This is a genomic window from Pseudomonas sp. LBUM1679 (genome assembly GCF_059695565.1).
Map to the genome: position 1 here is coordinate 4192669 of NZ_CP166774.1, position 57671 is coordinate 4250339.

Annotated in this window: 51 protein-coding genes and 7 pseudogenes (2 of these 58 only partly in view); 15 read left to right on the forward strand and 43 right to left on the reverse strand. The window is 53.9% G+C overall.

The features are described from left to right. A protein-coding gene (locus ACA062_RS18990) for a (2Fe-2S)-binding protein (protein WP_497452481.1) crosses the window boundary here: on the reverse strand, positions 1–144 show its 5' end (the start). The gene continues 195 nt to the left of window position 1, outside the view; only the first 144 of its 339 coding nucleotides appear in the window; the start codon lies at positions 142–144; its stop codon lies beyond the left edge, outside the window. Then, a complete protein-coding gene (locus ACA062_RS18995; protein ID WP_497452482.1) occupies positions 134–1258 on the reverse strand; it encodes an NAD(P)/FAD-dependent oxidoreductase in 1125 nt (374 codons plus the stop codon). Before ACA062_RS18995 ends, ACA062_RS18990 begins: the two co-directional genes overlap by 11 nt. A 168-nt stretch (positions 1259–1426) precedes the next feature. On the opposite strand from ACA062_RS18995, the gene ACA062_RS19000 reads away from it, so the two are divergent. The 3 genes from ACA062_RS19000 to ACA062_RS19010 all read left to right on the forward strand — a co-directional run bounded on the left by ACA062_RS19000 (position 1427) and on the right by ACA062_RS19010 (position 3849). Next, on the forward strand, positions 1427–2332 hold the full coding sequence (locus ACA062_RS19000; RefSeq protein ID WP_497452483.1) for a LysR substrate-binding domain-containing protein: 906 nt from the start codon (positions 1427–1429) through the stop codon (positions 2330–2332). Between the two features lie 431 nt (positions 2333–2763). Then, positions 2764–2964, forward strand: a complete 201-nt coding sequence (locus ACA062_RS19005; RefSeq protein WP_497452484.1) for a hypothetical protein — start codon at positions 2764–2766, stop codon at positions 2962–2964. Between the two features lie 144 nt (positions 2965–3108). Further along, on the forward strand, positions 3109–3849 hold the full coding sequence (locus ACA062_RS19010) for a metallophosphoesterase (protein WP_497452485.1): 741 nt from the start codon (positions 3109–3111) through the stop codon (positions 3847–3849). Positions 3850–3937: 88 nt separating this feature from the next. Here the strand turns inward: ACA062_RS19010 and ACA062_RS19015 are convergent, their stop codons facing one another. The 3 genes from ACA062_RS19015 to ACA062_RS19025 form a co-directional block, all read right to left on the reverse strand. Beyond that, positions 3938–4594 carry a S1 family serine peptidase gene (locus ACA062_RS19015; RefSeq protein ID WP_497452486.1) on the reverse strand — a complete coding sequence of 219 codons (657 nt, stop codon included), beginning with the start codon at positions 4592–4594 and terminating at the stop codon, positions 3938–3940. 368 nt (positions 4595–4962) lie between these two features. Beyond that, positions 4963–5160 carry a YbdD/YjiX family protein gene (locus tag ACA062_RS19020; protein WP_497452487.1) on the reverse strand — a complete coding sequence of 66 codons (198 nt, stop codon included), beginning with the start codon at positions 5158–5160 and terminating at the stop codon, positions 4963–4965. A gap of 14 nt (positions 5161–5174) precedes the next feature. Next, positions 5175–7232, reverse strand: a complete 2058-nt coding sequence (locus ACA062_RS19025; protein WP_497452488.1) for a carbon starvation CstA family protein — start codon at positions 7230–7232, stop codon at positions 5175–5177. A gap of 490 nt (positions 7233–7722) precedes the next feature. On the opposite strand from ACA062_RS19025, the gene ACA062_RS19030 reads away from it, so the two are divergent. Both ACA062_RS19030 and ACA062_RS19035 read left to right on the forward strand, forming a co-directional pair. Beyond that, the gene (locus tag ACA062_RS19030; RefSeq protein ID WP_497452489.1) at positions 7723–9090 is read left to right on the forward strand and encodes a cache domain-containing protein; all 1368 of its coding nucleotides are present in this window, start codon (positions 7723–7725) and stop codon (positions 9088–9090) included. Positions 9091–9121: 31 nt separating this feature from the next. Further along, positions 9122–9754, forward strand: a complete 633-nt coding sequence (locus ACA062_RS19035) for a response regulator (protein ID WP_497452490.1) — start codon at positions 9122–9124, stop codon at positions 9752–9754. 106 nt (positions 9755–9860) lie between these two features. Here the strand turns inward: ACA062_RS19035 and ACA062_RS19040 are convergent, their stop codons facing one another. From ACA062_RS19040 to ACA062_RS19120, 17 genes and pseudogenes are all read right to left on the reverse strand, one after another. Beyond that, positions 9861–10280 (reverse strand): hypothetical protein, encoded by a 420-nt coding sequence (locus ACA062_RS19040; protein WP_497452491.1) that lies wholly within the window; start codon positions 10278–10280, stop codon positions 9861–9863. Positions 10281–10363: 83 nt separating this feature from the next. Then, positions 10364–10828, reverse strand: a complete 465-nt coding sequence (locus tag ACA062_RS19045) for an SMI1/KNR4 family protein (protein WP_497452492.1) — start codon at positions 10826–10828, stop codon at positions 10364–10366. A 108-nt stretch (positions 10829–10936) separates the two neighbouring features. After that, entirely contained in the window at positions 10937–11404 is a 468-nt protein-coding gene (locus tag ACA062_RS19050; RefSeq protein ID WP_497452493.1) for a YrhA family protein, read from the reverse strand. An 87-nt stretch (positions 11405–11491) separates the two neighbouring features. Next, on the reverse strand, positions 11492–11971 hold the full coding sequence (locus ACA062_RS19055; RefSeq protein ID WP_497452494.1) for a hypothetical protein: 480 nt from the start codon (positions 11969–11971) through the stop codon (positions 11492–11494). A gap of 116 nt (positions 11972–12087) precedes the next feature. Then, a complete protein-coding gene (locus ACA062_RS19060; protein ID WP_497452495.1) occupies positions 12088–12603 on the reverse strand; it encodes an SMI1/KNR4 family protein in 516 nt (171 codons plus the stop codon). Positions 12604–12806: 203 nt separating this feature from the next. Next, positions 12807–13370 carry a hypothetical protein gene (locus ACA062_RS19065; protein WP_497452496.1) on the reverse strand — a complete coding sequence of 188 codons (564 nt, stop codon included), beginning with the start codon at positions 13368–13370 and terminating at the stop codon, positions 12807–12809. A 116-nt stretch (positions 13371–13486) separates the two neighbouring features. After that, complete coding sequence (locus ACA062_RS19070) at positions 13487–13837, reverse strand: hypothetical protein (protein ID WP_497452497.1); 351 nt, start codon at positions 13835–13837, stop codon at positions 13487–13489. A 307-nt stretch (positions 13838–14144) separates the two neighbouring features. Continuing rightward, positions 14145–14447: a hypothetical protein gene (locus ACA062_RS19075; RefSeq protein WP_497452498.1), complete on the reverse strand. Its 303-nt coding sequence runs from the start codon at positions 14445–14447 to the stop codon at positions 14145–14147. An 81-nt stretch (positions 14448–14528) separates the two neighbouring features. Continuing rightward, a complete protein-coding gene (locus ACA062_RS19080) occupies positions 14529–15068 on the reverse strand; it encodes an imm11 family protein (RefSeq protein ID WP_497452499.1) in 540 nt (179 codons plus the stop codon). Positions 15069–15153: 85 nt separating this feature from the next. Next, positions 15154–15594, reverse strand: coding sequence for a DUF6386 family protein (locus ACA062_RS19085; protein ID WP_497452500.1), 441 nt, complete (start codon positions 15592–15594; stop codon positions 15154–15156). 107 nt (positions 15595–15701) lie between these two features. Then, positions 15702–16329, reverse strand: a pseudogene (locus tag ACA062_RS19090) (RHS repeat-associated core domain-containing protein); the annotation flags it as partial. A 75-nt stretch (positions 16330–16404) separates the two neighbouring features. Further along, complete coding sequence (locus ACA062_RS19095) at positions 16405–16824, reverse strand: NTF2 fold immunity protein (RefSeq protein WP_497452501.1); 420 nt, start codon at positions 16822–16824, stop codon at positions 16405–16407. An 85-nt stretch (positions 16825–16909) separates the two neighbouring features. Beyond that, the gene (locus tag ACA062_RS19100) at positions 16910–17338 is read right to left on the reverse strand and encodes a hypothetical protein (protein ID WP_497452502.1); all 429 of its coding nucleotides are present in this window, start codon (positions 17336–17338) and stop codon (positions 16910–16912) included. Between the two features lie 111 nt (positions 17339–17449). Continuing rightward, positions 17450–17737: a hypothetical protein gene (locus tag ACA062_RS19105; protein ID WP_497452503.1), complete on the reverse strand. Its 288-nt coding sequence runs from the start codon at positions 17735–17737 to the stop codon at positions 17450–17452. A gap of 184 nt (positions 17738–17921) precedes the next feature. Beyond that, the gene (locus ACA062_RS19110; protein WP_497452504.1) at positions 17922–18269 is read right to left on the reverse strand and encodes a hypothetical protein; all 348 of its coding nucleotides are present in this window, start codon (positions 18267–18269) and stop codon (positions 17922–17924) included. A 73-nt stretch (positions 18270–18342) separates the two neighbouring features. Beyond that, entirely contained in the window at positions 18343–18519 is a 177-nt protein-coding gene (locus tag ACA062_RS19115) for a hypothetical protein (protein WP_497452505.1), read from the reverse strand. Between the two features lie 106 nt (positions 18520–18625). Further along, positions 18626–19667, reverse strand: a pseudogene (locus tag ACA062_RS19120) (RHS repeat-associated core domain-containing protein); the annotation flags it as partial. On the opposite strand from ACA062_RS19120, the gene ACA062_RS19125 reads away from it, so the two are divergent. Next, on the forward strand, positions 19608–19745 hold the full coding sequence (locus ACA062_RS19125) for a hypothetical protein (RefSeq protein ID WP_497457531.1): 138 nt from the start codon (positions 19608–19610) through the stop codon (positions 19743–19745). The pseudogene ACA062_RS19120 and the gene ACA062_RS19125 sit on opposite strands and share 60 nt — an antisense overlap. A 202-nt stretch (positions 19746–19947) precedes the next feature. Here the strand turns inward: ACA062_RS19125 and ACA062_RS19130 are convergent, their stop codons facing one another. The 19 genes and pseudogenes from ACA062_RS19130 to ACA062_RS19220 all read right to left on the reverse strand — a co-directional run bounded on the left by ACA062_RS19130 (position 19948) and on the right by ACA062_RS19220 (position 48460). Then, the gene (locus ACA062_RS19130; protein WP_497452506.1) at positions 19948–20967 is read right to left on the reverse strand and encodes a hypothetical protein; all 1020 of its coding nucleotides are present in this window, start codon (positions 20965–20967) and stop codon (positions 19948–19950) included. Next, positions 20967–24082, reverse strand: a pseudogene (locus tag ACA062_RS19135) (RHS repeat-associated core domain-containing protein); the annotation flags it as partial. The pseudogene ACA062_RS19135 and the gene ACA062_RS19130, both read right to left, overlap by 1 nt. 166 nt (positions 24083–24248) lie before the next feature. Then, positions 24249–24767 (reverse strand): SMI1/KNR4 family protein, encoded by a 519-nt coding sequence (locus tag ACA062_RS19140; RefSeq protein ID WP_497452507.1) that lies wholly within the window; start codon positions 24765–24767, stop codon positions 24249–24251. 187 nt (positions 24768–24954) lie between these two features. After that, the gene (locus tag ACA062_RS19145) at positions 24955–25389 is read right to left on the reverse strand and encodes an SMI1/KNR4 family protein (RefSeq protein WP_497457455.1); all 435 of its coding nucleotides are present in this window, start codon (positions 25387–25389) and stop codon (positions 24955–24957) included. Positions 25390–25394: 5 nt separating this feature from the next. Further along, positions 25395–28937: pseudogene (locus ACA062_RS19150) on the reverse strand (RHS repeat-associated core domain-containing protein); the annotation flags it as partial. Positions 28938–29201: 264 nt separating this feature from the next. Next, the gene (locus ACA062_RS19155) at positions 29202–29813 is read right to left on the reverse strand and encodes a DUF1963 domain-containing protein (RefSeq protein WP_497452508.1); all 612 of its coding nucleotides are present in this window, start codon (positions 29811–29813) and stop codon (positions 29202–29204) included. Between the two features lie 7 nt (positions 29814–29820). After that, the gene (locus ACA062_RS19160) at positions 29821–30501 is read right to left on the reverse strand and encodes a hypothetical protein (RefSeq protein WP_497452509.1); all 681 of its coding nucleotides are present in this window, start codon (positions 30499–30501) and stop codon (positions 29821–29823) included. A gap of 237 nt (positions 30502–30738) precedes the next feature. Beyond that, a complete protein-coding gene (locus ACA062_RS19165; RefSeq protein ID WP_247296515.1) occupies positions 30739–31053 on the reverse strand; it encodes a DUF7716 domain-containing protein in 315 nt (104 codons plus the stop codon). Between the two features lie 394 nt (positions 31054–31447). Beyond that, positions 31448–34921, reverse strand: a pseudogene (locus ACA062_RS19170) (RHS repeat-associated core domain-containing protein); the annotation flags it as partial. 61 nt (positions 34922–34982) lie between these two features. Then, positions 34983–35393, reverse strand: coding sequence for an immunity 22 family protein (locus ACA062_RS19175; RefSeq protein ID WP_497452510.1), 411 nt, complete (start codon positions 35391–35393; stop codon positions 34983–34985). A gap of 392 nt (positions 35394–35785) precedes the next feature. Beyond that, positions 35786–37816, reverse strand: a pseudogene (locus ACA062_RS19180) (RHS repeat-associated core domain-containing protein); the annotation flags it as partial. 231 nt (positions 37817–38047) lie between these two features. Next, complete coding sequence (locus ACA062_RS19185; protein ID WP_497452511.1) at positions 38048–38659, reverse strand: hypothetical protein; 612 nt, start codon at positions 38657–38659, stop codon at positions 38048–38050. 7 nt (positions 38660–38666) lie between these two features. Further along, positions 38667–42878, reverse strand: a complete 4212-nt coding sequence (locus ACA062_RS19190; RefSeq protein WP_497452512.1) for an RHS repeat-associated core domain-containing protein — start codon at positions 42876–42878, stop codon at positions 38667–38669. A gap of 3 nt (positions 42879–42881) precedes the next feature. Then, positions 42882–43343 carry a DcrB-related protein gene (locus tag ACA062_RS19195; RefSeq protein WP_150796313.1) on the reverse strand — a complete coding sequence of 154 codons (462 nt, stop codon included), beginning with the start codon at positions 43341–43343 and terminating at the stop codon, positions 42882–42884. A gap of 37 nt (positions 43344–43380) precedes the next feature. After that, positions 43381–43965 carry a hypothetical protein gene (locus tag ACA062_RS19200; RefSeq protein WP_497452513.1) on the reverse strand — a complete coding sequence of 195 codons (585 nt, stop codon included), beginning with the start codon at positions 43963–43965 and terminating at the stop codon, positions 43381–43383. Between the two features lie 11 nt (positions 43966–43976). Next, positions 43977–45821, reverse strand: a complete 1845-nt coding sequence (gene tssI, locus ACA062_RS19205; protein ID WP_497452514.1) for a type VI secretion system tip protein TssI/VgrG — start codon at positions 45819–45821, stop codon at positions 43977–43979. Positions 45822–45893: 72 nt separating this feature from the next. Then, a complete protein-coding gene (locus tag ACA062_RS19210; RefSeq protein WP_497452515.1) occupies positions 45894–46622 on the reverse strand; it encodes a hypothetical protein in 729 nt (242 codons plus the stop codon). Between the two features lie 69 nt (positions 46623–46691). Further along, complete coding sequence (locus ACA062_RS19215; protein ID WP_497452516.1) at positions 46692–47420, reverse strand: hypothetical protein; 729 nt, start codon at positions 47418–47420, stop codon at positions 46692–46694. Further along, positions 47420–48460, reverse strand: a complete 1041-nt coding sequence (locus ACA062_RS19220; RefSeq protein ID WP_497452517.1) for a hypothetical protein — start codon at positions 48458–48460, stop codon at positions 47420–47422. The genes ACA062_RS19215 and ACA062_RS19220 overlap by 1 nt, the downstream gene beginning before the upstream one ends. A gap of 582 nt (positions 48461–49042) precedes the next feature. Between ACA062_RS19220 and ACA062_RS19225 the strand changes: the two genes are divergently transcribed. Further along, entirely contained in the window at positions 49043–49372 is a 330-nt protein-coding gene (locus ACA062_RS19225) for a hypothetical protein (RefSeq protein ID WP_497452518.1), read from the forward strand. After that, entirely contained in the window at positions 49369–49911 is a 543-nt protein-coding gene (locus ACA062_RS19230) for an immunity protein Tsi6 family protein (RefSeq protein ID WP_497452519.1), read from the forward strand. Before ACA062_RS19225 ends, ACA062_RS19230 begins: the two co-directional genes overlap by 4 nt. 112 nt (positions 49912–50023) lie before the next feature. On the opposite strand, the pseudogene ACA062_RS19235 reads toward ACA062_RS19230, so the two are convergent. Beyond that, positions 50024–50248: pseudogene (locus ACA062_RS19235) on the reverse strand (M48 family metallopeptidase); the annotation flags it as partial. Next, a complete protein-coding gene (locus ACA062_RS19240) occupies positions 50217–50366 on the reverse strand; it encodes a hypothetical protein (protein ID WP_497452520.1) in 150 nt (49 codons plus the stop codon). The gene ACA062_RS19240 and the pseudogene ACA062_RS19235, both read right to left, overlap by 32 nt. Positions 50367–51067: 701 nt before the next feature. Here ACA062_RS19240 and ACA062_RS19245 point away from each other — a divergent pair. The 7 genes from ACA062_RS19245 to tssH form a co-directional block, all read left to right on the forward strand. After that, the gene (locus ACA062_RS19245; RefSeq protein WP_497452521.1) at positions 51068–51817 is read left to right on the forward strand and encodes a hypothetical protein; all 750 of its coding nucleotides are present in this window, start codon (positions 51068–51070) and stop codon (positions 51815–51817) included. 70 nt (positions 51818–51887) lie between these two features. Next, positions 51888–52421: a type VI secretion system contractile sheath small subunit gene (gene tssB, locus ACA062_RS19250; protein WP_497452522.1), complete on the forward strand. Its 534-nt coding sequence runs from the start codon at positions 51888–51890 to the stop codon at positions 52419–52421. Between the two features lie 10 nt (positions 52422–52431). Next, positions 52432–53934, forward strand: a complete 1503-nt coding sequence (gene tssC / locus ACA062_RS19255; protein WP_497452523.1) for a type VI secretion system contractile sheath large subunit — start codon at positions 52432–52434, stop codon at positions 53932–53934. Between the two features lie 25 nt (positions 53935–53959). Further along, the gene (tssE, locus tag ACA062_RS19260; RefSeq protein ID WP_497452524.1) at positions 53960–54442 is read left to right on the forward strand and encodes a type VI secretion system baseplate subunit TssE; all 483 of its coding nucleotides are present in this window, start codon (positions 53960–53962) and stop codon (positions 54440–54442) included. Continuing rightward, positions 54442–56274, forward strand: a complete 1833-nt coding sequence (gene tssF / locus ACA062_RS19265) for a type VI secretion system baseplate subunit TssF (protein WP_497452525.1) — start codon at positions 54442–54444, stop codon at positions 56272–56274. The genes tssE and tssF overlap by 1 nt, the downstream gene beginning before the upstream one ends. Further along, complete coding sequence (gene tssG, locus ACA062_RS19270) at positions 56238–57308, forward strand: type VI secretion system baseplate subunit TssG (RefSeq protein WP_497452526.1); 1071 nt, start codon at positions 56238–56240, stop codon at positions 57306–57308. Before tssF ends, tssG begins: the two co-directional genes overlap by 37 nt. Continuing rightward, a protein-coding gene (gene tssH / locus ACA062_RS19275) for a type VI secretion system ATPase TssH (protein ID WP_497452527.1) crosses the window boundary here: on the forward strand, positions 57305–57671 show its 5' portion. The gene runs 2237 nt beyond the window's last position; only the first 367 of its 2604 coding nucleotides appear in the window; its start codon is at positions 57305–57307; the stop codon falls past the right edge of the window. The genes tssG and tssH overlap by 4 nt, the downstream gene beginning before the upstream one ends.

The following is a 57671-nucleotide window of genomic DNA, read 5'->3' on the forward strand; positions in this document are numbered from 1 at the left end:
GTCGCGGGTGTGAGTGACTCCGCTGAGCAGCAAGGCCGCGGCCAGGGAAATTCCTGCGGGCACCGATAACAACGCGCCTTCGAATTCGATCTGCACGGTTTTTTCCGCAGGATCCAACGCCCGAAACAAGCTGTCAGCCGGCATGGCGCACCTCGGGTTTGCGACTGAAGCGTTGCAGACTGAAAGGCGCCACGGCCGGCTCGTCATAGTCACCGGCAATCCACGGCGCCAGGCGCAAGGCATGGATCGCCGCCAGGGTCACGCCGCTGTGGCAACTGACTACCACTGCCCCCGGGCAGACCTGCGAAGCTTCGTAGATGGGAAAGCCGTCGGCGCTCAGCACCCGCAGCGCACCCCAAGCCCGAACCAGGCGGACCTGCCCCAACCGGGGAAAGCACTGCACGGCGCGCCGGGCGATGCTGGCCATCACTTCGCTGCTGGTACTGTCGTCGAAACCCGCCGACTCATGGGAATCGCCCAGCTGCACCGTGCCTTCGTCGGTCTGGCGCACGTAGGTGGTGGGGTAATGCAAAAAGGGTTTGAGACGCTCGGTCACCAGAATCTGCCCACGATTGGGGCTCACGGGCACGTCCATGCCCAACTGCGCGCCCAGTTCGCGATTGCCGAGCCCGGCGGCCAGCACCAGCTGCCCGGCGTACCAGCGCTGTTCACCGGTATCCAGTTCGAAGCCCGGGCCGTGCTGGCCAATGGCGCGGACCCGCTGGCCATTGAGGATCCTGACCCCGCGCGACTGGCAGGCGGCGTACAGCGAACGCAACAATTTCAACGGATTGACCTGACCGTCCATGGGCGAGTAACAGCCGCCCACTACCGACGGCCCCACCCCCGGCAAACGGGCACGCAGTTGCGCCGAATCCAGCAGTTCGAACGGATAATCACCGTGCATGGCCTCGCGCAACCAGTGCAATCGACGGCTTTCCTCGGCCATCTCTTGCTCACTCAAACACAGCTGGAATCCGCCGGGCTGACGCAGATGGAGGTCGATGCCGCTGTCGGCCTGCAACGCGGCGGCGAACCGTGGCCACAGCGCCACCGAATCCCGAGTCCATTGCGCATAGGGACTCATCTTGTAGCCCTTGCCCTGGACCCACAGCAGGCCGAAGTTGCCACGCGCCGCCCGATAGGCGTCATCGCCCTCGTCCAGGACGCTGACCTGGCGACCGAGCAGGGCCAGGCCATAGGCAATGGACAGCCCGACCAAACCACCCCCTACGATCATCACATCAGTTTTTTGCATGAGTTGCACTGCCGCTCTTTCAACGCCGCGCAATCACCTGCGGCGCAGGCATTACGCCTGAATGATCTTGATGCAGAGGATCCTAGAGCGCTGTCAGTGAGTTGAAAAATGCTTTATTTTGCCAAGGTCATGTCTTTTTGTTATGGATATTAGCCAAGGATACCCGCCATGAATCTTCGTCAGCTGGAGGCCTTTCGCGCGGTCATCCTGGGCCAGACCGTCACCCGTGCCGCCGAGATGCTGCACATCTCGCAACCGGCAGCGACGCGACTGATTGCCAGCCTTGAGGAGGACATCGGTTTCAGTTTGTTCGACCGGATCAAGGGCCGGCTGCAACCGACCGCCGAAGCCATGACGCTGTATCAGGAAGTGCAACGCTCGTTGCTCGGGGTCGAACGCATTGCCCGGACGGCACAGGACATCCGCAGCCTCAAACGCGGTTCACTGCACATTGCCAGCGCCCCGGCCATGGGGCTTTCATTCCTGCCGCGAGCCATCGCCGCGTTCATGGCCGAGCATGAGCACGTGCAGATTTCGCTGGTGGTGCATTCCTCACGCGAGGTCGTGGACCTGGTGGTCGGCCAGCGCTGCGACCTGGGCATCATCGTCCTGCCCAATACCTACCCCAGCCCGCGCGCCGAAAAACTCCTGGCCACCCGCATGCTCTGCGCACTGCCGGCGAACCATCGCTTGCAGGACAAGGCCACGATCCATCCCGAGGACCTGCAAGGCGAGGCGTTCATTTCCTACCCGCAATCCATCGGCTCGCGCCAACACATTGACTCGATATTTGCCGCGTATGGGGTCGAGCGCGAACTGCGCCTGGAAACCCAACTGTCGCTGCCCATGTGCACCTTTGTCGAACAAGGGCTGGGGGTGGCGCTGGTCGACGCCATCAGCGCGGTCGAATACCGCGGCAATGGCGTGGTGTTCAGGGCGTTCGAGCCGGCGATTGAAATGGATTTCAGCCTGCTGTTGCCGGTGCAGGGGCCGACGTCGAAACTGCAGACCCGCTTTTTCGAACACATGCAGCACTTCATCGCCCATCAGGTTCCGGCCGAGTATCGGTTCTGAAAAGCACCGGCTAAACACAAAATCCGCGTACGCCAATGACCCTGTAGAAGCTGGCTTGCCAGCGAAGGCGCCCTCAAGCCATGCAGCGCTCATGCAGACGCCTTCGCCAGCAAGCCGGCTCCTACAGGGGATTGGCGTTGACCACAATCCATCTGTACGCAGGTGATCCCTGTAGGAGCTGGCTTGTCGGATCGCCGCACTGAAGCGAAGGCGCCCTGACAGTCACCGCCAAAACCACCCGCTTTGTAACGCAAAACCACCATTCGTCGCCTATGCTAAGGGTAGCGTCAATTACCCAACCCTCTCTGGCTCAAGGATTGCAAAGGCCGGTCGTAGCAGCTCCAGATCGACGTAATTCTGACGCGGCAGCACTCAAATCAATGTTCAAGGACGCCAGCGATACGCTTGGTCAGTCACCCGGGGGATGTAACATGTCAACTCTCAATGAAATCGCCGCGAATCACGCAAGAATGGCTAAAATACTGGCTGGAGAGTCGACCGAAGTGTGCGAGCGACAGCCCCAGGTGGTGGGCGGTTTTGAAGTCTCATCCATCGATGAACAGCAACACATCCCCCTGCACCTCATCGCTGGCAAGCAGGACAATAATCTCGGACAAGTTACCGGCTTCTGACTTCGCTCGATCGGTGTCGGTTAATGTGATGGCTTGATGTTCGCCAGCCAGACCGGCACCGACATCCTGCCTGTCACCCACCACTTCCTGGCCTAAACTCAACGGACTACCAGCCCGCCAATGTGTGGTGGGCAAGGCATTCCCATGTTCGAAACCCGAGAAGTGCAGCGCTTCGCCGCCAATCCTGTCGGTCGCGACCTGGCCGTGGGTGACATTCACGGCCACTTCGCCCGGCTGCAGGTTGCACTGGAGGCTGCCGGATTCAATCCCTCCATCGACCGCCTGTTCAGCGTGGGCGATCTGGTCGACCGCGGGCCGCAAACACTGGACGTCGATCAATGGCTGCTGCGCAAGCCCTGGTTTCATGCAGTGCGGGGCAACCACGAGCAGATGACCATCGATTCCCACGCCGCCGGCCGCACCAGCGCTGAACGCGGCCTGCACTTTGCCAATGGCGGCGCCTGGTTCTACGGCCTGTCGGGCGGCGAGCAGGCCTATTACGCGGGCATCCTCGCTGATTTGCCGTTGGTGATGGAGGTCGAGACGGCGCAAGGCCTGATCGGCATCGTGCACGCGGATGTGCCACGGGGCAGCTGGCAAGCCATGACTGACGCGCTGTCCGCCTCAGCGATCGAGGCCGAACAGATCGCCACGACCCTGCAGTGGTCACGCCGGCGCATCACCGACAGCGACCCCGGCGGCGTGTCGGGGGTGCTCGCTGTGGTGGTAGGTCATACACCCCTGCCCCAGCCGGTCATCCTGGGCAATGTCTACCACATCGACACTGGCGGCTGGCTGCCGGAACGCGGCCACTTCACCCTGCTGAACCTGCAAACGCTCGAATTCATCCCCGCGACACGGCCAGGCCTCAGCCGGCACTGGTAACAGCCCCGACGGGCAAGTAGCGGCAAATGCCTGCGGCACCCCTCCGTTGGGCACCGCCATGCACCCTTCCAACCCCGCAAAAAAGCCCCTACTTCGTGACATATTTCGTGCCGTTCGGATCCTCGAGCTTCGCCTGCAACAACCCCCACTCGCGCAGAACGATCGAGTAAGGCACAAAGATACTCATCCTCTCGGCGGTATTGACCCCGGGGTGGGCGCTAACATCGTTCAATGTAGTGGAATAGAAACCGATATTGATGCCGACCACACTGCCGTCGCTGGCGACGACCGGCCCACCCGACATGCCCTTGATCAACGGGGCATCATGGATACCGTACAGATCGCCACTGTGTTCATCGGTATTGATGAAAGGCGTTGGATACACCTTGCCCTTGCCGGTGGTGGTGATCAGATAAGGGCTGCCCCCCACGGCCGTGATGCGCTCGCCCACACGCGGCGCGCGCCAGGACGGGAAGCGGCCATTAGCCTTGTGCTGGAAGAACACCAGGTCGCAACCTGTGCTGCAGCTGTACTTCACGTTTGGGATCAACGGCGTATGGCGGGCGGTGACGGCGTAGTCCTCGTTCCATTGCACCGCCGAAGCCATATACACATACGCCAAAGGAAAACCGGAGAAGACTAGAAAATATGAATCGTTAACAGCGCCCGAAAAATCGGGTTTAACGATGCCGTTGCATCCTGCAGTAAGAGCTCCCATTAGCAAGCACGCCATGATCTTGATCATGATGTATCACCGACTTTTAGGGGGAGGATATGACTGTCTTTTTTTGTTTGTCAGTTTTCTGCCGCTTTCTTGCTCACTGGCCCACAGCGCCGCTTAGCGATTGATTTGCCTGATCTAGTTGTTATTTATGGCTGACGCTTGGATGACACGCTCAACTGTTTTGCACTAAGGCCAATCGCTTTTAGATGCAACCGGACAGCACAAATCCCTGGCGTCAACAAGCTGTCGATAATGAGGAGGGAAATAGAGCGGCTATATGTTTGGTTCCGAACTTGCTTTATCGCGCGCAAACGACAAACGCCGCTCGAATGAGCGGCGTTTTCGTTTTTGCTAGTTGAAACAAGTTCAATAAAGAACGCTGGCAACCATCAACAACACTTCGGACCGCTCTTGCTGCCGTAACGGGCTTCCTGACGTTCACGGAAGAACATCTCGTAGCTCATCACCGGTTTGTCCGGGTGTTTGTTCTGCATATGCTCCACGTAGTTGTCATAGTCGGGCATGCCGACCATCAGACGCGCGGCCTGACCGAGGTATTTACCCAGGCGACTCAGGTCATTGAACATGCTGCACTCCTCGATCAAGCATCCGGCAGGGCCTGGAACGGTGCTTCTTTATCCGTACGTTCCTTGGTGCCCCAGGCGGCAATGCCGACCTTGAGTGCAAAGAACAGGATGCTGAACACCACCAACAGGAACAGCGCCGTCAGCGTGGCGTTGGTGTAGGCGTTGTAGATCACGTGCTGCATCTGGTCGATGTTCTTGGCCGGTGCCAGCACCTGACCGTTGGCCAGGGCATCGCTGTATTTCTTCGCCAGCGCGAGGAAACCGATCGCCGGGTTGGCGTCGAACAGCTTGATGAAACCGGCAGTGGTGGTGCAGATCAGCAGCCAGACCGCAGGCAGCATGGTGACCCACACGTAGCGTTGACGCTTCATTTTGATCAGCACCACGGTCGCCAGCATCAGCGCGATCCCGGCCAGCATCTGGTTGGAGATACCGAACAGCGGCCACAAGGTGTTGATGCCGCCCAGCGGATCGATCACCCCCTGGTACAGCAGATAACCCCACATGGCCACGCAACCGGCGGTGGCGATCAGGTTGGCGGTCCAGGACTCGGTGCGTTTCAGCGCCGGCACGAAGGAGCCGAGCAAGTCCTGGAGCATGAAGCGTCCGGCACGGGTACCGGCGTCTACCGCGGTGAGGATGAACAACGCTTCGAACAGGATCGCGAAGTGGTACCAGAACGCCATGGTGTTTTCACCCGGCAGGACACTGTGCAGGATCTGCGCGATACCGACCGCCAGGGTCGGCGCACCGCCGGCACGGGCCAGGATGGTGGTTTCACCGATGTCCTTGGCCACCGCTTGCAGCGCTTCCGGGGTAATTGCAAAACCCCAGCTGCTGACGGTCTGCGCCACCGTCACAGCATCGGAGCCGACAATCGCCGCCGGGCTGTTCATGGCGAAGTACACGCCTGGCTCGATCACCGAAGCAGCCACCATCGCCATGATGGCGACGAAGGATTCCATCAACATGCCGCCGTACCCGATGTAACGGGCATGGCCTTCGCTGGCCAGCAACTTGGGCGTGGTGCCCGAAGCGATCAGCGCATGGAAACCCGAGACCGCGCCGCAGGCGATGGTGATGAACAGGAACGGGAACAGACCGCCCTTCCACACCGGCCCGGTGCCGTCGATGAACTGGGTCAATGCCGGCATTTTCAGCTCGGGCATGGTGACCAGGATGCCGATCGCCAAGGCGACAATGGTGCCGATTTTCAAGAAGGTCGACAGGTAGTCACGGGGTGCGAGGATCAGCCACACCGGCAGTACCGCAGCGACAAACCCGTAGCCGATCAACATCCAGGTGATCTGGATCCCCGTGAAGCTGAACGCCTTGGCCCAGACCGGGTCAGCGGCAATCTGCCCACCGAGCCAGATCGAACCGAGCAGCAGCGCCACACCGATCACCGAGATTTCACCGATACGGCCCGGGCGGATGTAGCGCATGTAGATGCCCATGAACATCGCGATCGGGATGGTCGCCATCACCGTGAACATGCCCCATGGGCTTTCAGCCAGGGCCTTGACCACGATCAGCGCCAGCACCGCGAGGATGATGATCATGATCAGGAAGCAGCCAAACAAGGCGATGGTGCCGGGGATACGGCCCATTTCTTCACGGACCATGTCGCCCAGGGAACGGCCGTTGCGGCGGGTGGACATGAACAGGACCATGAAGTCCTGGACCGCACCGGCCAGCACCACGCCGGCGATCAGCCACAGCGTACCGGGCAGATAACCCATCTGCGCCGCCAGGACCGGACCGACCAGGGGCCCCGCGCCGGCAATCGCCGCGAAGTGGTGACCGAAGAGCACGTGTTTGTTGGTGGGAACGAAGTCCAGGCCGTCATTGTTGAGCACGGCGGGTGTAGCGCGATTGGGATCGAGCTGCATCACTTTATTGGCGATGAACAGGCTGTAGTAGCGGTATGCAACGAGGTAGATGGCGACTGCAGCGACTACGATCCAGAGGGCGTTGATGGCTTCGCCGCGGCGCAGGGCCACGACACTCAGCGCGAACGCTCCCAGGACAGCCACGGCAAACCAGGCGAGGTGTTTAGCCAGACGGGGCATAGGGGTCTCCTGCCGACAGCCAGTGGACTGCGGCGGTAATTTTTATAATTGTGTCCGCTGAGCGGAGCTGGCCCAATATCCGCGCATGCCGTCCACAAATAAATCCGCGTTACTACGTACGAGCCCTCTACGTAGTTCTACGTAGACGCCCCCGACCCGTCGATTGAAACACAATCCCCTGTAGGAGCTGGCTTGCCAGCGAAGGCGGCGGCACATTCAATATCAATGGCGACTGACACACCGCTTTCGCTGGCAAGCCAGCTCCTACAGGGGCGCAACAGCAGGTCATTCCGTCCACCACCGCTACTGGACCCGCACTCCTTGGCATATGATGCCCGCCCAGGAACTGTAGGAGCGAGCTCGCTCGCGATGGACTTCAGAACACCGCGTATACCCGGTAAACACGCGTTTTCGTTGACGACCATCGCGAGCAAGCTCGCTCCTACAGTATTAGCGTCATCGCCCGCCTTCGGCCCGGTCAGGAGCCCAGATGCAGCTCAAACACAAAATTGTCGCGCTCGGCATCCTGCCGCTGGTACTGGCGATCGCCGTCATCTGCGCCCTGGTCATCTCCCTGAACCGCCAACTGGGCGATCAACAAGCGCAACTGATCGAAGACAGCATCCTGGCCAGCAAGCGCGCCGAACTGAAAAACTACGTCGAAATGGCGCAGAGCCTGATCGCCCCGCTGTACGACGATGGCCATGGTGACGCCCAGGCCCAGCAACAAGTGCTGGAAGAACTGCGCAAGCTCAGCTTCGGCGTCAACGGCTATTTCTTCGTCTACGACCGCGAGGGTCGCAGCCTGATGCACGCGCGGCAGTCGGATCTGGTCGGCAAAGACTTGTGGGACATGAAAGACCCCCACGGCCTGCCGGTGATCCAGGCGTTGCTCAACAGTGCGCAATCGGGCGAAGGCTTCCAGCGCTATGCCTGGAACAAACCCTCCTCCGGCCAGGTCACCGACAAGCTCGCCTACGTGGTGATGCTGGATCGCTGGGGCTGGATGCTCGGCACCGGCATCTACCTGGAAGACGTCGAACGCGCCACCCAGCAAGCCCGTGACGAAGTGGCCATGGGTATCCGCAAGACCATGTTGGCGATTGCCGCCGTGGCGCTGGTGGCGGTGCTGTTGGTGTTCGCCAGCGGCATGACCCTCAACGTCAGCGAACACCGGCTGGCCGACAAAAAACTGCAGCGCCTGACCCAACGCATCGTCAGCCTGCAGGAAGAAGAGCGATCCCGGGTGTCCCGTGAGCTGCACGACGGCATCAGCCAGGTCCTGGTCTCCATCAAGTTCCAGTTCGAACTGGCCAGCCATGTGCTCGAGAATGGCCAGGGACAAGACAAGGGCCTGGGCATCCTCAGAGAAGCCACCCGACGCCTGGGAGACGCGATTGGCGAAGTTCGCAGCCTGTCCCACGACCTGCGCTCATCCTTGCTCGATACCCTGGGCCTGCCGGCGGCGATCGGCCAGCTCGCCGCCGAATTCGAGCAGCGCAGCGGCCTGGTGGTCACCTACGACGACAACGAATTCGCCTGCGACCTGGTCGACGGCGCCGCAGTCTCGCTGTTTCGCATCGTCCAGGAAGGCCTGACCAACATCGAACGCCACGCCCGGGCCCGCAACGTTTCCATTACCCTGCACGGCGCTGAAGACGGTGTGCGCCTGACGGTGGTCGATGACGGTATCGGCTTCAACGTCGCCCAGGTCGAACGTCGCCACGCCGGCATCGGCCTGCGTAATATCCGCGAACGTGTCGAACATTTCGGTGGCCAGTTCGCCCTGACCTCGATGCCGGGAAGAAGTGAACTGGACGTCCTGCTGCCGATGAAAATGCCCGGCACCAAACGCTGAGTCGTGCCCACAACAAGAGTGAATGCCTGCAATGAACCTGCCCTACCCGATCCGCGTCGCCCTGGTCGACGATCACTCCCTGGTCCGCGACGGAATCAAAGCGCTGCTGGCGGTGATGGCGCCCCTGGAAGTGGTGGGCGAAGCCGAGAACGGCGCGGACGCGATCGAGATGGTCGGCCGCTGCCAGCCGGACCTGTTGCTGGTCGACATCAGCCTCAAGGACATGAACGGACTGGAGCTAACCCGGGTGCTGCGCAGCCAGTACCCGGCGCTCAAGGTGCTGGTGCTGAGCATGTACGACAATAACGAATACGTGAGCGAGTCCGTGCGCGCCGGGGCCAGCGGCTACGTGCTGAAGAACTCGCCGTCCCGGGAAATCATCGCGGCAATCGAAGCCATCGCCAGCGGCGGCACCTTCTACAGCGCCGAAATCGCCCAGCGGCTGATCGCCGACAAAAGCGCCGACAACGAACTGACGCCCCGCGAGAGCCAGGTGTTGTACAAAATGGTCCAAGGGCTGAACAACAAGGAAATGGCCCGGGAACTGGATATCAGTGTGCGCACGGTGGAAACCCATCGCCTAAGCATCCGCCGCAAACTCAACATCGATAAACCAGCGGCGCTGGTCAAGTACGCGATCGATCATGGGATCATTTCGCGTTAAACCTGGCGACTAGTCCATCCCCCGTTGGAACGACCTTGCCCGGGAGGCGTTCCGACGAGGGTGTTCGCGGCAAGCAGCGAACTGCTTTCATTCTCGTAAAATCACATCAATTATAGATTTCAAAAATCGCATCGCCCAAATTATAGTTGCCCAATACCTTCTTGGCTTCGATAGAAACAACTAACCTGTGGTCACTAGCGATACCAAAATCTGAGAGACCTGCGTCGCCCTCAACCTTTAACCAAGAAAAATTCGGCAGAACCGCCGAGGGTTGCATTTCGTAAAACGCATCAGATTTGGTAATCAGTACTTCACCCAGGGTGAATCCAGTGAGCTTTCGCTTTATGATTTCCAACGCCACAGATTCAGTCACTATAAAACACGGAAATGATTCCAGCAATTCGCCGCCCAACCAACCATCAAATTTATATTCCAGTCTGGATACTGTCGGGAGATGGGATGCGCTGTCCATTATAGTGCCTTCACCCAATCCACCTGCGATTTCTGGCTCGATAATATAAAACACGGCAACACCTTAGCTTTGGCCTGGAGACATTGGCAATACGTGCACTAACGCCCAATTTTTATTAAAGTCTCATGACAAACAAATCACCTACTACTCAGCAACTCCACGCTCAAGCTCCTCTTGATCCAGCAAGTGCGAAAAAAACTGGCGTAGCTAAACCAATGATCCGGCGGATTCTCATAAGCCATCAAACTTATATTTATCGCGTCAGTACTGTCACACCAGATAACAGCGGGTTCACCACAGACATTTAATACGACAAGGCTTGCTGAAGGTTCTGCCAACACAATAAATTCTGGCGCCAGGTCTATCGCCTGCCTCAACCTAAATGTTTCGCGCACGATGTTTGTTGCGTCACCATCAATACCAACATTGTGATGACTTATACCACCTAACAATCCACCGCTGTAAAATTTTGCTATCGCCACAAAGTCGGATGGAAGCTTGACGCCTAATAACTTTTCAATAGAGAGCAAGACATCTGCCTGACACCCTTCGCCTCCATAAACACTTGTATACCTTGCTTCCAAGCTATTGATATCTACCATTTTTTACTACTAACTCCTCTTACTTAAAGGCGAGCTACACCTGACCATTTCTGATTGGCCAATGTTAAGCTCAAGCCCCTACAGGGAGCCGATTGCGAAGTGAATATTTCACAATCGCTCACCTATCAAATCCACCATGAAATGCAATAGACCATCAAACGTATCAAACTCCTCGAATACATTATCAATCGCTTGCTTATCTCGAACCTGATACTTTTTTCTTATGATATCAAAAACGTACTCGTCTTGATCACTTTCTCCGAAAATGAGAAACCTGCTCATAAACTCCAGATCTCGGGCTATTAAGTTCTGCTCTACAAATGAATGACTAAACCCATCGCTATCGAAAAATTTATGAGGCCGGCTTGAATATATAAAAATACCGCTCGAAACCAAGCCATCATACGACTTAAGAAACGCTACATATTGATCAGGCACATTTTCCGAAAATTCAATTTTGGCCCTTGAACCGAGCGCTACAATGTCCTCTTCTCGCGCAGGACCACCAAGAAACATATCAGCTTCATCCAATTGGCTCCGCAAGGCAATTATCTTACGCTCAATTTCCTGGTTCATTATTTAATTTCACCCATATCTAACTCCCAACTCGACATATTTCGGATAGCTAAACTGGCAACTTCACCGCGTTACCACTTCGAAAACTCAAATAACGACCAACTTATTCTCAAAAAAACCTATAGGCCAATGGCCTTTACCATACAGAGTCACAATCCTTGCCCATTGATCACCCAAACCATAGTACTGTTCAGACATATACTGCCTAAAAGCGAAACACACACCATTTCTTGCTACAACACTAAAATCGTGCGGAGCACAACGAAACCTGCTTTTATCAAAATTGTTCGTCGCTGCCAAAACTGCCTTATTAATTTTCATGCGCATCGCAACAAGATCAGATGGTGGTTTGGGTAGATTATAAAAAGGATCTGGCTGATTTGGGGATGAAGGCAACCATTCAACATCATTATATAATCCGTCGAACGCTTGCACCGAAGGCTCCACAAAAGCTTCTCTGACGCTGCCTATATATATTAAAGTGCTATCTACCGTTTCGCTCACACCCAAGCTTGAAAAGAAACTACATTTCCTTATTTCTATAATCTCTTCATCCACATCAATCATATTAAAATCTCGTAATGTACCAGTCGGCAGAGGCTCAGCACTTGCTCAATTCGGCTCTAAACACGCGTCCCAGCCGGATGGTATATCTGGCCCGCGGTACGAGACAACTTCTATTTTCAGTCCCGACTGATGGTTGCAGCTCCACCCACACTCATAATTACTAGATCGAGAAACTCACGAAAGCTTCCAGATATAAAAAACAAATTCCCACGTCCATTTTGCTCTGGAATATCAAACTGGTTTTTTGAATCCGATTCATGGAGATGCGTGCGGTCCCAATAGTAAACACCTTGACTTCCGGCTTTTCCAATGATCACGTAAGGGTTCCCCCCTCCATCCTCGCCTATAGCGACCGCTTCTTCTACAAAATCCAATTCGTCTACAAACTCTTTATTAAAACTGATTAAATCATTGCATTCTTCTCCTGGTAAAAGCCCAAATAGCTGATCAAAGCTGATAGTTCCTTCGTCAACAGCGCTTAACTGAATCTGCGCATATTCAGGCGCTGTCACAAAGCAGCCATTCGCTGCTATTAAAAACTCCCTATAATCAGCTGGGAAGGTCCGCTTGATTTCTGATTCAATCAGATCAATTTCAAGAGGTTTTAAACCTGTCCTGTATACCAGCGGCATATCGAACCTTATTTAAATTAGTAGCAATCTTGTTTGCTTTCAAGTAAGCGAATATCCAGCAAGCAAAGTCGTACTGCAACGCCACGTGCGCTATCCACCTTGTTTTCAGCCAGCGTCGCTGCCTGACTGGGGGCGAAGCAATCGATTCGACGGGGCCAGCCGAGTATCTATTAAAAACCAGTTCATGAATAAATTAAAAACTTTCAGACAATTGAAAAACCCCAATCTTCGGTGGTAGCAGCGAGAGGAAGACTCGGCAGACTTTCAACGGGCTTAAACTCCAACTCGTAACCTAGCGATACGAACGGATAGTTCAACCCCTTAAAACCTTTAATAGTCAACGCATAAGATCCGCTCACCACGTCCAGGCAATCATTATTCCCCAAACCATCAGCACACACAGTTCTATAATTCATAAAAAAAACTTCATCCCAATCCATCAGCGCATTTAAATCTGCGACTACAACGAGATCTGAAACTACGTTAAGGGGAATACCTGAATAACAAAATACTTCTATCGCACCATTAAAACTGGAATCATCACCTGCCCCCTTCAGAAAAAAGCTGTACTCTGTTTCCGGGACCTGATAAATAGGAAAAATCACCCCACCTTCTACTGCGCTCCTTCCGACCTTTTCATTATTCAAGAAAAATTCGAACAGATCGTGAGACTGAATGGCGTTACTAATCACGAAATCATTCAATGCTACCGGATCGAATACAACTATACCTGACTCAAACAATTCGATCTTCGCTGTAGTTTTCACCCGCACCTCCTGTCGCCTTGAAATTGGGGTTTACCAATGATTTATTCAGTGTTTTACGCACCGCGAACTCTTTGCAAGTAACCCCCTTTCCAGGCATAAAATATTAATGCATTCAGTCACCCGTATATATTTTCTTGCTGCGCTTTACCTATGAAGATATCCATGAGATCGCCTTGGATCTCTGCGCCATCATACAAGACAGTAAAATCACCCTCCAATTCACCAGGGAAATGCACACCATCTAGCGTGCCCAGCACAACTGAAGCACTATCGGCGATAATAATTTTTAAAAAACCTATTATATTAGCTCTGTCTGGCTCACTCAACTTAGCCAAAGCCTTTCTGGCTTTAGCATAAGCATCACCATCACTATTAGCCACCCGACTCAAGGACTCTCTATAATACTCAAAATTTTTATCCAGCAACTCATGAAATAACGCCATCACTACTTTATTATCTATCTGCATAAATACTCCTTAGTAAGCCATGCCGAGTTGAAAACCCCTCCTAAAGATGCGGCCTCAACCATAGACACAGTGATCCCGCGAAAGTGCGCTCAGATGCTAAAGCGACGTTGCACGAGCTTAATTGAACGAAACTGAACGCCTCCCACCATCAAAAATGTTTACCCCTTGCCCTGACAGGAGATCCTCAAACAGACCACTATATGTAATGATCTCAGTCTCAAGCAAATCTACACAGCTCATAAGCAATACAGTCAAAGAAAGAAAGAAAGAAACAAAGAAAAGGACTAAATCTGTATTAATTCGGTCTTTAAAGAAAGTCATCATTTTCAATGTAGTACATTGTTGCTTCCAGGTACGCCTTTAAATCCGGCTTAATCGGGCTCCGATCGGCTACAGACTTGATATCCATAAAAATTGGGCACTCAATAAATGTCTGCTTGGACTTTTCAAAAAAAATCTCTTCTATATCATCTTCCGCCACATAAAAAACGGCTGAACTCAAAGCTTCGTACGATGCCCTGTCGACCTGAGTATCAACAAACACCCATCCTACGATAGGCAATTTATCTATATTAGCCAACAAACCAGCAAACCCTATGAATTCTTTCATGCTGTCCTCTAATTATCGACAGGTACGACTGCCACCCTGCATTAGCAAATCTTTTGCTTTCAGCGCTTTTGCCGCGCCTTTTTAACCAGTCCGTTCCACCGCCCTAAAACTAAGCCCGTTAAGACCGTTCGATTCAACAGCATCCTTGAAAACTTGGCTGACATATAGCACCTGCGGACGTTCAGAAACTCGGAATATTTCGCCCTCGTAATTTATGGGCATTTTTAATACGGTTTTATAAACTACGTAACCGCCCTCCCCCTTATCATAATCGGATTCTTCAAAATCGAATACATCTAATAGCAACTCGGCAACATAGAGCGCCACGTCATCCGCACGTGGTCCGGACATCTTAACGCGAGGGAAAACCTGCAAAAAGCCAAGCTCTTCGTAAGCTTTTGCCGAGACGACCAGGACAGGTCTGAAAAATGTATAAAAATCAGAAAGCGCTACTTTTCTTTTATCATCAGGGTTGTATACGACGCGATACTCACGATTATCAGACTCCAAGCTGCTGCTACCGTACGCTAGCTTTGTAGCGAAGTCCTGCAGACCTTCACCATGATCTGCATCAATCAGAGTTTTATACTTGTCATCTTGCGTTATCGAATAAATCATCATACGTCACCCAAATAATCGGGACCGTCACACGGGCTGCAGGTAAAATATTACGAATACCAGCAGTGAATTCAACCATCAACTCAATTTACAGTCTTATCGAATCTTCAAACTGATTACTTCTTTTTTCTGACGGAGAGAAAGCCAATTCCAAAACACTTCCTGTTTTTTTATATTTCATCAAATAGCTCCCCGGTTTGAAATTCAATACGGCCCCTTGAATAGCGTCAGTTCCGTCCGGCTCCAGATTGCCGCCAGTAGTATCTTCTCCTGCGCCAACAAACACCTGCCCCGATGGGAAGCCAAGATATAATGCTCCGAAGTCCCTAACTATGTCATCGACAATAGTTATTCTATACCTACCGTCCTGCCCCATCCCCAAAAAAGCTATATTCCCGTCATTTATCTCTTGAATTTCATCTTTTACAATACTCCACCAGTCCGGTGAATCTGAAACCCTGTGCCTTATTGCCGCAAGATCAAATACCGCGACAGTAGCAGTGCTAGTATTTATTGAAATTTTTTCCATTAGCCTATTATACCTTGTGAGAAACGTTGTCATTACAAAATTTTAGCCAAGGCTTTTTCCAACTTTCTGGTGCTATATATATCTCCCCCCTTATCTACGTACGCATGCCAAGCAATCGCGTTTAAAGCATGGCTGTAAAGATTATGCCCCCAAACGGATCTATCGGATCCTGCGTAATAAACCGTCCCACCCCCGGATCGTAATACCGAAACGTATTGTAGTGCAGCCCTGTCTCGTCGTCGAAATACTGCCCCTGAACCCGCAGGTTCTGTTCGACCGAGCCCCGTGCCTTGTACGTCGCCTGCCAGACAATCCGCCCCTCTTAGTCCATCATCTCCAGTCGCATACCAATCTGTTCGGTGTGGAAGTAATAAAGCGTCTGCTCCCCGCCTTCCGCCTGGTCCACCCGCGCCAACGGCGCATAGCTGCCCGGCTCGTAGAGGTACAGACTGCTCTGCCCTAGCGCTTGCTCGTGCAACATCCGCAAACCTTGCCACAGGAAATGCTTTTGTTCGGTCGCGCCGTTGACCAGCCAATTCTCGCCGTCATAGCTGAGCGTCTGCAGCCTGCGTCGCGGTCGTGCAATTGACCAGTGGCTTCGTAGTCGTACGTGATCTCGCCGCGCAATTTGTCGAGAGTGCGGATCAGTTCGCCGGCGGGGTCGTACTGGTGAAGGCGGTGAATCGGGGTGTAGGCGAGTTCCACCAGCAGTTTCGGCTGAATGCCGGGGTTGTGGTACATAGTGCGCCAGGAGTAGACATAGTTAAGACCATACGTTGAATAAAAAACACTGGGGCAAACGCACGTAGTTCAAAGGGCAGTTTTTTTCCACTTTTCGCCGTTCTTGGTTTCTTTTCTTACGATTAACCAACCCTCTTTGGAGCTTTTAAAAATAAACCGATATGTCGCTCTAAGCCTTGCTTTTTGTTCGACAATCACAGAACACCCCTTGGCTTCCTGCACAGGACTATTTATTACATCTCTCTCTGGATCATAGGTTGGCGGGGATCCACAACCAAGGTCTATAAGACGAGCCCAGCTACGCTCATCGGCAACGGAAAATCTGGCTAAAATCTCCCTTAATTTGCCTTCGTATTTTTGATCACAATCCGATGTGTCTTTATCCGCGTTAATTAGAAGCATTTGCTCATCGCGAAAAGCCACTTCCCAATCTGTCATCGCCAACATAAAGTTTTTCAACACATCAATCACCGAAACTACTTTACCCATATAAACCTCAATTACAAATATATCCGACAGAACAATTTTCTTCTATTGAAAAGCATCTAGACCTCATAACACAAATGCGAAACACCTAGTATGACGAAACTAACACGCCAACTGTTCCAGAGGCCACATCAAACGAAAACCTGAAATCTTGATTATTTATATTTACAAAAAAACACAACTGCCCTGACACATAATAAACATTAGAAAAACCCCCTGCACCAACCAAATCTTTTGCAACAGTACTGACATCCCACATTACGCTTCCGTCCGGATTAATAATCAATGCTTTATTATTTTTAGTATTAAACGGTGAAGTCACAACCGCTATACCAATGCCACCCGGTAAAAGTTTAGGGATCAGCTTATCGAAAGACTCAATTTTGTATGAGCATCCCAAAAAAGACCATGACACTCCGTTAGGCAGCAACTCCCATACGCTTAAGTCTTGAGAGTTGGCCTCCCGATCATACGAACCGGGATCGTCTATGACTGCAAAATCTTTGATACAACTCATTTAATCTCCATGACCACTAAAAATGTTGCGCTCTTGATTTGCTACCAGCTTATTTTTGGACGCGAGCAGCCCCGGAGGTGGCTGCATAGGTCGTTTTACGGCCCTAAACTATTACATACTTTTATAAGCTTGCTCTGCTTCGATAATTAACGAGCCGAGCTCATAGTCAAGTGGCCACTGATCGACAATGATCTTGGACATGCCGAGTTCACGATACTCTCTTCCTGGAACGTCCCCACTCAAAACCGAATTCAACGCTCCTATCAAATAAGCTTTAAACTCCTCAAGTTGAGCTACGGTGATAACCGCGACTACACCCTGTCTTCTTTGCGATATTTCAGCATCAATGCCCGCGACAGCTGTTTTGATTGCTATAGAACACCGGCTATCAAATTTCATGACGATAATGCTATTAACAGATTCATTCATCCCACCAGTAAAAAGATATTAATCGTAAAGTATCGACACTAAAACTTATTACATAATTATCTTTAGAAAATGACACCCAAGCAAAATTTCAATCCGGAAAAATGTTGCCTTCCTTATCAAACCACAACCACCTAAAAATTAAACGACCAAACAGTTATTTAGAATTAAAAATATCATGAAGATCACCATCGGAATTCAACTTAATACTTACTCCACCCTCATAATATAGAGACAATTTACCTTTACCACTCGAATCTTCAATGGCACGCACGCCGTCTAAAACACAGAAAAAACCGAATACCGCCTCTTCAACCGATTTTTTTATTATTCCATCAATACACGCTTTATCGTCCGAACTTTGCTTATTATAGAACTCAGACATCTCAATCAGGAATTTATTGGGCTTTCTGCCTGGAGGTGAAGTTAAAACCGAAACTGTATCCGTGATTGCAGCATCGCTTACCACCAGTTTTATCAAGCCTACAAATTCTTGGGAATTCATTTACAACTCCTACTTTATAAAAAACCTTGGAAACATTCACGCAGCGCCATCACCTTACTGTATCCAGGGTCATTTAATCTTTAAAGTCATCGTTCTCAAGATAATACAATACCGCTTCCAAATATGCTTCTAAGTCTGGCTTGATCGTTCGTTTATCAGCAACAGCTTTGATACTTTCAGTCCCCTCCAAAAATATAGGGCAACCTTTTTCACCACCTTGGTATTCGAGCATATAAAATGCGGTAGCCATTACTTTAATCCTCCTGTTACGGCATCAACAGCAAACTTGCCATTTTCTAGACCTTCCCTCGCCAGACGCTGTATATTCCCCATGCCGAGCGCCAACTGCGTATCGCTCAGTCTTCCTGAAAGGAACATTTATTCAGCTTATCGAGCTCAGGCCTTACTGCTGCTGTGTACTGACTATGACTAGTCCAGTGGCCCGGTAGATCCAGTGTTTTAGCTAAGGCAGGATTATCTGGCAAAAATATACCATTAGAGGCGCCATCATTCTTGAAACCCATAGACCTTAACTTACCAAACATCGTCTTATACTCTGCCCGCCTCATAAGCTGTTCTGGTATCAGGTGGTGATTTGACATCTCGTCATGAGGCTTAGCCCCCATTGCTCGTCCTAGTTTCTTCGAGCACAAGCCTAGAGCATCCACCTCTCCAGACGGATTACCGACGTATCTGTAGAGGTTATTCCCACCCGCTAACCCAATCGGATCCTGCGTAATAAACCGTCCAACCTGCGGATCGTAATACCGAAAAGTATTGTAGTGCAGCCCCGTTTCGTCGTCGAAATACTGACCCTGAAACCTCAGGTTCTGCTCAACCTCGTTCACCGCCAGCGTTTCGATGGAACCCCACGCCTTGTACGTAGCCTGCCAAACGATCTGGCCCTCGACGTCAGTCATCTCCAGTGGCGTGCCAATCTGGTCTGTGTGGAAGTAGTAAAGCCTCTGCTCTTCCCCTTCGCTTTGATCAACGCGGGCCAACGGCGCATAACTGCCCGGCTCGTAGATGTACAGGCTGCTCTGCCCCGGCTGTTCTTCGCGCAGCATCCTCAGGCCTTGCCAGAGGAAGTTCTTGTGTTCGGTTTTGCCGTCTTTTATTGAGGTTTTACCTACCCGTCGGCCGAGGCTGTCGTAGCGGTAGGTGCCGGTACTTTCAAGCTTGCTGTTAACCCTCGTCTCCGCTTTAACAAGGCGGTTTTCGCAGTCGTAGCTGAAGGTCTGCAAAGTGGTCAGACCGATGCGTTTCTCGATCAGATTGCCCCACGGGTCGTAGCTGTATTCCTGATCGCGCCACTGCTTTGATGCGGTTGTCTTTGACGTGGTCGAACTGGATGGTGCTGAAATTCAGGCGGCCGAGGATGTCGATGCGTTGTTCTTCGATCAGCCGATCCGAGGAATTGTAGGTGGAGCAAATGCGCTGATGCTTGGCATCCTGACTCATATAAGCAAGACGTAGCGAACAATAAAATGGCGACCTTATATATTGTGAAAGAGCTGAACTGATCCGAATCGCTGTAGTACAAACCTTTTCTTACAAATTCCCTCGACACTCAATCGAAAGTTTTACTCCTGACAGCACTAACAATTTCCTCAGAAACCGAAGAGTCGATCCATATGATTTTTAAAGAGCTGCCTCACACGTCCCTACCGGCAGGAACTCAGTACCCGGGTTCAATCATGACGCTTTCAATATCTACGGCCAGCAGTGGTTCAATTATTGGATCAGAATTGCTCCTGTGCACTGTGATTACCGCAAGCGACGGGCCAAACTCACCGTGTATGGGATCAAAGCTTCTAAGATGGACATTAACGGCCACCGCTTCGCCATCACCTGCAAGTTCTATTTTTGGCCATTCCTGCGCCCGGCATAGCGGCCAATTTAATAGCTGCTCTCCCGGGACGACGCTAAGTTTTTTTATGTCCTCCCGAATTTTATAACTGCCGCTGAACTGAGGATTACTAACACTTGGCACAAGATCAAAATCAGCAGCCGTGGCAAGACCGTAAATATAATAATGCCAAGGGGTCATCCCCCAGACCAACACTAGGAGACCGGCTGCGAACAAGTCATTTGCAATTTCAGTTGTACAAAATTCTTTCTGCAGGTCAACTACTTCATCCGGTGAGTTTGCCTTTATAAAATCGTCCATCTTATCAATATCAGCAAGAAAAAAACCGAGGCGATCGGCACCATCATAAACTGGTCCAGGATAACGCATAGGCATCGTCGCTGAGCCGTTGCATTCGGACAATATCGCGACTACGGAAACGATTTCACTGTACTGGAGTAATGGCTTAATGTGGTCAGGCACTTCACCTAGCGCTTCTAGAGGCCTATCCAAAAATACAGTGAGTTCAAGATTAAACTTCCCAGCCTTCAAAGGTTCGACATTGAGCACAATGCACTTCCCGTCTAGCTCAATAGACACTTCTTGGCAATCTAAAATCAAATCAAATGAAATTTGTTTTCTCGATAAAATAGTTGACTTTACGGCGGGGCCATACCTAACGGAACCCTCAGATCTTGCCAAACCAAAAATCACCTTACGCTGAACTTTTGAAAAATCAGAAAAATCATATTCAGATAAGCTTATCGATTTTTCTCCAAAATTTAGTATCGCGCTAGCTATAATTCTTGAATCATTTAGCGTGATGTATTTTATACGTTCACTAGACATCAGCTACATCCTCCCATGCTAAATCCTTTACTTCTCGCCCATTTCTTAGTTGCCTCCCAAGCTTTTGCTGGGGACACATTTGAAGCAAGAATTTTACCTGGCTTCCCGTTTTCAATTATTCTTAGATCGCCACGATAGTGAGCAATTTCCGGATTATTATAATGAGCCTCCAGTGATTTTAGCCAACCGTCATTAGTTAGACCTTTCGCTCGAATTGCATCCGTATTAATAAGAGGTTTAGTACTAGTTCCGATATCATTATAACCATGCATGCCACTATGCTCCAACCTGTTCCATTGCCCAGGTTCTAACCAGTACATGGATGGCACATTATGGATTGAGTTGAAAGGAGCGACTCCAAGTTTAGTCGCAGCAGCATGTGGAACCATATGATGCCCAAGTGAAACCGGATTACCCAAAGGCATCCATCCCAAGGGATCAATCCAGGCGATCGAATTAGGTGCGTACCTATAAAGATTATCCCCCCCCAACAACCCAATCGGATCCTGCGTAATAAACCGCCCAACCTGCGGATCGTAATACCGAAAAGTATTGTAGTGCAGCCCCGTTTCGTCGTCGAAATACTGCCCCTGAAACCTCAGGTTCTGCTCAACCTCGTTCACGGCCAGCGTTTCAATGGAACCCCAGGCCTTGTACGTTGCCTGCCAGACAATACTTCCGTCAGCGTCAGTCATTTCCAGTGGCGTACCAATCTGGTCGGTGTGGAAGTAGTAAAGCTTCTGCTCTTCCCCTTCGCTTTGATCAACGCGGGCCAACGGCGCATAGCTACCCAGCTCGTAAATGTACAGGCTGCTCTGCCCCGGCTGTTCTTCGCGCAGCATCCTCAGGCCTTGCCAGAGGAAGTTCTTGTGTTCGGTTTTGCCGCCTTTTACTGAGGTTTTACCTACCCGTCGGCCGAGGCTGTCATAGCGATACGTGCCAATACTTTCAAGATTGCTGTTAACCAGCGTCTCCGCTTTGACTAGGCGGTTTTCACAGTCGTAGCTGAAGGTCTGCAGCGTGGTCAGACCGATCCGTTTTTCGATTAGGTTGCCCCATGGATTGTAGCTGTATTCCTGATCGCGCCACTGCTTGATGCGGTTGTCTTTGACGTGATCGAACTGACTGGTGCTGAAGTTCAAACGATTGGCCGCAGCGTCGTAGCGGAATTCTTCGCTGTCGACGAGCTGGCCGGTGTCGCGGCTGTGCAACTGGCCGTTGGCCTCGTATTCGTATTTGATTTCGCCGCGCAGTTTGTCGAGGGTGCGGGTCAGTTCGCCGCCAGGATCGTATTGGTGACGGCGATGGATCGGGTTGTAGGCGTGCTCCACCAGCAGACTGGTGTTGATGCCGGGGTTGTGCACCTGCGAAAGCTTTTCTGCCGGTAGCGTCGAGGCGAACTGCCAGGCCTTGCGCCCCATGGCGTCATAGCCAAAACAACTGGTGAGGTTGCCCTGGGTGTGCAGCACTTCGCGGTGCAGGTCATCGCGTTCCATGTCGCTGATGAGCTGGCCGTCGAGATTGAGTTGGTGCAGGTGGCCGCTGCCGTAGTAGAGATGATTCAGGTGCTGGCCGGTAGGCAACGTCAGCGTGGTCAAGTTGCTGAGCGGATCGTATTCGTAGGCCAGGGCGCCTTGTGGCGTGGTCTCTTTGATCAGGCGGCCCAGCAGGTCGTAGGCAAAATCGAGTTTCTCTTCGCCGACGCCGAGTTTTTTGCCGTTGGCGGTAGGCAGGCGCTCGATGGTGAGCAAGCGGTCTGCGTCGTCGTAGGTGTAATCCTGACGCGCGTCGGCGTTGAGTTTGGCCAGCAGGCGGCCGATGGCATCGCGTTCAAATTCGGTACTGCGCTGTGGCCGGTCAGCGCGTTCGCCGTAGCCGATTTCGTTGACTCGCGTCAGGTGCCCGCCCAGGTTGTAGCTGAACTGGCGGGTCAGGTTGTCGATGCGTTTTTCTTCAACCAGACGGTCGGACGCGTCATAGGCAAACTGGTAGGCCGCATTGTTTTCATTGACCAGCGCGGTCAGGCGAAAGGCCTTGTCGTACTCGTAGCGGATGCGCTGGCCCTTGGCGTCCTGGCGGCTGCTTGGCAAACCGCGGGCGGTGCGCAGCAGGCGGGTGGTCTGGCCTTTGCCATCGGTGTGCGTCAGCACCTGGCCGAGGGCGTTGTAGGTGAAGGACTCGGCGCTGCCATCCGGGTGCTGGATGCGCAGCACTTCGCCGTCGGGTTTGCGTTCCAGGGTGGTGGTCTGGTTCAGCGCGTCGGTGACGGCGACGAGGTGGTGGCGCTCGTCGTAGCGGTAATACGTGCTTTTGCCCGAGCAGTCCTGGAAGCGCTCGACCTGGGCCCGGGTGTTCCACCACAGGTATTTGGACTTGTGCGTGGCGTCGATGATGGTGTGCGGCAGGCCGTCGTCGCTGTTGAGGTATTCGGTTTTGTGGCCCAGCGCGTCGACTTCGGCGATGAGGTTGCCCTTGGCGTCGTAGCGGGCTTTCCAGGTGCTGCCGTCGGGGTAGTCGACCTGGGTGACCAGGGTTGTCAGGTGGTGGTACTGGTACTTGATCTTGCGCCCGAGCGGATCGGTTTCTTCCAGCAGCCGCGCGTATTCGTCGTACTTGAGTTTGACGACATTGCCGTCGGGCAATGTGAGGCCGGTCATGTTGCCGGTGTCGTCGATCTCGATGACGTAGTGCTCGCCACCGAAGTCGCGACTGGAGGTAACGCGGTGATCGCTGTTGTAGTGGATCTCGGCTTCGCGCCCGAGCACGTCGGTGATCCAGGTGGTGCGGGCGTTCAAGTCGTAGCGAAAATGGAAATGCTCGCCATCGCTGGTCCAGTGTTCCACGACGCGGGGCTGGTCGCCGAGGGTCTGCCAGCGGTAATGGCAGCTCAGGCCCAAGGCATTGCTGTGACTGGCCATGACGCCATCGATGTAGCTGAAACGGCGGACCGAATCGTTGTTGCGATTGATCACTTCGATGAGCTGGCCGTTATCGTCATAGCGATACTGCACCAGGGTTTCAACAGCCTGGTTGTCAACGATGCGTTTAACGTCGGTCAGGCGGCCCAATGGATTGTCGTAATGCAGTGAACGCGAACGCCGCCGGTGGCGCTGAGAGCGCTTTCTGCCGTGTGCACCTAACTTGCGCCAATAAAAGCGCAGAGGTGAGTGGCTGAAGCGATAATCGCAGCCACTCAAAAAATTAAATTTTAAAGAACTTAATCAAATCTCACAGACAATCCCAGCACCCGACTTTTTCTATCTCGTTGCCAAGCGACAACTTTATTTAAACCTCCTCAATAAAATCCGGGCACCACCACATTTAACAACTAAATCATAAAATTCATCGAAGCTTCCAGAGACAAAAAACAAATTCCCGCAATCATTCTGTTCTGGAATGTCACAATTATTTTTCGAGTCAGATTCGTGAAGATGAGTTCTGTCCCAATAATAAACACCTTGCTTCCCCCGCTTGCCAATCATCACGTAAGGATTCCCGCCTCCATCCTCTCCTATAGCTACGGCCTCGTCGAGAAAGCCGAGCTCATCAATAAATTCCTTATTAAAACTAACCACATCATTGCACTCTTCTTCAGGCAAGAGCCCAAAAAAACGGTCAAAACTTATAGTACCCTCATCAACAGCGCTTAATGGTAGCTGCACGTAATCAGGAGCCGTTAAGTAAAACCCATTCATTCCAGACAAAAATTCCCTATACTCTGCAGAGAAAACCCTATTAATTTCAATCTCAATATAATCAACATCTGCAGATTTCAAACCTGCTTTATATACTACTGGCATATCCCGACAGACCTCAGTATGTGAATTTCATATTTTTTACTCCGCTGGGGCGTGGGTAAATTTGATGTATATCCTCGTATTTGATCTCTCCACGCAGTTGTCGAATGTGCGAGGGCTCTTCGCCAGTCATGCCCTCAAACGTTATGTCACGAATGGCGCCGAAATCTAATCGGCCATACGCACTCGCTTAAGCCAACTCAAAAAAGCTCTCCAAGAATTCACTAAAATTCGACCATTGAGGTTTCAACTGCCCTTGTTGAAATTCAACAATAGAATCACCGAGAGATATTTCTATTACTACTTCTGTTTTTTTATTATAGAAAAACCCACTCTCCCCCTCAAAACTATCCAGCGGAAGATAGTCCTGAGGAAGGCCGAGCGTTTCGCGGGTTCGTTTTAGCGTCAAATCAAAATTAGTATTTTTGGAAAACCAGCAAATTTGATATATTTCTTTGCCACGGCTAATAAAAGTAGGTCCATCTTCGACATGAAGATAGAATTGAGCGAAGTCAGTTGAAAGATCAACACCTAACTTTTTGAGCTCCACTTCATAATCCGGACTAGCATCATCATACCACCAGCCTTGCTGCTTACAATAATCAACAACTTTCTTAGATATCATTTTTTTCACCCGCAATTCATAGAGCCTTTAGAGCTCCCAGAGTTTCTATTTTTTACTTCCGACTGCGCACGCCCTTTCCAATACGCCTCCCGATCTCCGTTAAATAGATCTCTATCCACAGGATTAATCGGATGCTGACCTGGCAGATGAGGATGGAGCGCATTGCTTTTACCAAATTTCTGATGCGTGTCAGCAGACAATTCAAAAAGAGAGCCCAAGCCGTCTTGTTTTGAATGGTGCAAATTAAGTTGTGAGTAGCTTCCATTTTTAACCACAAACGGACTTCTCCCCTCAGAGGCTAAATCCAAGTTAGTTCTGGTGCCATCCCGAGTATTAACCGGCAAGTCCCAATCGATCGCTTGCTGATAAACAGTGTGGACACTACCAGACGGAGCAGTGAATGTAGACGGCGCGAAGAACCCGGTCAACCCATAAGGGTCTATCCATCCAGTTGAGTTAGGTGCATATCGGTAAAGGTTAAACCCACCCGACAACCCAATCGGATCCTGCGTAATAAACCGCCCCACCCCCGGATCGTAATACCGAAATGTATTGTAGTGCAGCCCCGTCTCGTCGTCGAAATACTGCCCTTGAAACCGCAGGTTCTGCTTGACCTCATTGACCTCCAGCCGCTCCAGCGCCCCCCACGCCTTGTACGTCGCCTGCCAGACAATCCGCCCCTCCCGGTCCGTCATCTCCAGCGGCGTCCCGATCTGGTCGGTATGGAAGTAATAGAGCGTCTGCTCCCCACCTTCCGCCTGGTCCACCCGCGCCAACGGCGCATAACTGCCCGGCTCGTAGAGGTACAGACTGCTTTGCCCCGGCGTTTCCTCGCGCAACATCCGCAGACCTTGCCACAGGAAATGCTTCTGTTCCGTGACCCCGTTCACCGCGGACACCTTGGCCACGCGCCGGCCCAAGCTGTCATAACGATAAGCACCGCTGCTTTCCAGCTTGCCATTGACCAAGGTCTCGGCATTGACCAGCCGATTTTCGCCGTCATAACTGAACGTCTGCAGCCGGCTCAACCCGCTGCGTTTTTCAATCAGGTTGCCCCACGCATCGTAGGCATATTCCTGATCCCGCCACTGCTTGATCCGGTTGTCCTTCACATGATCAAACTGACTGGTGTTGAAGTTCAGCCGGTTCGCCGCCGCGTCGTAGCGGAATTCTTCACTGTCCACCAGCTTGCCGGTGTCGCGGCTGTGCAGTTGACCATTGGCTTCATAGTCGTACTTGATCTCGCCGCGCAGCTTGTCGAGGGTGCGGGTCAGTTCGCCGGCCGGGTCGTACTGGTGACGGCGGTGGATCGGGTTGTAGGCGTGCTCTACCAGCAGTTGCGGCTGGATGCCGGGGTTGTGGAGTTGCGAGAGCTTTTCCGCCGGCAGAGTCGAGGCGAACTGCCAGGCCTTGCGGCCCATGGCGTCGTAGCCGTAGCAGCTGGTGAGGTGCCCCTGGGTGCGCAGCACTTCGCGGTGCAGGTCGTCGCGTTCCATGTCGCTGATTAACTGGCCATCGAGGTTGAGCTGGTGCAGGTGGCCGCTGCCGTAGTACAGATGGTTCAGCTGCTGGCCGCTGGGCAGGGTCAGCGTGGTCAGGTTGCTCAGCGGATCGTAGTCGTAGGCCAGAGCACCTTGGGGTGTGGTCTCCTTGATCAGGCGCCCGAGCAGGTCGTAGGCAAAATCGAGTTTCTCTTCGCTGACGCCGAGTTTCTTGCCGTTGGCGGTGGGCAGGCGCTCAATGCTGAGCAGTCGATCAGCCTCGTCGTAGGTGTAATCCTGACGCGCATCGGCGTTGAGTTTGGCCAGCAGGCGGCCGATGGCATCGCGTTCGAATTCGGTATGGCGCTGTGGCCGTTCGCCGCGCTCGCCGTAGCCGATTTCGTCCACCCGCGTCAGGTGCCCACCCAGGTTGTAGCTGAAGCGGCGCGTCAGATTGTCGATGCGTTTTTCTTCGACCAGGCGGTCGGATGCGTCGTAGGCAAACTGGTAGGCCGCATTGTTTTCGTTGACCAGCGCGGTCAGGCGAATGACCTGGTCGTATTCGTAGCGGATGCGTTGGCCCTTGGCGTCTTGGCGGCTGCTCGGCAGGCCGCGGGCGGTGCGCAGCAGGCGCGTGGTCTGGCCTTTGCCGTCGGTGTGGGTCAGCACCTGGCCGAGGGCGTTGTAGGTGAAGGATTCGGCGCTGCCGTCCGGGTGCTGGATGCGCAGCACTTCGCCGGCGGGTTTGCGTTCCAGGGTGGTGGTCTGGTTCAGAGCGTCGGTGACGGCGATCAGGTGGTGGCGCTCGTCGAAGCGATACCGGGTGTTTTTACCCGAGCAGTCCTGGAAGCGCTCGACCTGGGCCAGGGTGTTCCACCACAGGTATTTGGATTTTTGCGTGGCATCGATGATGGTGTGCGGCAGGCCGTCATCGCTGTTGAGGTATTCGGTTTTGTGGCCCAGCGCGTCGACTTCGGCAATGAGGTTGCCCTTGGCGTCGTAGCGGGCTTTCCAGGTGCTGCCGTCAGGGTAATCAACCTGCGTAACCAGGGTCGTCAGGTGATGGTACTGGTACTTGATCTTGCGCCCGAGCGGGTCGGTTTCTTCCAGCAGTCGAGCGTATTCGTCGTACTTGAGCGTGACGATATTGCCGTCGGGCAATGTGAGGCCGGTCATGTTGCCGGTGTCATCGATCTCGATAACGTAGTGCTCGCCACCGAAGTCGCGGCTGGAGGTGACGCGGTGATCGCTGTTGTAGTGGATCTCGGCTTCGCGCCCGAGCACGTCGGTGATCCAAGTGGTGCGGGCGTTCAAGTCGTAGCGAAAATGGAAGTGCTCGCCATCGCTGGTCCAGTGTTCCACCACGCGGGGCTGGTCGCCGAGGGTCTGCCAGCGGTAGTTGCAGGTCAGGCCGAGGGCGTTACTGTGACTGACCATGACGCCATCGATGTAGCTGAAGCGGCGGACCGAATCGCTGTTGCGATTGATCACTTCGATGAGCTGGCTGTTATCGTCATAGCGATACTGCACCAGGGTTTCAACAGCCTGGTTGTCAACGATGCGTTTAACGTCGGTCAGGCGGCCCAACGGGTTGTCGTAATGCAGGTGCACCCGCACACCGCCAGTGGCGCTGATGTCGGAGAGCTTGCCTTCAACGGTGTGGGTGAAATGCAGGAAGTGACCGAGGGCGTTTTCGATGCGCTGCAGGGGTACAGCCGAGTTGTCCTCGGGGACTTCGCCGAAGTAGAAGAAGATGTTATCGAGGGTTTGCAGCAGATAATGGCCGCCTTCGGTGCAAACCAGATAGACCTGTTCGTGAGGGTTGTAGACGCGCTCGCCCGGCTGCACGTCCACGAAGGGCACGGTGCGCCCCTGGTTGTCGGTCAGGTAAACGAAGCGGCCGCTGCGTCGCAGGCTTTGTTCCCAAGGCAACACCCAACCCTTGCCGAGCACACTGTCGACGGCCAGGTCGCTGGCGTAGAAGCGTGACCAGTCGATGGGCATCAGGCCGGGGAGGCTGAAGTCGGTTTCGTCAGGGATGACCTTGCGCCCGGTGGTGGCGTCGACAGAGAACGATGGTGCCGGAGGGCGAGGAAAAACTGCTGCCTATTGCTTCCCTCAACGAAGTCCGCAGGCTACCTCCCACGCCTGCGGCCAGACCCGCCTACAGGGCCAAACAGAACCCACAGGTGAACTTCGCGACCGTGGCATCAGCGCGGCCCCGTTGAGGAACCCGTTCAGGGCTCCGTAGTAATACAGCGCCGTCTCAACGTCGAAATTCTGGCCCCCAACGCGCAGGTTCTGTTCGACCGATTAGGAATGCTCTAGTCTTCAACCCGTCTGAACAAAAAACAACCCTTCTCCTCTTCCATCTTTTTTCAAGAACAAATATCCAACTGCATCACTGAGATAAAATATATCTTTAAATGGCTCTGAAAAATCTGCTGAATATAGCTGGCAGATAAAATCATAGTCTAAAATCAGAGCTTCCGGAACGATCATGCCATGCGGAGCCAAATCTGAAATCATAGAAAAAACGGGGAAGCCTTCATCTTCTATTTGCCTATCTTTTAACTCTGTCGCCATCTCAGGAATACTGTCGACAGGGCTAGTTTGAAACACCCCGCCGTCTCCAAGCACAACTAGAGTATACCCACTCAAAATTAAATCTAACTCTGAGGGATCGCCGCTATACGTTATATTCTCGAGAAAATAGTCTGACTTGCTGTAAGTAGAAAAAACGTACAGCACGCCTTCACTTGGAATGCTACTTTTTTTTGTATCGCCTTTAATTTTAGAACAGTCTATAGAAGCAACTAAGGTAAGCGGATCACCATCTGGGTTTAGCGGCCATGCTACGACCTCAGCTACCTGCCCTCCGAGAGTGACTCCCGAAGAAACAGCAACGCTATCGGAAGGAATAATCTGTTTGACCTTTATCATAATGACCTCATCCGCATGTGCTTAAACCGCTATGAAATTTTTTCGCCATTCTTTTTAGCTGCTTAACTCGCGAGCTAGGCACTCCACTTTTTCTCAGTGCGCCAGAGGTTATATCTAGTTCTCGCTTGAGTGAAGGTGCGAACTCATTTCTGCCAAGACCTTGACTCTCACGAATTTGCGTTTCGTGCCAGTGAGTGCCACCAATGCCTCTAGTGTCTTTTAGAGGGCCTCTGGTGTGATTAACTGGGTTAGCCTTAAAAAACGCAACAGCTTGATCAGAACACACTACGTGAGAACTGCTTTCCAGAGCCCGAAAAATGTTACTGACTGGATCTTTATTAAGCAGGGCAATGCTATTAAACTTCTTGGGACCTTCAGGCATAGACCTGGCCAGTGGTTTATTAATAGACTGAGCCATATCAAAAGCCGACTCGGACCTCAGATAATTAATTATAAAATAATCATTATAGCCTTCACCATTTATGGTGACGTCCGTGCGAATAAGCTGTACACCATCGGCCAATGCTGAAGAATTAATAATACCTGCAAGCCTAGAGCTTACCAAATCCGGCCCGTCGCTAAATAAATAGTCGTACCGGCGAATAGCCGCGACAGAAATCTTATTCTTCAACGTCATTTTTGGAGCAGGCTTAGAGGCAGAAATCTTTTTACACTCATAAAACTTCAAGTGATCAAGGCTATGCTCGCGATCATAAGAAAATCCAGTAGTTATCTGGTTAATTATTTGAAGGTGTCCGCAGTTTCATTAACACACTCCTGCCCTGATAGAGTTTTTATTTAGCCCTAGCGGGACGCCCAACTCACGCAGCCCAATCACGCCAAGATGTGTCTTAATGAGCTTCAAAGAGCTGCGCTTGCCGCTAACGAGCAAGCGCATTGCTCTTGTTTCTAAAAACTGAAAGACTTATAAAACAATGAACGCATCATTTTCAAAGTAAAACTTAAACGCTTCAAAATACTCATCAATTGTTGGGTTAGGTAACTGCTGATCAAGATTTGAAATCACATCTTCAATTGATGCTTTATCAAGTGATGCCTTCCATCCCTCGCTAGCTACCTGTGGAGGAAGGTAATCCGTTGAGTCGGGCGGAAAATCCCAACTATCTAAAGAAAATGCTCCTTTCGTATCCAACGTCCATGTCGTAGCTGGCAAATAAAACCATGTCTCTGGCATCTGCCCGATATTCTCTAAAACTTCTCTAATACTATAGGTTTTCATACTCACCTCAACACGCAGAGTTTTGCAATTTTTTGAAGCCACCCTGCTGATTAGGATGGAGGCTTTGCTGTACCGGTCCGGCCGCCTGATGCTGAGCCCTAGGTATCAACTCGATATCCTTAGGAGTCTGAGCATTATGGTGCCAAGAATGATTTGGCGGACTGGTTTGCTTAAATCCTCCTCTAGGCCCAGGCTGAATATGCGTCACCACCTCAGGTGGAAGGGAGGATTTCAGCTCTGGATATTTTAACGTCCGATTGTATAACTCTTCGTTTGCATACCGGAAGTGTACCGGCCGGTCAGACGCATGAATTTCTGATGGCATTTCCACACTGGTCCACACACTATACTGACTGCTCGATAGCGGCCTGCCGCTTCCATCTATTCCAGTCCATCCAAGAGGATCGATCCAACCAGTAGGACTCGTAACGTATCGATAAAGGTTGAGTCCACCATCCAGCCCAATCGGATCCTGCGTTATAAAGCGCCCAACCTGCGGATCGTAATACCTAAACGTATTGTAATGCAGCCCCGTCTCATCATCGAAATACTGACCCTGAAACCTCAGGTTCTGCTCAACCTCGTTCACCGCCAGCGTTTCGATGGAACCCCACGCCTTGTACGTCGCCTGCCAGACAATCGCGCCATCAACGTCGGTCATCTCCAACGGCGTACCAATCTGGTCGGTGTGGAAGTAGTAAAGCTTCTGCTCTTCCCCTTCGCTTTGATCAACGCGGGCCAGCGGCGCATAGCTGCCGGGCTCGTAGATGTACAGGCTGCTCTGCCCCGGCTGTTCTTCGCGCAGCATCCTCAGGCCTTGCCAGAGGAAGTTCTTGTGTTCGGTTTTGCCGCCTTTTACTGAGGTTTTACCTACCCGTCGGCCGAGGCTGTCATAGCGATAGGCACCGCTGCTTTCCAGCTTGCCATTCACCAAGGTCTCGGCCTTGACCAGCCGATTTTCGCCGTCATAACTGAACGTCTGCAGCCGGCTCAACCCGCTGCGCTTTTCAATCAGGTTGCCCCACGCATCGTAGGCATATTCCTGATCGCGCCACTGCTTGATCCGGTTGTCCCTCACGTGATCAAACTGGCTGGTGTTGAAGTTCAACCGGTTCGCCGCCGCGTCGTAGCGGAATTCTTCGCTGTCCACCAGCTTGCCGGTGTCGCGGCTGTGCAGTTGACCATTGGCTTCATAGTCGTACTTGATCTCGCCGCGCAGCTTGTCGAGGGTGCGGGTCAGTTCGCCGGCCGGGTCGTACTGGTGACGGCGGTGGATCGGGTTGTAGGCGTGTTCTACCAATAGTTCAGGCTGGATGCCCGGGTTAAGAATCTGCGAGAGTTTCTCTGCCGGCAACGTCGAGGCGAATTGCCAGGCCTTGCGGCCCATCGCGTCATAGCCAAAACAACTGGTGAGCGTGCCTTGAGTGCGCAGCACTTCGCGGTGCAGGTCGTCGCGCTCCATGTCGCTGATCAACTGGCCATCGAGGTTGAGCTGGTGCAGGTGGCCGCTGCCGTAGTACAGGTGATTCAGGTGCTGACCAGTAGGCAGGGTCAGCGTGGTCAGGTTGCTCAGCGGATCGTAGTCGTAGGCCAGAGCACCTTGGGGTGTGGTCTCCTTGATCAGGCGGCCCAGCAGGTCGTAGGCAAAATCGAGTTTCTCTTCGCCGACGCCGAGTTTTTTGCCGTTGGCGGTAGGCAGGCGCTCGATGGTGAGCAAGCGGTCTGCGTCGTCGTAGGTGTAATCCTGACGCGCGTCGGCGTTGAGTTTGGCCAGCAGGCGGCCGATGGCATCGCGTTCAAATTCGGTACTGCGCTGTGGCCGGTCAGCGCGTTCGCCGTAGCCGATTTCGTTGACTCGCGTCAGGTGCCCGCCCAGGTTGTAGCTGAACTGGCGGGTCAGGTTGTCGATGCGTTTTTCTTCAACCAGACGGTCGGACGCGTCATAGGCAAACTGGTAGGCCGCATTGTTTTCATTGACCAGCGCGGTCAGGCGAAAGGCCTTGTCGTACTCGTAGCGGATGCGCTGGCCCTTGGCGTCCTGGCGGCTGCTTGGCAAACCGCGGGCGGTGCGCAGCAGGCGGGTGGTCTGGCCTTTGCCATCGGTGTGCGTCAGCACCTGGCCGAGGGCGTTGTAGGTGAAGGACTCGGCGCTGCCATCCGGGTGCTGGATGCGCAGCACTTCGCCGTCGGGTTTGCGTTCCAGGGTGGTGGTCTGGTTCAGCGCGTCGGTGACGGCGACGAGGTGGTGGCGCTCGTCGTAGCGGTAATACGTGCTTTTGCCCGAGCAGTCCTGGAAGCGCTCGACCTGGGCCCGGGTGTTCCACCACAGGTATTTGGACTTGTGCGTGGCGTCGATGATGGTGTGCGGCAGGCCGTCGTCGCTGTTGAGGTATTCGGTTTTGTGGCCCAGCGCGTCGACTTCGGCGATGAGGTTGCCCTTGGCGTCGTAGCGGGCTTTCCAGGTGCTGCCGTCGGGGTAGTCGACCTGGGTGACCAGGGTTGTCAGGTGGTGGTACTGGTACTTGATCTTGCGCCCGAGCGGATCGGTTTCTTCCAGCAGCCGCGCGTATTCGTCGTACTTGAGTTTGACGACATTGCCGTCGGGCAATGTGAGGCCGGTCATGTTGCCGGTGTCGTCGATCTCGATGACGTAGTGCTCGCCACCGAAGTCGCGACTGGAGGTAACGCGGTGATCGCTGTTGTAGTGGATCTCGGCTTCGCGCCCGAGCACGTCGGTGATCCAGGTGGTGCGGGCGTTCAAGTCGTAGCGAAAATGGAAATGCTCGCCATCGCTGGTCCAGTGTTCCACGACGCGGGGCTGGTCGCCGAGGGTCTGCCAGCGGTAATGGCAGCTCAGGCCCAAGGCATTGCTGTGACTGGCCATGACGCCATCGATGTAGCTGAAACGGCGGACCGAATCGTTGTTGCGATTGATCACTTCGATGAGCTGGCCGTTATCGTCATAGCGATACTGCACCAGGGTTTCAACAGCCTGGTTGTCAACGATGCGTTTAACGTCGGTCAGGCGGCCCAATGGATTGTCGTAATGCAGGTGCACCCGCACACCGCCAGTTGCGCTGATGTCGGTGAGCTTGCCTTCAACGGTGTGGGTGAAATGCAGGAAGTGACCGAGGGCGTTTTCGATGCGCTGCAGCGGTACCGCCGAGTTGTCGTCGGGGACTTCGCCGAAGTAGAAGAAGATGTTATCGAGGGTTTGCAGCAGGTAATGGCCGCCTTCGGTGCAAACCAGATAAACCTGTTCGTGAGGGTTGTAGACCCGCTCGCCCGGCTGCACGTTCACGAAGGGCACGGTGCGACCTTGATTGTCGGTCAGGTAAACGAAGCTGCCACTGCGGCGCAAACTTTGTTCCCAAGGCAACACCCAGCCCTTGCCGAGCACACTGTCGACGGTCAGGTCGCTGGCGTAGAAGCGTGACCAGTCGATGGGCATCAGGCCCGGGAGGCTGAAATCGGTTTCGTCAGGGATGACCTTGCGCCCGGTGGTGGCGTCGACGGGGTTGCCGACCAGACCGCCCACTGCCCGTTCGATGGCCGGTCCTACGGCGTAGCGACTGGCGACTTCACCGGCGACGAAACCGGCAGTGAATTTCAGCACGCAGGGCATGACCGCTTTCATACCGGCCTGGGTCCCGGCCTTGATCAGTTGGGCGATACCACCTGCTGCGCCTGCAATCGCCATAAGGATATCGACAGTGGTGCGCAACCAGCCCGGAATCTCGTCGTCTACCGGCAGGTAACGGTGGGTGCCGTCGCCGATGAACACGTTGTCAGAGCTGCTGGAAATGGTTGCGCCACAGGCCATCTTGTCGTCTTTACGGGCCGCCGCCGTGCTATTGATAAACACGTTGTGTCGAGGCGGTAACAATGGTTCCAGGGGGCGAGGAAACCATCTAAAAACCTCAAAAAGTCTAATTCCCCTCAAACAAGCCGATATATTTTAACCCGTTATAGTTAGATTTATATGGTTGAGAAACCGCAACTCCGCCATCAGAATACCAGAATATTGCATTAGCTTTGGTTATACCTAAGTTAGCACATTCCGCCTTAACGTTTTCTAACTCGCCAGGATCCACAGAGGAGTTTTTAAGAAGATCGTCTAAAGCGATTTCTTTTTCAGACCTAGGTATAATCCCAATAAAGTCTTCATCATACCATCTTATTCCTATATCCTTACAAAACTCACAAACCTTGTATGCGGGCTCATCCAACTCAGCAGAATAATCCAACTCAAAATATTTTTGATAGTCTGATTCTGCCTCGAAGTTTGTACCAATCCAAAGATGTACCTTTTCGTAACGTTCAATATCATAGGTATCCATTAACAACTTCCTAATTTCATGTGAGAACGATGATGGCTATCAATCACGCTCAAAGCTTGAGATTTTGTGTTCGCCTTAGCCAAGTCTTTAATCAGTTTATTATGAAAATTTCTACCTGCACTACTGCCATGGTGCGGGCCATCAGGCACGAGATTGCCGTGCTTGTCGGTGACGCCCACAAAAGTAATATCTTTAGTTGGCACAGTCATCTCTTTTAGCTCTTGGGCTGTAAAGCCAAGTTCTTTCGCCTTCGCAGCCATGGAAACCGGGAACATCTCATGTTTACCCCCTGGTCTTCGAAGCGCATCCTCTACCGCCGTCTTGTTGCTAACTATATCGTTGACAGATGCACTGTTAAACCAGCTATTAAAGCCGCCTTTATCCCAAGGGAGCCATCCCAACGGATCAATCCAAAGTGTGGGAGCAGGTACATAAGAGTAAAGATTACTACCTCCCACCAACCCAATCGGATCCTGCGTTATAAACCGCCCCACCTCCGGATCATAATACCGAAACGTATTGCAGTGCAGCCCCGTCTCGTCGTCGAAATACTGCCCCTGGAACCTCAGGTTCTGCTCTACCTCATTCACCGCCAGCGTTTCGAGGGCGCCCCAGGCTTTGTAAGTCGCCTGCCAGACAATCGCGCCATCAACGTCGGTCATCTCCAGCGGCGTACCAATCTGGTCGGTGTGGAAGTAATAGAGCGTCTGCTCCCCGCCTTCCGCCTGGTCCACCCGCGCCAAGGGCGCATAACTGCCCGGCTCGTAAAGGTACAGGCTGCTCTGCCCCGGCATTTCCTCGCGCAACATCCGCAAGCCTTGCCACAAGAATTGCTTCTGTTCGGTAACCCCGTTGACCGCTGATACCTTGGCCACCCGCCGTCCCAAGCTGTCATAGCGATAGGCACCGCTGCTTTCCAGCTTGCCATTCACCAAGGTCTCGGCATTGACCAGCCGATTTTCGCCGTCATAACTGAACGTCTGCAGCCGGCTCAACCCGCTGCGTTTTTCAATCAGGTTGCCCCACGCATCGTAGGCATACTCCTGATCCCGCCACTGCTTGATCCGGTTGTCTTTGACGTGATCAAACTGACTGGTGTTGAAGTTCAGCCGGTTCGCCGCCGCGTCGTAGCGGAATTCTTCGCTGTCCACCAGCTTGCCGGTGTCGCGGCTGTGCAGTTGACCATTGGCTTCATAGTCGTACTTGATCTCGCCGCGCAGCTTGTCGAGGGTGCGGGTCAGTTCGCCGGCCGGGTCGTACTGGTGACGGCGGTGGATCGGGTTGTAGGCGTGCTCTACCAGCAGTTGCGGCTGGATGCCGGGGTTGTGGAGTTGCGAGAGCTTTTCCGCCGGCAGAGTCGAGGCGAACTGCCAGGCCTTGCGGCCCATGGCGTCGTAGCCGAAGCAGCTGGTGAGCTTGCCCTGGGTGCGCAGCACTTCGCGGTGCAGGTCGTCGCGTTCCATGTCGCTGATCAGCTGGCCGTCGAGGTTGAGCTGGTGCAGGTGGCCGCTGCCGTAGTACAGATGGTTCAGGTGCTGGCCGGTGGGCAGGGTCAGCGTGGTCAGGTTGCTCAGTGGATCGTAGTCGTAGGAAAGAACACCTTGCGGCGTGGTTTCCTTGATCAGGCGGCCCAAAAGGTCGTAGGCATAATCGAGCTTCTCTTCGCTGACGCCGAGTTTCTTGCCGTTGGCGGTGGGCAGGCGCTCGATGGTGAGCAAGCGGTCTGCGTCGTCGTAGGTGTAGTCCTGGCGGGCGTCGGCGTTGAGTTTGGCTAGCAGGCGGCCAATCGCATCGCGCTCAAATTCGGTATGGCGCTGTGGGCGTTCGCCGCGCTCGCCGTAACCGATTTCATCCACCCGCGTCAGGTGCCCGCCCAGGTTGTAGCTGAACTGGCGGGTCAGGTTGTCGATGCGTTTTTCTTCGATCAAGCGGTCGGACGCGTCATAGGCAAACTGGTAAGCCACATTGTTTTCATTGACCAGCGCGGTCAGGCGAACGGCCTGGTCGTATTCGTAGCGGATGCGCTGGCCCTTGGCGTCTTGGCGGCTGCTCGGCAGGCCGCAGGCGGTGCGCAGCAGGCGCGTGGTCTGGCCTTTGCCGTCGGTGTGGGTCAGCACCTGGCCGAGGGCGTTGTAGGTGAAGGATTCGGCGCTGCCGTCCGGGTGCTGGATGCGCAGCACTTCGCCGGCGGGTTTGCGTTCCAGGGTGGTGGTCTGGTTCAGAGCGTCGGTGACGGCGATCAGGTGGTGGCGCTCGTCGAAGCGATACCGGGTGTTTTTACCCGAGCAGTCCTGGAAGCGCTCGACCTGGGCCAGGGTGTTCCACCACAGGTATTTGGATTTTTGCGTGGCATCGATGATGGTGTGCGGCAGGCCGTCATCGCTGTTGAGGTATTCGGTCTTGTGGCCGAGTGCGTCGGTCTCTCGATGCAGCGGTAATAGTCGTCGTAATGCTCGACGGACACAGGCAGTTCAGTAAGTGTGCCTCGCTAAATGGTCCAGGTTGCTGAAGCAAAGTTGGCAGCCACGCCACAGATCAAATTGTAAAAGAGCATATCAAGGTGATTCGGCCCAGTTAATACGCGCCTTACATAAAAGCATCTACTTAGTCTGTCAAAACGTCAGCCGACCAATTATCTGCCTCACCACCCCTCTTCATTTTTTGTCGTAAACACTAACTTTCTCATCATTGAATAGATACGAGATCCTATCAACCTCCCCGCTCTCGTTATATGCAACAGAAAGATCCACAAAGGGCTTCGCGCTATTTAAGGAGAAATCTCTAATACCAACTATTACCCCAAGCTCCCAGAGATACTCGTAAACCCAATACTGCCCATCATCCTGCACTATGAACGAACTAACTAGCAGATCTCCTTTTTTTAATGTTCGCGATAACCGATAAGGAATATCATCCTCGTCTACCGTAAGCATTTCTGACATCGATTCATTATATATGATCAAACTACGATCAGCCGCCCCCCCTTGGGAGTTAAAGTTGTTGATTTCAACAACAGCGTCATTCGAAAATATGTATTGAATTTTCTTCTTTTTATTTTTTGGACTCCCAATCAAAAAACTATTTAAACCGTAGCCAGTCAGTTCCGAATAAAACGGAATGAAATTCCATGCAATTGAATTGGCCCACTTTTCCGAGGTTGGCTTAAGGTTTTTATTTAATTCTAAGAACTCAGACAAAACGTCTCCTGATTTCAGCCGGAGTCGCATTTCATCTAAAATCATTTCGTAGTTAACGCCGATAGCCATCAAAATATTACCTGTAAGCTGGAAAGGTTTTACCGCCTGCAAGGAACTGTTGAATATCACTTAACCCTTGCAGGAAATCGGATTTAGTTTTAGACCCAATTAGGTTATCGTACACATATTGTTTATAAGCATTACTGTGTATACCAGCACCTTTGTGCGGAGTGGTGACAGTTCCCGGAACTCTAACTTTTTCAGTGTTGGGCAACCAAATGCCGTTTCTTCTACTATTTACATCAACACCAAGAGTTTCCATCTTTTCTCTTAACGCTATCATCCTAACATCTTTTGAATTGGACATTACAATGTGATGAGCATCATACTGACCGCCGCCGGACGGTTTTGGACCTAGATTTTGCGCTAGTTTTCTTGAGTCTGAAGAGCAAGAAAGGCCCAAAGGATCCAACCATTGAGTCGGATTCAAAGCGTACTGATAGATATTTACCCCCCCGTCCAACCCAATCGGATCCTGCGTAATAAACCGTCCAACCTCCGGATCATAATACCGAAACGTATTGTAGTGCAGCCCCGTTTCGTCGTCGAAGTACTGCCCCTGAAACCTCAGATTCTGCTCAACCTCGTTCACCGCCAGCGCTTCGATGGAACCCCACGCCTTGTACGTCGCTTGCCAGACAATGCTTCCGTCAGCGTCAGTCATTTCCAGCGGCGTGCCGATCTGGTCGGTGTGGAAGTAGTAAAGCTTCTGCTCTTCCCCTTCGCTTTGATCAACGCGGGCCAGCGGCGCATAGCTGCCGGGCTCGTAGATGTACAGGCTGCTCTGCCCCGGCTGTTCTTCGCGCAGCATCCTCAGGCCTTGCCAGAGGAAGTTTTTTTGTTCGGTTTTGCCGTCTTTTATTGAGGTTTTACCTACCCGTCGGCCCAGGCTGTCGTAGTGGTAGGTGCCGACACTTTCAAGCTTGCTGTTAACCAGCGTCTCAGCTTTGACGAGGCGGTTTTCACAGTCGTAGCTAAACGTCTGCAACGTGGTCAGACCAATGCGCTTTTCGATCAGATTGCCCCACGGGTCGTAGCTGTATTCCTGATCGCGCCACTGCTTGATCCGGTTGTCTTTGACGTGATCAAACTGGCTGGTATTGAAGTTCAACCGGTTCGCCGCCGCGTCGTACCTGAACTCTTCACTGTCCACCAGCTTGCCGGTGTCGCGGCTGTGCAGTTGACCATTGGCTTCATAGTCGTACTTGATCTCGCCGCGCAGCTTGTCGAGGGTGCGGGTCAGTTCGCCGGCGGGATCGTATTGGTGACGGCGGTGGATCGGGTTATAGGCGTGCTCTACCAATAGTTCAGGCTGGATGCCCGGGTTAAGAATCTGCGAGAGTTTTTCTGCCGGCAACGTCGAGGCGAATTGCCAGGCCTTGCGGCCCATCGCGTCATAGCCAAAACAACTGGTGAGCGTGCCTTGAGTGCGCAGCACTTCGCGGTGCAGGTCGTCGCGCTCCATGTCGCTGATCAACTGGCCATCGAGGTTGAGCTGGTGCAGGTGGCCGCTGCCGTAGTACAGGTGATTCAGGTGCTGACCAGTAGGCAGGGTCAGCGTGGTCAGGTTGCTCAGCGGATCGTAGTCGTAGGCCAGAGCACCTTGGGGTGTGGTCTCCTTGATCAGGCGCCCGAGCAGGTCGTAGGCAAAATCGAGTCGCTCTTCGCTGACGCCGAGTTTCTTGCCGTTGGCGGTGGGCAGGCGCTCAATGCTGAGCAGTCGATCAGCCTCGTCGTAGGTGTAATCCTGACGCGCATCGGCGTTGAGTTTGGCGAGCAGTCGGCCGATTGGGTCACGCTCGAATTCGGTATGGCGCTGTGGCCGTTCGCCGCGCTCGCCGTAGCCGATTTCATCCACCCGCGTCAGGTGCCCGCCGAGGTTGTAGCTGAACCGGCGGGTCAGGTTGTCGATGCGCTTCTCTTCAACCAACCGGTCGGACGCATCATAGGCAAACTGGTAAGCCACATTGTTTTCATTGACCAGCGCGGTCAGGCGAATGGCCTGGTCGTATTCGTAGCGGATGCGCTGGCCCTTGGCGTCCTGGCGGCTGCTCGGCAGGCCGCGGGCGGTGCGCAGCAGGCGCGTGGTCTGGCCTTTGCCGTCGGTATGCGTCAGGACCTGGCCGAGAGCGTTGTAGGTGAAGGACTCGGTGCTGCCGTCCGGGTGCTGGATGCGCAGCACTTCGCCGTCGGGTTTGCGTTCCAGGGTGGTGGTCTGGTTCAGGGCGTCGGTGACGGCGATCAGGTGGTGGCGGTCGTCGAAGCGGTAATGAGTGCTTTTGCCCGAGCAGTCCTGGAAACGTTCGACCTGGGCCAGGGTGTTCCACCACAGGTATTTAGACTTGTGTGTGGCATCGATGATGGTGTGCGGCAGGCCGTCGTCGCTGTTGAGGTATTCGGTTTTGTGGCCCAGCGCGTCGACTTCGGCGATGAGGTTGCCCTTGGCGTCGTAGCGGGCTTTCCAGGTGCTGCCGTCCATGAAAGTCGTCTCAGTGACCAGCGTGGTACTGAGGTGATATTTGTATTTGATTTTGCGACCCAGTGGATCGGTCTCTTCGATCAGGCGTGAAAAGTCGTCGTATTTGAACGCGAGCTTGTTGCCATCGGGCAGATTCAAACCCGTCATGTTGCCGGCTTCGTCCAGGGCAATACCGTAGCATTCGCCGCCGTAATCACGACTGGCAATCACGCGACGGTCCTCGTTGTACTGAATTTCCAACTCACGCCCCAGCACGTCAGTAGCCCAGGAAACGCGCTGGTTGAAGTCGTAGCGGTAGTGAAAATGTTCGCCATCGCTGGTCCAGTGCTCCACCACGCGAGGCTGATCGCCGAGGGTCTGCCAGCGGTAATTGCAGGTCAGGCCGAGGGCGTTACTGTGACCGGCCATGACGCCATCGATGTAGCTGAAGCGGCGGACCGAATCGTTGTTGCGATTGATCACTTCGATCAGTTGACCATTATCGTCGTAACGGTACTGCACCAGGGTTTCGACGGCGAGGTTGTCGACTACACGCTTGACGTCGGTCAGGCGACCCAGAGGATTGTCGTAATGCAGGTGAACACGGACACCGCCCGGGGCGCTGATGTCGGTAAGCGTATTGTCGGCCGAATAGGTGAAGTGCAGGTAATGCCCCAGGGCATTTTCAATGCGCTGCAACTGAACAGCAGTATCGTCGTCCGGCACTTCGCCGAAATAGAAGAAAGTGTTGTCGAGTGTCTGTAGGAGGTAGTGACCGCCCTCAGTGCGAACCAAGTGGATTTGCTCATAAGGGTTATAGGTGCGATCGCCAGGTTCAACGTCAACAAAAGGCACACTGCGCCCCTGGTTATCAGTGAGGTAGACGAAGCTGCCACTTCTGCGCAGACTTTGTTCCCACGGCAGCACCCACCCTCTACCCAGCACGCTTTCAACGTTCAAATCACTTGCGTAGAAACGAGACCATTCAATGGGCATTAGCCCAGGGAGCGCAAAGTCGGTTTCACCCGACTCGAACAACACTTTGCGCCCCGTTGTAAGATCAACCGGATTGCCGCTTAAGCCGCCGATCGCGCGCTCTACGGCCGGTCCGATTATGAAACGACCGGCCAGATAGCTACCTGCGATTGTTGCCCCAAACTTCAATGCGCACGGACCGGCAGCTTTCAGCCCCTGTGTCAGTCCGAGCCGGAAGATCGGACCTACCGCGCGCCCCATGGAAGCGACGATCATCAACACATCGACGGTAACGCGTAGCCAGCCCGGTATCTCCTCGTCTACATCAAGGTAGCGTTCTGTTCCGCCACCAATGAATACGTTGTTCGAACCACTCGAAATCTTCGCCCCGCAGGTCAGCTTGTCACCCTTGCGCGCAGCCGCCACGTTGTTGATGAATACGTTGGACGAACCTTCCGCAACTAGCACCGGCGCTGGGTGTTTATCACACGCGCCTTGACTCAGAGTTGCATGGGCAGCATTACGGTTGTTGATGAACACATCCGCAGAGCACCCTTCCAGCTTTATTCCTCCGGCTGGAGAACTTCGTGCCGCTCCCATGCTCTCCCCAATCGCCGGAATAAAGCTGGCACCCAAGCCTGCTGCAATACTCAGCAGGATTCCACCCAAACCAGCCGTACAAATCGTGAATGCGGCAGCAGTTGCAATCGCAAGCCCAATCACTGCACCGATGAGAAACCCACCAAGAGCACTGGTGTGCTCAATTTCATCACCCCAACGAGCTGCTTCGAACATGAGTTACTCCTGTTCGACGTCAGTGGGCACGGTGTCCTGGCGCGGTTGGAAGCTGGTCAGCAGTTGCAGCCAGTTCTCATTTTGAGTGGCGCTAAAATCAGCTTGGCTGGTCGTTGAGAACACTAGAATACGACCTTGCTCGATCTCAAAAGCCGCCTGACGCTGATAAACAGGACGACCATCGTTCATGTAGTAAGCATCCACTTGGATGCCTGAGCGCGGTTGCTCGCTCGATAACGTCGCAGGTTTCTTGCTGAGCAATGTGTAGCCGCGCAGCTTGGCAGCTATAAGCTTCACCTGACGCTCGATGTACGTTTTCAGGTCCTCGGCGGGCAGCATATTGTCACGCGATATCGTAATGTTGAGCGGCGCCGGGATGCTGTTACCGAGTACAAACATATTTACCGTACGGTCCTGAAAACCTTCCGGCAGTACGATAGATCCTTCCTGAAGCTGATAGTCCATTGGAGGTGTATTCCGTGAATGCGTAAAAGGGAAATGTTCAGTCAGCAGAGACACTTTCCAGCATGGCGTCGAACTCGATCAGCCAATCGGCAAGCTCTGCGTGTGCCGGATTTATCATGGTGGAGATGCTGAAATACTGACGCTCGTTACCGTTATCAGATTCGATCACAGCACTCATTACTCTGCCGTGGCGGCGTTCCTGACCGGCAGTGAATATGTAATCCAGAGCAATCGCCCGGTGGCCCGCGAGCACACCATCGCTCTGCCGCACAATGGTGACGTCGGGGTGGTCTTGACGCAATTTTTCCACATACAACTCGACGGCGCGCCTCAACGTCAGACCTTCGGGCGCAGGACGGCGCTTCGCACCAAACGTGACGGGATGTCCATACTTTTCCAGCGTGGTGTCAATGTCGCGGAAGTTAAATCCATCCGGGATCAGCAAATTGAGGCCCGCGACTGTCAATCCATTACGGGCAAGCTGCAGCGGCACTTTGACAATGGACTCGGGCTCGATAACAGCCGGCGGCGCTTCGGCTGCTTGCTGCTGTTGCTGCCGCGCAAGCGCCTCGGCCGCCAGGCGCTTCTCGGAGATTCGGTCGTAAATACTGGTCCTGACCATGGTCTGGATTCTCACTTGTTGATATCGACACGGTCACCTTGGACATAGGTGTTTTTGCCAAGGATATTGATGGCGTCACCTTTAATCTCGATCCCGTCAGGAGTGAGGGTGATGCTACTGCCGCCCACCTGCAAAATAATGTGCTGCTTGGCATTCACCTGAATGAACTGGTTGTCGACCTGAATCGTCAGCGAGCCTTCCTGGACATTCATTACCGTGTCTTTCTTGATCGTTTCAGTGTGCGTGCCGCCCACTGTGATCGTGCGATTGCTGCCGACGCTATGGATCTCGTCGACCTCGATCTCGGTGTCCATGTTGCGCTCGGCGTGGACAATCACTTGCTCGGCGCCGGCCTTGTCTTCAAAACGGAAAAAGTTCGCCGTGCCGCCATCGCCCTTCATCGACCGGGTCAAGAAACCACTCTGGGTCTTGTTCGCCGGCAACGACCACGGCGGCATGTTCTGGCTGTTGTAGAGGCTGCCCATGATCAGCGGGCGGTCGGGGTTGCCGTCGAGGAATACCACGACGACTTCGTCGCCTACACGAGGAATCTGCATGCTGCCGAAACCGCCGCTGGCACCGGATTGGGCAACGCGGACCCAGCAAGAGCTTTTGTCGTTGAACTCGCCGTAGCGGTCCCAGTGGAACTGCACTTTCACGCGGCCCATTTCGTCGGTGTATATTTCTTCGCCGGGCGGGCCGACGATGATGGCGGTTTGTGGGCCGGAAATCGCAGGCTTGAGCAGGTCCATCTGTGGACGGAATTTGATCTTTTTCCGCACGCAATAAAATTTATTACCGTAGCCAGCCTGACTTCCCGAGGTGTAATTGTTGCTGCCGCGGTGCTCGATGTTCATCACCAGGAACTGCCTGTCATCGGCAGAGCCAGCGTCATGCTCGTAATGCTGCGTCAGCTCAAACGTATGGCCTGGGCGCATAGCGCGACAGTTGCTTGACCCGACAAATGTCTTGCCTTTGAGCTCCAGCGCCTCAATACGGTTACGCACCAGAAGTTCGCCATCTTCATACGTGCCGTGGGTGTACTGCCCCATGTAATCGAAGATTTCATACGACGGAACATCGCCTTGTTGATTGAGGCTGTTCATCGTGACGGGAATCCGATTTCCCGGCTGTCGATAATCGAAGGTTTGCACCGAGATCTTTCCGGCCTGGAACTCTCGGGCGGAACTCCAGTGAGTGATGGAGTCAGAGTTTTCGGTCACTGATGCTGTGTGGAAGCGCACTTGCGGCTGCTCAGGCAGCGGCGTCAGAACGCTGGAGTCGTCCATGATGATGAGCGTGTGGCTGTCGGCCGTGTGCTCGAAGTAGAAGAACAACCCTTCTTGCTCAAGCAGCCGCATGACGAAGTGACTGTCGCTTTCGCGGTACTGAGTGATATAGCTGTGTGGCTTGAGTGTACGGCTGACGCGGAACTCGTATTTCGCGAGACCTTCATAGCGACCAAAGACCTTCCTGATCACCTGCTCTACGGTTTGATCCTGATAGATTTGAGAGTCATACCGCTGCGCAATCAAGCTCAACCATGAACCCACATAGGCTGAGTAGCGCGACATGCCGCCATCGCTGCCGTTGTTCCCGAAGCTCAGCACATGGCCGTTGATATAACGGCTACCGCCGGTAGCGAGTTCGATTTCAATCGTCGCGGCCTGCCCGATGGCGGACTTGAGTTTTACGCTCGCGTCCGCGGAAACCAGATCCAGCTGAAATCCGAAATCAGTCGATAAACCTTCACTCCCGGCAAAGGATTCAAGCAACAACTCCTGGCCGCCCTTGAGAGCCATGGTCAGCTTGAACAGGCGCCTGTTCTGCGCCGAAAACAGTGAGGAAAGATCCATCGCTTCAACTACTCCTTAAACCGGTAACACGTCATCAGGCTTGGGCGGCCTGCACGTAGTGATCATCGAAAATCAGACACCCGGCGACTTGCGCCAGGAAGCGAACCACTTGAACAATCTGCTCAACCACCAACGACTGCGCGCTTCGCGAATTTCGTCGATTTGCATGAAGGTGTAGGGGATGGGCATGGTTTTTTCTTGGATGCGGAGGGTGCGCAGGCCTCTGATTATGTGGCGTGCGTAGAATAATATTGTGACGGAAACAGCTAGCATCCCAAACAGGACAACCATACCGGTAGTGAGGAAGCCGGCTGTTTTAGTAAAAATACTTGCCGCCAAGGTGGTTGCGCCGGCCACCAAAAGAGGGCTATATGCGGCCGATGTTTTTTGCTTGTTTTGCGGACGTGGCTGGACCTTGATTCCATCATATTCGAATGGATGAAATGACGGTTTGCCATTTGCCAAGACCAAATATGTCAACAATGCGACGCCCATTGGAAAAAGCCCTACCATGAGGGCAGCAATACTTGTCTTTCCCCAGAAACTTGCACCCATCAAATAAGCCGCCGTACAGGCCATATAGGAAAATGCGCCTACGACCGCAAAAAGTATCGAAGTCAAATAAAAAGTAATTCTCTCACATACATAGACAAGATATATAGTACACATGAATGCAAGCAACGACATAATTAAAAATGCCTGCCAAAAATACTTTAAATTTGAAGGCCCAAATACCATAAAAAAAACCAAGAACCCAAAAAAACCCCAACTAATTCTCTTAATATTCTGGGAATCGATCATTCATCATCCTCAATCTTCAACGCGTCGCTGACCGTCTTCATCGATTGCCTTCCTGCTGAGCTGACAAAATCAGGCACCCGGCGACTTGCGCCAGGAAGCGAACCACTTGAACAATCTGCTCAACCACCAACGACTGCGCGCTTCGCGAATTTCGTCGATTTGCATGAAGGTGTAGGGGATGGGCATGGTTTTTTCTTGGATGCGGAGGGTGCGCAGGCCTCTGATTATGTGGCGTGCGTAGAATAATATTGTGACGGAAACAGCTAGCATCCCAAACAGGACAACCATACCGGTAGTGAGGAAGCCGGCTGTTTTAGTAAAAATACTTGCCGCCAAGGTGGTTGCGCCGGCCACCAAAAGAGGGCTATATGCGGCCGATGTTTTTTGCTTGTTTTGCGGACGTGGCTGGACCTTGATTCCATCATATTCGAATGGATGAAATGACGATTTGCCATTTGCCAGGACCAAATACGTCAACGTCACGATCCCTATTGGAACAGGCCACATCATGAGGGCAGCAATACTTGTCTTACCCCAGAACATGGCAGCAACCAAATAAGCCGAGGTGGAGGCGAACAAACAGAAGACGCTTACGACCGTAATAAGTATCGAAGTCATATACAGAGTAAATTTTTCGCACGCATAGACGAGATACAAGGTCCACATAAATGCAGATAAAGACACCACGAAATATACAGGCCAAAAATACCTAAACCCCGAAGGACCAAAGGCGAACAATAAAACAAAAAAAACGAATAAAAACCATGTAAATTTTTTGAGCTTATCTGAGTCAATCATTATGGATTCTCAATCTTCAACGCGTTGCCAATCACCTCATCCACCCCGAACTCAACCATCAACCACTGCGCTGCCAAACCTGCAACAAATCCAACGGCCACTACCACCACTAATGGCGCTGCTGGAACCGCTAACAGGGCAGCGACGCCTGCCAAGGCGTACCCGGAACCGACGCCTGCAGCAGCCGATACGATATTAGTGGGCTGGCTGTAAACAGACTTATTATAGAACTCTGTACCTGTAGTCGAACTTGAATAATCCAGAAATGCTTGCGGACCTACAGCCAGAGCAGCACCAACAGAATTCCCCCCCATGAACTTCAACATGCCGGTAGCGCCATTCGCATGCAGATGTGCACGTTGAGTCAATGCCGCCTTGGTATTCCCGACAGGGATATGAGCGACAGACGGCCCAACCGCACCTAATATTTTATAATGCTTCGCTACGGCCGTCACAGGCACTTCAAAAAACAACTGACCTTCTTTAGCAATAATTTTTATGCTGCCTTTAAATGTTTTACTAGCTGACTGAGCGCCGGGAGCTCCTCGACTATTGGCCCAGGCATTTAGCTTTGATTTCTGCTCAGCAGTTAGATCTAGTAGATCAGTTACCTTTCTGGCCCTGGCTGCTGCCATAACGCCGCCTGCAGCAGTTGCAATAGTCCCTGGCAAGTTACCTCCCGAAAACATCAGAGTTCCAATTACTGGAATTTTTAGGGCGGCCTGTTGCAGGGCTTGCAGCGCTTCAACCGAAACATTAGTGGCGGACTTCAGTTTCTGCAGGAGTTCGCGGAGCAGCAGAGCAGCACGTCTGAATTCATCAGGGCTCATATCCTCGTCGCGAGATGACAGTTGATGCACCAGATACACTGCAGCCGTGTAATCATCGGTCGCGTATTCTCCGGCGAAGCGGCCTGGCTGCATGTAAAAGTCCATTGCGGACTCGCCTGCAAACCCCTGCTGCCCACGCCCTAGTAGGCCCGGTTGCCTGCGCTCACATCGCATGCTGGCCGAAGTGGGAGGTGTCAGAAAGTTACTCATGCGTGCTCCTTCACTGTCTGCCCGCTCAGATTCTGAACCGCGGCATCAATCGACCCAGTCGTGCTCCATAATTCGCACCCACGACGCAGATCGATATCTTGCAATCGCTGGCAATTTGACGGTGTAAGCAGCTTAGAGATGTCCATATTTCTGCATATATCCTTGGATACGACCGCGAATGCCACCGCGCTGGAGTGACTAGTCGAGGCGTTGGAGAACCACACTCGGGACGCCAAAATTAACGCTTCCAGCGAGACGTTCCTACCGCTGGCATCGCATCGAACTGTACTAAAGCCCCTAGAATTCTGTAGGACAAAGGCTACAGCCTTCCGCCCATCATCATACTGGTGTCGGCAGCCGTGTGGCTCACCGGACTGAACCGCTGAGACAACGGAGGAATGGGACAGTGCCATCAGTGTTTCAAAAAAGAGAAACTGGTCACAGTTGCTTTAACGTTACACCCCCAATTGCCTAAAGGAGACACCGCTGAGCCGATGGTGTCAACCTTAGGACGATCAGCTTCAGCATGCTCAGACGCAAATCTGGAATTTTGACACCCAAGGCATTGGGGTGGAGCGCCGTATGAACATCGAAGTTCTTAAAGAAAAAGCGTTGCAGTTACGTGCTGCCATTGCCGCACTGAAATCAAAAGATCCTGCAGCGGCCAAACTCTCTGTGGTACTGGAGCCTCTATTGATCCTGGCAGAACGTGGTGAAATCCAAACCTCAATGGAGTGGCGAGATATTCCAGGGCGCCATTTGTTCACGGAAAACGGGCTTCAGCAGTACCCCGAGCTCGAGCATGCGTTTGCGGAGTTTAAAATCGAACTGACAGGCGGAGAATCGCCAGCACTGCGTCGGCTCAAGGCACAGATGGAAAAAAACAAGAACAGCGGATCGAGGCCTGAATGAGCACAGAATCCAACGAAGCCATGAGGCCGACAACGCCTTTGGGGTTCGTCGAGCGGACGATAGCGGTCACAACGTCCAGGCGCAATAGGTGCCCACAATTTACGATCTATGAGTTAGTGCTTGCACAATTAAAGTACGTGAAAGCTGTGTTTGATGGTTCCGAAACAGACAAATCCAAGCTTCATCGACTTAGTCTAAAGGAATCCATTATGAAAACGCCGATAACCGCCATCGACTACATCGACAACGCGATAGAGATCACCACCCAGAGACACAACGGCTGCCCGGCTTTCCAGACTTACTCAAGCTGTCTAATTCAACTCGAGTTCATCAAAAACGTGTTGCTCGGTGTCGAAACAGACAAAGCAAGATTGCACCAGTTGACTATTGGCGCCTGGGCTGGAAAGGAATTCGACGGCGATGATCCTGAGCTGGCTAAAGCACTGGCGATTGCCTCATGGATCGCAGAGCAGCCAGCACAAGGCCTGAAAATCCAGCTGCCAAACGGGCTCCCGCCGGAGAGTCTGCCTCGCACGTAGTGCTGCCAGTAGCTCAGCTATTCGGTCGACTTACAAAGTGGCGCCATCAGCGCTGCTGCTGTTGAAAAATAGGACACCACTCGCTCAAAGCGCTGTCAGCGCAATCCCCTCCCTACGCCTGCTCAAACCGCTGCTGCAACAAATGCCGCGCGGTCCCCGCGTTCAGATACGTACCAATCAGCTCCGCCAGCTCCTTCTCCTTGAGTTTCCTGTCGTCCCGGCAAAACTGCATCAGCTGCAACTGCACCCAGCGTTTTTTCTTGTCGAGCTTCACATCAGGGGCTAAGAACGAGCGTGAGCTCAGCTCAGGCATGGGCGCGTCGTATTCGAAGCTGAGCACTGGCTTCGGCGAATTGGCTATGGCGCTCAGTGCTGCGTTGCAGCTCCCAGACGCCAAACAGGTTTAGGCACAGCGGCAGGACAATGAGTACGGCAATGAGTCTGATATTTTTCATCGGATGGGCTCGATAGCTGCGTCGCTCTTACTGTCCCTGGCGAGCACAAATTCCATTTAACAAACGCCCGAAGGCCCTTGTGCACTTGTACAACTCACCCTGAAACGGTCCTGGGGCGCCGTTGTACAAAGCGCGTTATACCGTGATGCCAACGATATGTAACCTCAAAAGACACAGGAGTTTTATTCAGCGCCGCGACACATCCAGCGTTTCGTGCACCCTCTGCGTTGTCATTGCTCCCGACATATAAATCGATCCTTGCCCGGCTCTTTCTATTTTTCTTTTCCATTCGTTGCCCCGTTGGGTGAACCGGTTCACCTTTTTCAATTTATTTTAAAGCAACAATTGGATCCATTTCCCGTCTGAAACCACTGGATTCATTGGACATCGGACCATTCCTACAGAGATTTACTGTAAGTAGTGGCCTGCAGACATCATTGCGACATGTATCAAAAACGAGAAAAAATCCGCTTCTGTGTGAACTTTTCCATACAAAACGTTGCCCTATACGACGCTGGTGGCTATTCGATTCCCATATGCCATCACCCTGCTTTCAATTAATCCTGGGCAGTGCGAATTAGCGATGGAGAAACATCGGCAAAACGCACTGCGCATACAGGTGTTATGCCGAGAAATTCGTTCTTCCCGTTCCCCCGTATTTGTTCGGGGAGTTGACGTGAAGATTCAAGGACGATGTACCAATGACTCAAGCGTTTGATGTTGAAGCACTGATCAGATTGCGTAGCCAGACCCGGGCCATTTCCGATGCGCTCAAGGCGCAGGCTTCGGACTATCTGGCGACCCTGGCATTGCTGATTCGTCCGCAGACGTTTTTCGGTGAGTACCTGCAAGGCGCGCAGCGCAGCAGCGGCCGCGAGACCCAACACCATTTCAAAGAGCTCAAGGAACTGTACGACCGCATCGGTTCGGCCTCGCCGTTCCAGCTGGTCAATGAGCTTGAAGTCCCCCTCACCCTGATCAGTACGACGCCGGAACTGTTCCCGCTGGAGTACGACAAGGTGCTGTCCCAAAGCGGTCAATCCATTCGCATCACCAGCCCCGTGCGCTGGGTGGTAGGTTTCAGTTCGTTTGACCTGGCCCGCTTTCGCGCGGTCATCAAGGACCCCAATCGCAGCAGCGCCGAGTTGCACCGCTTTGTCGTGCACTACCTGGTGTTGTTCTACTGCCTGAGCCAGTCGCCGGGCGTGGGCCGGGTGCTTGAAGGCCTGCGTTTCCCCCTGAGTTTCGAGCGGTTCAAGGACTTTGGCGACCTGCCCTTTTGCGTCATCGGCTCCCCGGTACGCGCCCAGTTGCCTGATGAGGCGGTGATCCGCAGCAGCACCCAGATCGCCGGCAATACCAGCTTCGAAGAGCTGGTAGGCCACGAGAATATTTTGGCAATGAACGATGAGATCCGTCAGCGCCTTCTGCTGACGATCGAAGGAATGTAACGCGCCAGGCCAACAGTTGAGCCGACACGCAAACGACTTGCAGCGAATGTGTTCGCACCAGGAGATCACGATGGCGAAGAAGGAAAGTACCCAGCATAAACTCGACCGCGTCCGCGCGCCTCGGGTCCATATCACCTATGACGTGGATATCGGTGACGCTCAGGAAAAGAAAGAGCTGCCCTTTGTCGTCGGTGTGCTGGGCGATTTCTCCGGCAACCCGCTGGAGCCGCTGCCGAAGCTCAAGGACCGCAAGTTCATCTTCATCGACCGCGACAATTTCAACGGCGTGCTCAAGGGCATCAAGCCGCGCCTGAGCTATCGCGTCGACAACACGCTGGTCAGAAACGGCACGCAGCTGGGTGTGGAGCTCAACTTCAACGCCCTCGAAGACTTCGAACCGCAGAACGTGGTGAAGCAGGTCGAGCCGCTGCGCAAGCTGCTGGAAGTGCGTAACAAGCTGGCGGACCTGCGCAACAAGATGGGTGGCAACGACAAGCTCGAAGAGCTGCTCATGGACGTGTTGCAGAACACTGAAAAGTTGAAAACGCTGGGCAGGGAATTCGGCCGTGAAGCCGCTGTTCCCGCCACCGATGGCAAAGAGTAGGAGCCTTGCGATGAACGACAAGCAAACCGTGACTCAACAGGACAGCGAAGTGGTTGAAGTGGAAAACTTCGCCGCGCCCTCCTCGCTGCTCGACAGCATCATTTCCCAAAGCCGTGTAGCGCGCTCCGAGACCGAGCGCACCCGTACCCGCGACTTGATCGGCGAGCTGGTCGGCCAGGTGCTGGAAGGCGAGATGACGCCGAGCAAGGACCTGATTGCCGTGCTCGATGCGCGCATCGCCGAAATCGACGCGATGCTCTCCGAGCAGATGAACGAAATCATGCACGCCCGCGAGTTCCAGCAGCTGGAAGCGTCCTGGCGCGGCCTGAAGTATCAGGTCGACCAGACCGAGACCAGCACCACCCTGAAGATCCAGCTGCTCAACGCGTCGAAGAAAGACCTGGTGCGCGACCTCAAGTCGGCCTCCGAATTCGACCAGAGCGCGCTGTTCAAGAAGATCTACGAAGAAGAATACGGCACCTTCGGTGGTGCGCCGTTCGGCATGTTGCTCGGTGACTATGAGTTCAACCGCAGCCCGGAAGACATGTACCTGCTCGAAGAGATTTCCCATGTCGCCGCCGCGGCCCACGCGCCATTCATCTCGGCGGCCTCGCCTGAGCTGTTCGGCTGGGATTCGTTTACCGACATGTCCGGCCCGCGGGACCTGGCGAAGATTTTCGATACCGTCGAATACGCCAAGTGGAAGTCGTTCCGTGCCTCCGAAGACTCGCGTTATGTCGGCCTGACGTTGCCCCACGTGCTGGGTCGCCTGCCGTATGGCCCGGATACCACGCCGGTCGAGGAATTCAACTTCGTTGAAAGTGTCGATGGCCGCGATCACAACAAATACCTGTGGATGAACGCCGCCTATGCCCTGGGCACCCGGGTCACCGACGCGTTTTCGCGATACGGCTGGTGCGTGGCGATTCGCGGGGTCGAAGGTGGCGGTCTGGTCGAAGGCCTGCCGACCCACACCTTCAAGACCGATGACGGCGAAATCGCCCTCAAGTGCCCGACCGAGATCGCCATCACCGACCGCCGTGAAAAAGAGCTGTCGGACCTGGGCTTCATTCCGCTGGTGCACTGCAAAGGCACCGACTACGCCGCCTTCTTCGGCACCCAGTCGACGCAGAAGCAGAAGCACTACAACACCGATATCGCCAATGCCAACGCGCGGTTGTCCGCGCAGCTGCAGTACATCTTCGCCACCTCGCGCATCGCGCACTACATGAAGGCGATCATGCGCGACAAGATCGGCAGCTTTGCCTCGCGCAAGGACGTCGAGCTGTTCCTCAACAAGTGGCTGTCGAGCTACGTGTTGCTGGACGACACCGCCAGCCAGGAAGCCAAGGCCAAGTTCCCGTTGCGCGAAGCGCGGGCCGAAGTGTTCGAGGTCCCGGGCAAGCCAGGGGTGTACAAGGCCGTGACCTACCTGCGACCGCACTATCAACTGGACGAACTGACCGCTTCGTTGCGCCTGGTCGCCGAATTGCCGCAATCGACCCGCGGCTGATCGCCCCCATTGCAAGGAATGCAATATGAGTAGTCAACACAGGCTGTTGCCATCACTGCTGGATCGATTGCTGGACGATCTTCCCCATCAGTCCATGGAAGCGTCATCGCAGCGCTTGTGTTCGCTGGCCGATTACAAGGCCAGCATCGTTCGCGACCTCGAGGTACTGGTCAACACGCGCCAGTCCCTGGTCGCGGGCGAGCTGGAGGGTTTCGTCAATCTGGGCGGAACCATCCTCGACTACGGCATGCCGGACTTCACCAGCCGCAGCGTGCTGGATCCCCAGGACCGCCTGTTGATTCAACGCCAGCTGGAAAAGGCGATCAGCGTCGGCGACCGGCGGTTTCGCAACGTCAAAGTCCAGCTGCTCGCGCAACAGACCGGCCAACGCATGTTGACCTTCCGCGTGGACGCAGTACTGCGCCTGCAGGACATCACCCGTCAGGTGTCCTTCGACGCGGTGCTGCAGGTCAATACCCAGGAATACAAAGTGCAGAACCTCAACTGATGCTCGACGATCTGCTGCCCTATTACGAAAAGGAACTGTCGCACCTGCGCTTTTTAGGCCAGGAGTTCGCCAGCCAGTACCCGAAGATTGCTTCGCGGTTACTCATCGAGGGCGATAACTGCGAAGACCCGCATACCGAGCGCCTGATCGAGGCCTTCTCGTTCCTGTCGGCCCGGGTGCACAAGAAACTCGACGATGAACTGCCGGAAATCGTCGAGTCGTTTCTGGAAGTGCTGTACCCGCATTACCTGCGCCCTACTCCGTCGATGTCGATCGTCGAGTTCAACCTGGGCAAGCGGGAGAAAGTCACCGAAGCCTTCCGTGTCGCCCGGCACACTGAACTCAGTGCCAACCCGATCGATGGCGTGGTGTGCAAGTTTCGCACCTGCTACCCGGTTGAACTCTGGCCGGTGGCGGTGCATCAAGCGTCGTTCATCGAAATGGAGCGTTCGGCGTTCAACGGTCATAGCGCCGACCTGGTCGCGCGGCTGCGCATCGGCCTGAGGGCAACGTCCGATACGCTGTTCGGCAAGATGGAACTGGACCGCCTGCGCTTTTTCCTCGACGGCGAAAGCACCCTGATGCTGCAGCTCTACGAGTTGCTGTTCAACAACCTGGCCAAGGCGACGGTGAGCTTCGAAGACCAGGGCCGCACTCGCGAGGTCGCCTTGCCGGCGAACGCGTTGAAAGCCGTCGGTTATGGCCTGGACGAAGGCCTGGTGGATTACTCGGAGCGCTCGTTCCTGGGTTATCGCTTGCTCCACGAATACTTCACCTTCCCGGACAAGTTCATGTTCTTCGACTTGTCGGGTTTGGCGCGGCTGTTGGCGGGCCAGAACCTCGAGACAATCGAGATCAACTTCTACTTCTCGGATTACGACCTGAGCGATCGCCTGGCGCGCCTGACGCAGAACATCGGGCGCAATAACTTCAAGCTCAACTGCACGCCGATCATCAACCTGTTCCGCCAGCAGGCCGAGCCGATCAAGTTGACCCATGCCCAGCATGAGTACGCGGTGACGCCGGATGTGCGCCTGCAAAGCTCGGCCGAAGTGGTGTCGATCGATCGCGTACGTCGCGTGCGCAAGGTCGGCGGCCTCGACCAGGTCGACACCTGCCACCCGTTTTTCGAACCGCGCGGCGATCAGGGGCCCGGCCAAAGCTTCTGGATTGCCCGGCGTCGCCCCGTGCAGACCCAACAACGCGATGGCTCGAACATGGTCATCCGGGTCGTGGATCGCGAGCTGGAGCTGCTCGATTCGAGCAACGACACGTTGAGCATCCGCCTGACCTGCAGCAACCGCGACCTGCCGTTGATGCTGCCGTTCGGGGGCGAGCGCGGCGATTTCAATATTCCCGGGAACTCGGTGATCAACGACATCCGCTGCTTGCGCAAACCCACCGCAACGGCCCGCGTGCCCTTGGGCAATGGCGTGATCTGGCGCCTGATCTCGCACCTGTCGCTCAACCATATGTCGCTGGTGTCCCGGGGGCGCGAGGTGCTGCTGGAGCTGTTGTCGCTCTACAACTACCGCAACGTCTCGGCGATCCGCAAACAGATCAACGGCATCGTTTCGGTGAGCAGCGAACCGGTGGTGGCGCGTATCGGCCACCCGCGGCCGAACTTCGTGCGCGGCGTCGGCATCACCCTCAATTTCGATGAAAGCCAGTACACCGGCAGCGGTGTGTTTTTGTTCGGCATGGTGCTGGACCACTTCTTTGGCCAGTACTGCAGCATGAACAGTTTTACCCAATTAACCCTTCGCACCTTGCAGCGCGAAAAGAGAGTCGTCCAATGGCCACCGCGAACCGGCGATCAACCCCTGGTCTGATCGACCAGGCACGGGCTGAGCCGCACCGATTCGAGTTTTTCCAATTGGTGCGCTTGCTCCGCCTGCATTACAGCAGAACCGGGCGCATGGACCTGGACACTCGCCCGCACGAAGACCCTTTGCGTTTTCGCTCGCAGCTGTCGCTCAACTTCCCGGCCAGTGAAGTCAGCGACCTGCAGTTCGAACGCGAGGGCAAGGTGTCTGCGGCCGGCTTGCCGCTGTCCGAAGTGCAGGTCACGTTCATGGGCCTGGTCGGGCCCTCGGGCGTGTTGCCGCGGCCGTACACCGAGTTGTTGATCGAACGGCATATCCAGTACCGGGATGATGCGGCCCATGCGTTCCTCGATATTTTCTCGCACCGCATGACCACGCTGTTTTACGAGGCCTGGCAGAAATACAAGTTCTACATCGAGTACGAACGCAATGGCACCTCGGATTTCGATCGCTACCTGCTCAACCTGGTGGGCTTCGGGCCCGAGGCGCAGAAGCAGAAATTCGATAAACAAGGCTCACCGCTGCGGCGCGAATTGTTCAGCTATTTTTCCGGCCTGTTCGCCCAGAAACCCCGCAACGCGATGAACCTCGAAGCGATGCTGAGTTTCTATTTTTCGCTGCCGTTCAAGGTCAAGCCGTTTGCCGGCCGCTGGCTGAAACTCGATGCCGGCCAATGCACGCAGTTGGGCCGCAAGAACGCCGTGCTCGGGCAAAGCGCCGTGGCCGGCAACCGCGTCTGGGACTATCAATCCTGCGTGCGCATCGAGATTGGCCCGCTGGACCTGGTCGACTATCAACGCTTCCAGCCCGGCACCGCGGACTACCAGAAACTGGTGGAACTGGTGCGCTTCTACGTCGGCGCCGAACTCGACTTCCAGTTGGCGCCCAGGCTCAAGCCCGCCGCCGTCCCCGTGGCCCGCCTCGGTCGCCAGGGCAATGTGTCACTGGGCTGGCTGGGCTGGCTCAAACGCCCGGGCGTCGACGTGGAACCGTCCCGTTGCGCCCTCTTCCACATTCCATTCGATGGGGTCTCCCTGTGAACCTGAAGTCCCTGTTTGCCAAGTTGAACGACACCAGCCGCACCGCCACCGAAAGCGCCGCGGCCTTGTGCCTGTCGGAACAGCACTACGACGTCGAGATCGAGCACCTGCTGTTGCAGTTGCTCGACAGCCACGACAACGACCTGCCGGCCATCCTCCGGCACTACGACGTGGTGCCCGAGCGCCTGCAGGCGCAGTTGGTGACAGCGCTGGGCACGTTCAAGAAAGGCAATACCCGCACCCCGGCACTGTCGCCGCACATCACGCGCATGATCGAGCAGGCCTGGGTGCTGGCCTCCATCGAATTCGGCCAAGGGCAGATTCGCACCGGTTATCTGTTGCAGGCGTTGCTGGATGACAACG

What these genes read in the sequence shown, in the direction of transcription:
- ACA062_RS18995 (WP_497452482.1), bottom strand. Translation starts at nt 1,258, where the DNA reads ATGCAAAAAACTGATGTGATGATCGTAGGGGGTGGTTTGGTCGGGCTG.
- ACA062_RS19000 (WP_497452483.1), top strand. Translation starts at nt 1,427, where the DNA reads ATGAATCTTCGTCAGCTGGAGGCCTTTCGCGCGGTCATCCTGGGCCAG.
- ACA062_RS19005 (WP_497452484.1), top strand. Translation starts at nt 2,764, where the DNA reads ATGTCAACTCTCAATGAAATCGCCGCGAATCACGCAAGAATGGCTAAA.
- ACA062_RS19010 (WP_497452485.1), top strand. Translation starts at nt 3,109, where the DNA reads ATGTTCGAAACCCGAGAAGTGCAGCGCTTCGCCGCCAATCCTGTCGGT.
- ACA062_RS19015 (WP_497452486.1), bottom strand. Translation starts at nt 4,594, where the DNA reads ATGATCAAGATCATGGCGTGCTTGCTAATGGGAGCTCTTACTGCAGGA.
- ACA062_RS19020 (WP_497452487.1), bottom strand. Translation starts at nt 5,160, where the DNA reads ATGTTCAATGACCTGAGTCGCCTGGGTAAATACCTCGGTCAGGCCGCG.
- ACA062_RS19025 (WP_497452488.1), bottom strand. Translation starts at nt 7,232, where the DNA reads ATGCCCCGTCTGGCTAAACACCTCGCCTGGTTTGCCGTGGCTGTCCTG.
- ACA062_RS19030 (WP_497452489.1), top strand. Translation starts at nt 7,723, where the DNA reads ATGCAGCTCAAACACAAAATTGTCGCGCTCGGCATCCTGCCGCTGGTA.
- ACA062_RS19035 (WP_497452490.1), top strand. Translation starts at nt 9,122, where the DNA reads ATGAACCTGCCCTACCCGATCCGCGTCGCCCTGGTCGACGATCACTCC.
- ACA062_RS19045 (WP_497452492.1), bottom strand. Translation starts at nt 10,828, where the DNA reads ATGGTAGATATCAATAGCTTGGAAGCAAGGTATACAAGTGTTTATGGA.
- ACA062_RS19050 (WP_497452493.1), bottom strand. Translation starts at nt 11,404, where the DNA reads ATGAACCAGGAAATTGAGCGTAAGATAATTGCCTTGCGGAGCCAATTG.
- ACA062_RS19055 (WP_497452494.1), bottom strand. Translation starts at nt 11,971, where the DNA reads ATGATTGATGTGGATGAAGAGATTATAGAAATAAGGAAATGTAGTTTC.
- ACA062_RS19060 (WP_497452495.1), bottom strand. Translation starts at nt 12,603, where the DNA reads ATGCCGCTGGTATACAGGACAGGTTTAAAACCTCTTGAAATTGATCTG.
- ACA062_RS19070 (WP_497452497.1), bottom strand. Translation starts at nt 13,837, where the DNA reads ATGCAGATAGATAATAAAGTAGTGATGGCGTTATTTCATGAGTTGCTG.
- ACA062_RS19075 (WP_497452498.1), bottom strand. Translation starts at nt 14,447, where the DNA reads ATGAAAGAATTCATAGGGTTTGCTGGTTTGTTGGCTAATATAGATAAA.
- ACA062_RS19080 (WP_497452499.1), bottom strand. Translation starts at nt 15,068, where the DNA reads ATGATGATTTATTCGATAACGCAAGATGACAAGTATAAAACTCTGATT.
- ACA062_RS19085 (WP_497452500.1), bottom strand. Translation starts at nt 15,594, where the DNA reads ATGGAAAAAATTTCAATAAATACTAGCACTGCTACTGTCGCGGTATTT.
- ACA062_RS19095 (WP_497452501.1), bottom strand. Translation starts at nt 16,824, where the DNA reads ATGGGTAAAGTAGTTTCGGTGATTGATGTGTTGAAAAACTTTATGTTG.
- ACA062_RS19100 (WP_497452502.1), bottom strand. Translation starts at nt 17,338, where the DNA reads ATGAGTTGTATCAAAGATTTTGCAGTCATAGACGATCCCGGTTCGTAT.
- ACA062_RS19105 (WP_497452503.1), bottom strand. Translation starts at nt 17,737, where the DNA reads ATGAAATTTGATAGCCGGTGTTCTATAGCAATCAAAACAGCTGTCGCG.
- ACA062_RS19110 (WP_497452504.1), bottom strand. Translation starts at nt 18,269, where the DNA reads ATGAATTCCCAAGAATTTGTAGGCTTGATAAAACTGGTGGTAAGCGAT.
- ACA062_RS19115 (WP_497452505.1), bottom strand. Translation starts at nt 18,519, where the DNA reads ATGGCTACCGCATTTTATATGCTCGAATACCAAGGTGGTGAAAAAGGT.
- ACA062_RS19130 (WP_497452506.1), bottom strand. Translation starts at nt 20,967, where the DNA reads ATGTCTAGTGAACGTATAAAATACATCACGCTAAATGATTCAAGAATT.
- ACA062_RS19140 (WP_497452507.1), bottom strand. Translation starts at nt 24,767, where the DNA reads ATGCCAGTAGTATATAAAGCAGGTTTGAAATCTGCAGATGTTGATTAT.
- ACA062_RS19145 (WP_497457455.1), bottom strand. Translation starts at nt 25,389, where the DNA reads ATGATATCTAAGAAAGTTGTTGATTATTGTAAGCAGCAAGGCTGGTGG.
- ACA062_RS19155 (WP_497452508.1), bottom strand. Translation starts at nt 29,813, where the DNA reads ATGATAAAGGTCAAACAGATTATTCCTTCCGATAGCGTTGCTGTTTCT.
- ACA062_RS19165 (WP_247296515.1), bottom strand. Translation starts at nt 31,053, where the DNA reads ATGAAAACCTATAGTATTAGAGAAGTTTTAGAGAATATCGGGCAGATG.
- ACA062_RS19175 (WP_497452510.1), bottom strand. Translation starts at nt 35,393, where the DNA reads ATGGATACCTATGATATTGAACGTTACGAAAAGGTACATCTTTGGATT.
- ACA062_RS19185 (WP_497452511.1), bottom strand. Translation starts at nt 38,659, where the DNA reads ATGGCTATCGGCGTTAACTACGAAATGATTTTAGATGAAATGCGACTC.
- ACA062_RS19190 (WP_497452512.1), bottom strand. Translation starts at nt 42,878, where the DNA reads ATGTTCGAAGCAGCTCGTTGGGGTGATGAAATTGAGCACACCAGTGCT.
- ACA062_RS19195 (WP_150796313.1), bottom strand. Translation starts at nt 43,343, where the DNA reads ATGGACTATCAGCTTCAGGAAGGATCTATCGTACTGCCGGAAGGTTTT.
- ACA062_RS19200 (WP_497452513.1), bottom strand. Translation starts at nt 43,965, where the DNA reads ATGGTCAGGACCAGTATTTACGACCGAATCTCCGAGAAGCGCCTGGCG.
- tssI (WP_497452514.1), bottom strand. Translation starts at nt 45,821, where the DNA reads ATGGATCTTTCCTCACTGTTTTCGGCGCAGAACAGGCGCCTGTTCAAG.
- ACA062_RS19210 (WP_497452515.1), bottom strand. Translation starts at nt 46,622, where the DNA reads ATGATCGATTCCCAGAATATTAAGAGAATTAGTTGGGGTTTTTTTGGG.
- ACA062_RS19215 (WP_497452516.1), bottom strand. Translation starts at nt 47,420, where the DNA reads ATGATTGACTCAGATAAGCTCAAAAAATTTACATGGTTTTTATTCGTT.
- ACA062_RS19220 (WP_497452517.1), bottom strand. Translation starts at nt 48,460, where the DNA reads ATGAGTAACTTTCTGACACCTCCCACTTCGGCCAGCATGCGATGTGAG.
- ACA062_RS19225 (WP_497452518.1), top strand. Translation starts at nt 49,043, where the DNA reads ATGAACATCGAAGTTCTTAAAGAAAAAGCGTTGCAGTTACGTGCTGCC.
- ACA062_RS19230 (WP_497452519.1), top strand. Translation starts at nt 49,369, where the DNA reads ATGAGCACAGAATCCAACGAAGCCATGAGGCCGACAACGCCTTTGGGG.
- ACA062_RS19240 (WP_497452520.1), bottom strand. Translation starts at nt 50,366, where the DNA reads ATGAAAAATATCAGACTCATTGCCGTACTCATTGTCCTGCCGCTGTGC.
- ACA062_RS19245 (WP_497452521.1), top strand. Translation starts at nt 51,068, where the DNA reads ATGACTCAAGCGTTTGATGTTGAAGCACTGATCAGATTGCGTAGCCAG.
- tssB (WP_497452522.1), top strand. Translation starts at nt 51,888, where the DNA reads ATGGCGAAGAAGGAAAGTACCCAGCATAAACTCGACCGCGTCCGCGCG.
- tssC (WP_497452523.1), top strand. Translation starts at nt 52,432, where the DNA reads ATGAACGACAAGCAAACCGTGACTCAACAGGACAGCGAAGTGGTTGAA.
- tssE (WP_497452524.1), top strand. Translation starts at nt 53,960, where the DNA reads ATGAGTAGTCAACACAGGCTGTTGCCATCACTGCTGGATCGATTGCTG.
- tssF (WP_497452525.1), top strand. Translation starts at nt 54,442, where the DNA reads ATGCTCGACGATCTGCTGCCCTATTACGAAAAGGAACTGTCGCACCTG.
- tssG (WP_497452526.1), top strand. Translation starts at nt 56,238, where the DNA reads ATGGCCACCGCGAACCGGCGATCAACCCCTGGTCTGATCGACCAGGCA.